Origin of the sequence: Streptomyces sp. NPDC001502 (assembly GCF_042894785.1) — a bacterium.
Classification (GTDB): Bacteria; Actinomycetota; Actinomycetes; order Streptomycetales; family Streptomycetaceae; genus Streptomyces; species Streptomyces kutzneri.
The window spans coordinates 55,038-111,874 of sequence record NZ_JBIAVW010000027.1; the positions used below are offsets into that span (position 1 = coordinate 55,038).

The window sequence follows — 56,837 nt, forward strand, 5'->3', positions numbered from 1 at the left end:
CATGGCGGACAGTCCTCTCAGGCCCAGCTCGTTGATCAACACGGTCTACGGGGCGTTCCTGCGCCGCCTCGGCGGCTGGATCTCCGTCGCCGACCTGATCACCTTGCTGTCCGAGCTGGACGTCGAGGGTCCGGCCGCGCGCTCGGCGATCTCCCGGCTGAAGAAGAAGGGCGTCCTCGAACCGGAGCGCCGGGGGGCCACCGGCTACCGGCTCAGCCCCGCCGCGCACCCCGTCTTCGACGAGGGCGACCGGCGCATCTTCGGCAGCCTGGAACCGGCGAAGCTGAGCGACGGCTGGGCCATGGCCGTCTTCTCCGTACCGGAATCCGAGCGCTCCTACCGCTACCAGCTGCGCACCCGGCTGACCTGGCTCGGCTTCGGGAACATCGCCCCGGGCGTGTGGCTGGCGCCCGGCCGTCTCCTGGACGGCGCCCGCGACATGCTCGTCCGGCTCGGGCTCAGCGACTACGTCCACCTGTTCGCCGCGGACTACGCCGCCTTCAGCGACCTGCCCGAGACAGTGAGCACGTGGTGGGACTTCCCCGCGATCCAGGAGCAGTACGCGGGGTTCACCCAGGCCTACGGCTCCGTCGCCGGCGGACTCGCGCAGCAACACGACATCGACAGCGGCGAGGCCTTCCGCCACTACGTCCCGATGCTCACCCAGTGGCGCCGCCTGCCCTACCTCGACCCCGGGCTGCCGAGCGAGCTGCTCCCGGCGGACTGGAACGCGGTCGCCGCGCGGCAGATCTTCCAGCAGCTGCACGACGTGCTCGCCGCGCCGAGCCTGCTGCACGTGCGGGAAGTCACCGGCCTGGCAGAAGCGCCGCCCGAGTCATAGCGACTGACCTCGGCCCGGTTCCCGGCAGGTGCCGGCAGGTGCCGGCAGAACAGGGTGCCCATTGCGCTGACCCGTACCGGGCCCGGTCGCAGCCGCGAGACGAACACCGAACCGGTGCTCGTCTCGCGGCCGTTCTCTGATCAGCCGTCAGGAGAACGCATGCGGGCGCGGGCGGCACCCCCACCTCGATGCGTTCCCGGGTCGTCAGAGACCGGACTCCTTGTGCCAGATGCGGCGGGATGCCGAGAGCGGGTCCTCGACGACCGACGGTTCGGTGTCCCAGAGCCGGGTCGTCGGCCGTGCCGTTGTGAAGGTTTCCCAGCCGGGATCCCCCGTGGCGGCGAAGGAGATCCAGGAGGCACGGAGCCGTTCGGACAGGCGCGTGAAGTCCTGGGGCGGGAGCTTGCCGCCGAACAGAAACCCGGCCAGAGGCCCTCGCGTGTGGCCGAAGGTCGCCGGTATGTCCACGGTGTGGCAGGCGCCCAGGGCTCCGCCGAAGGCGGGGCTGCTCCAGGTGAAGTCGTAGAGCCAGGCGCGGCCGCCCGCGTCGGCGTGCGCCTGCGCCAGCCACGTCGCGGGCATCCGGAACAGCGCGTCGGAGAACATCTCGACGTACAGCTGGGGGTCGGTGAGGTCCGGGTGGGCGTCGCGGTAGTCGTCGGCGGCCTGGCGGCCGAGCCTCAACCCTTCGGTGACGGCACCGAGGTCGAGGTCGCGGATCTTCGCCGACGGCTGCGCCGGCTTTCGCGATGCCCGGTCGCGGAATCCCGCGCGTGCCGTCGACAGCATCATGGGCATGGCCCTGACCATCGCGCCGAGTCTGATCTTGACGAGGCCGCGTTCCATGGCGAACAGGGTGAACTCGTCATGCGTGTAGCCCGAGATCAGGTCGACGTCGCGTGCGCACCCCGAACGGAGTGCGAGCCATGGCTTGTCGACCACGGTGATGCCGTCGATGACGGGCGAGAACGCGGTGATGGCCTCGGGCGTCGTCCAGTTCGCCGGATTCGTTCGCATCGCGGGCAGTGCCACGTCCTGTACTGCCAGCAGCGCCTCGGGTGATGCGGATGCCAGACCGTCGAGGCCCACGCCGGCCGCTTCCCCGATCATGACGGAGATCCGCCGGGCTTCCTCCTCGGCCAGGAACCGCCCGGCCATGCTCTGGACGATGGCACGACGGAACAAGCCGCGCGCGGCCGGTGCGGACAGCAGGGCGGCGGCGGACGCGCCTCCGCCGGACTCGCCGAAGATCGTCACATTGTCCGGGTCGCCGCCGAAGGCCGCGATGTTCTCCTGTACCCATACGAGTGCCGCGGCCTGGTCGAGGAAACCCCGGTTGGCGGGTGCCCCCGGTACGTAGCCGAATCCCTCGAACCCGACCCGGTAGTTGAACGTCACCATGACCACGCCGCCCCGGGCGAGCACCTCGCCGTCGTAGCTCGGATCAGCGGAGTGGCCCGTCTTCCACCCCCCGCCGTAGATCCACACCATCACCGGCAGCCGGTCGCCGGCGCCTCCCGGGGTCCACACGTTCACGCTGAGGCAGTCCAGGCCGTCCTCCGGTCGCCAGGCCGGGGGCATTCCGGGAACCATCGGCAACTGTGGTGGTGCGGCACTGAACGACGTGGCCGGCCGGACGCCATCCCAGGCGGGGACCGGGGCGGGCGCCCGGAACCGTAGAGGCCCTTCCGGCGGAAGGGCGTAGGGAATGCCCCTGAAGACCGACAGCCCGTCTTCGGCGGTGCCCTCGACCTTTCCGGTCAGGGTCTCGATGACAACACCCATGGGGGTGGCTCCTTTCATCTGGAGAGTCTGAGGACCGCGTCGAGCAGGCAGCGCCCGCCGAACATCAGGTCGGTGATCCGGGCATGCTCATCAGGTGCGTGGATGAGCCGCATGATGTCCGCGTCGCTCGCGGAGGGAAAGAACCCGAAGACCTTCGTTTCGGGAAAGGCCCGGGCATCCGTGGCGGCCGGATTGATGTACGGCAGCAGCCGCGCCCCCGGTTCGTGGGCCGCGACGGTATCGCCCAGGACCCGCAGGAGCTCCGGGTCGTCGTGGCCGGCGTGGCTCACTCTGCCGTGCAGCAGCTCCACCTCGACACGATCTCCGAGTGCCCTCTGGACCTCGGCCACCCACCGATCGGGCAGCTCGCCCGGAAGGAGCCGTCCGTCCAGCACCACGCTCGCCTCGACGGGCACCACGTTCTGCCGCTGTCCCGCGGACAGCAGTGTCGCAGTGGCGGTGTTGTGCAGTCCGGCGACGACGAACTCCCGCAGGACGGGATCGATGGGCAGGGCGTTCGCCCGCTCCCAGCTCGGGTCCCGCAGCAGCCGCCCGATGGCCTTCGCGCCCGCGCCCGGGTGCAGGTCCGCCAAAGTCGCGAGCATGCGTCGCGAGGCCGGATGCACCACGGTCTCTGGGGCGAACGCGCGCAGCCGGAGCAGGGCCTCGGCCAGCGTGAAGACCGCCGACTCCGCCCGCGGGACGGAGGCGTGGCCGCCCGGCCCGCGGGCGGTGACCCGCATCCGGGCGTTTCCCTTCTCGGCCACCTGGACGGTGTAGACGGGACCGCCGGGCGTCATGAAGCGCTGGCCGCCGCCTTCGTTGAACGCGAACTCGGCCTCGACGAGGCTGCGGTGGTTCTCCCACAGCCAGTAGGCACCCCGCCGGCTGCCCGCTTCCTCGTCGGCGGTGATCACGAGCAGCACGTCGCGGCGCAGCGGTATCCGATACCCGGCGAGGAGTTGCATGATCAGCAGGCTCGCGGCGATCTGGCCCTTCATGTCCAGCGCCCCCCGACCCCACACGCGACCGTCGGCCACCTCGCCCGAGAAGGGCGGATGAGTCCACCCATCGGGTTGGGCGCCGACCACGTCCGCGTGGCCCAGCAGCATGAGCGGCGGTTCCTGTCCCGTCCCGGGTAGCCGGGCGACGAGGTTGGCGCGTCCGGGCTCGGACTCCAGAACGGTGTGTGAGATGCCGGAGCGGGACAGCTCGTGGGCCAGGTGGCGCGCGACGGCGATTTCATTGCCCGGTGGGTTCGACGTGTCCAGGCGGATCAGCCCCGAGAGGTGGCTGACGAGGTGACGTTCCTGGTCGGCCCAGGAGAAGGGCAGCGGCATCGGCTGGGGTGAGGTGGACATCTACGCTCCGGACTTCCTGGTACGGCACAGGGCCGCACAGCAGAGCAGCGCGCCGAGCGATACGACGGTTCCCTCGCCGGAGATGCCGACCAGAGGTGACGCGAGCAGCACACTCAGGGGGGAGGCCGGGGGACGCGTCCGCGGCTGTTCCCACCGAGGGAGGGAAGGCGCGGTCATCCGGGGCCTCCGTGGCTTGGGTGGACAGTGAATGTTACACGTGTAACTCTAGCTGGAGTCCTGTGTAACATCGTCCAGCATTCGGGTCGAGCCCTCCTGCATAGCGTGTTGTGATCGTGACCGTTAGCCTCGGGCAGTGCTGCTCTGCACGTGTAACCGTCGTGTGTGTCGACGGGCCGGATGACCCGCTGGACCGCCCTCTCGGAGGTTTCACTCATGGCTCCTTCTCCCGGCCAGAACCTGTTCTCCGCGCTCGGCCGCATGGTGGTGCTCGTCGCGGACGCCGAGGCCGCCCTGGGCTTCTACCGAGACGTCCTGGGCTTTTCGGTCCTGCACGATCAGACGGCTGGTGGCTACCGCTATCTGCACATCGGTCTGACCGGCCAGGCGCAGGCGGGCCTCTGGCTGATGCCTGCGACCACACCGCCGGAACGGGAGTTGATCGGCCGTCAGTGTGGGGGTCAGCCCCTGCTGGTCTTGTACACGGCCGATGTGCGGCAGACCGGCAGACACCTGCGCGGTCACGGCGTGCGGGTGTGGGACGAGCGGGAGGAGGGTGAGAACCGCTCCCTGCACTTCGCAGACCTGTACGGGAACGTCATCGTCGCGGCGCAGCTGCCCGTACGGTGACGGTCGCCGCTTCAGGTGGTCAGCCCGTCGGCGGCGCGGGCTGCTGAGCCGATGGCGAAGCGGGGCGCCCCCGTGAAGGCATCCCGGCGAACAAAATCCGTAGCGCTCCCCGACAGGCGTGGGGCTAGCGTGCCCCCATGACGACCGCCAACGACTACGAGACGCACGTCGCGGAAGCCCAACAGGCCACCATGTCGGGCTGGGACTTCAGTTGGCTGAAGGGCCGGGCGGACGGCGATGGCCCCTCCTGGGACTATGAGCAACACGCCCGCGCCCTGATCCCGCGCTCGCGAAGCCTCCTGGACATCGACACCGGCGGCGGTGAATTCCTCGCCTCGCTCGCCCCGCTGCCACCGCAGACCGTGGCCACCGAGAACTGGGTGCCCAACATCCGCGTGGCCCGGCAACGCCTTTCTCCTCTGGGAGTGGAGGTCCATCACGCATCGGGCTCGAACCTGCCCTCCGGCCCCTTCGAGCTCATCCTCAACCGGCACGGAGTGTTGGATCCGGCAAGCATCCGCACTGCGCTCGCGCGGGGTGGCCGACTCCTCACCCAGCAGGTGGGCAGCCGCAACCAGCTGGAACTGAATGAAGCCGTCGGCATCCCCTCGCCGGCCCACCCCGACAGTTGGACCCTGGACATTGCCGTAAAGGCACTGGAAGGCGTGGGCCTTCACGTGATCACAGCGCGAGAGGAGATGAGCCGCTACACCTTCCGCGACGTCGGGGCAGTCGTCTTCCAACTACGCGCCATCCCTTGGCAGTTCCCCGGATTCGAGCCCTCCGAGTATGAGCCGGCACTGCGCCGAACCGATCAGCACATCAGAATCACGGGCGGGTTCACGGTGCACGACCACCGGTTTCTGATCGAAGCACAAGCGTGAAGGATCCGTCGGCGCCTGATGCTTGAGCGGATTCCGGTCCGCGGGGAGCCCGCGGATATCCGGCCTGGCCGCTGACCGGCACGTTCGCACACCGCAATCACCGGCGGCTCAACCAGCTCCCGCAGCCGTTCCACCGCTCGGTGAACGTCGACGGCCTGGACCTTCACGTTGCCGTTCTCGAAATGCGATCGACGGCATCCCTGCCCACGACGCCGCCCCCCACTTCCAGTCGAGGGGGCTGCGCGGCGTGGTCTTCAGCCCGCCGCTACTTTTGACGCGCCTCCGACGACACTCCGAGGACCGGCGGGGCGCCGCGCCGACGGCGGTCCCGGCGTTGACGGCGGAGGCACCCAGGGGGCGGCCAGGTCCCCGCCCGGGCCGGCGAGGGAGATCACCCGCTGGTGCAGGGCCGGTGTGACACCGATTCCGACCAGGCCCCACACCGCCAGCGCCACGGCCACGGGTGGCCGGCCGGAGCCGAAGTGCCAGAACCGCCGGGCGCGAGCACCAGTAAGGCGGCGTCCAGTTACCCGCGAGACCAGGAGCCGGCAGAACACGGCTCCGGCCACGTCCTCAAATCCCAGGTGCTGTCGCAGCCATGGAAATCTTGACGCTCTGTTATCTGGATCATGTGTAAGCGCCATGTTTATGATCCGGAAACGCCGTTGGGGGAAGGTGGAACATGCCGGGGGAGTTCGATCGGGAGTGGGCCGTGGCGCACGCGGGCGCCACGGGTCATCAGGTGGAGATGCGGTTGAACAGCGCGCCGCCCGGGCCCTTGTCCCCGGGTGGGGCGGGAAGTTTCGGTTCCACGCCGGCGGAGAAGACGGCAGCGGCGAACACGATCGAGACCGAGCTGCAGCCGAACACCAAGACCGCGACGGAGCACGCGGACGAGTCGACGAACACCGCGGTCAAGGGCTTCGAGGGCTGGGACACCGCTCCGGGCCTGAAAAAGGTCGCGGACACGTGGGACAGGCAGGTGAAGGTCCTGATGGGGAGGCTGGGGTCCGAGAAGAGCGCCCTGCGGGGTGCCTCGGGGCTCTTCGTGCGCAATGACATCGGCCTGGGTGACCAGTTCCGGCCGGTCGGTTCGCAGTCGAAGCTCAACGGGCTGTAGGGGGTGGCAGGTGCTGACGTACCACGAAGTGATGACCACGGACCTGAGCCTGCTGACGACGGCGGCCGGCCAATGGGATTCCATGGCCGGTGAGCTGAAGAAGGTCGAGAGCCGGTACGGCGAAAGCGTCCAGAAGATCACCATGGGTGGGAGCTGGACCGGTATCAGTGCCGGGGTGGCGCATACGAGCTTCGCGGCCACTCGCTACGAGTACTCCGCCGCGCAGATCCAGGCCAAGGCCGTCGCCGGCCTGCTGCGCGACGCGCACGGCCAGTTCACCGACCTCAGGAAAAGGGTGGAGAGCGCGCGGGACGATGCGATCAAAGCCGGCATGACCGTCTCCGAGCAAGGGAACGTCGCCTACGACTACGCGAAGCTCACTGCGCAGGAACGCAGCGCCATCCACCACGACCCGGACGGTGAGACCACCATCCGCACCGCGGTCGCCACGTGGCAGCAGCACATCAACGACTGCGTGAAAGCCGTCTCCGAGGCCGACCAGGGTGTGAAGATCGCTCTCGATGCCGTGGTCGTCGACAGCAACAAGGACGCCTTGGGCAAGGGCAACGACGAGACCCTCGACGGATTCAACGCCGGAGCCCAGGGTGACATCGAGGTCTACGAAGCCCGCAACGCCGAGGACATCGCCACCCGCATCAACAGCGGCGAGAAAGTCCCGGAAGCCGACTACGCGGAGCTGAACCGTTCTTTCCGGGACAACTCCGCACGGCCGGAATTCACCCAGACCTTCCTGAACGGGATGGGCGCGGAGAACACGCTCAAGTTCACCAACAAGCTCAACGATCACGCGTACGGTGACGACAAGGGCAACAAGCAGCGCTACCTGGAGCTGCAGAAGGGCCTGGCCAACTCGCTGTCCAACGCGATGCGGGACCCGAAGTCCGACTTCTACAAGAACTTCCGGACACAGCTGAACAAGGCCGGGCTGGAGAGCTACGACCTCAGGCAGATCGGGGACTCGCCCAACGCCATCAGCCGGGACCACGGCCAGAAGGTCCGCGGTTACCAGAGCCTGGTCACCCTCATGCAGAACGGTGACGGCTACTCCTCCCCGTTCCTGCACGACCTGGCCTCGGACATCCGCAAGGCCGAGGACAAGAAGCAGGGCGGCGATCCCGACGTCTGGGATCTCAACGGCGACTTCGGCGGCAGCAACAAGGGCTGGTTCGCCAACGACCCCCTCGACGGCGTACTCGGCATCATGTCGAAGAACCCGGACGCCTCCACCTCCTACTTCGACCCCGGCCCCGACGGCAACAACGACAACCTCCGGTACCTGCTCAAGGACCGGGACTGGAAGTTCGACGACACCCCCGTCTGGCAGGGCAACTTCGAGACCAACCGTGACCTCGAGTCCGAGGGCGAGGACTCCCGCACCGGTCTCGGCCTGGCACTGGAAGCCTCCACCACAGGCAGGGAACCAGGCGTCGCGTCGGCGAACTACGGCCACCACTCCGAGGCCGAGGCACGGGTCATGCAGCAGACCATCTCCGTCCTGGACGCCGACGGCAAGGGCGACACGATCGCCGACAACCTCAAGGCCCCGCTGGGCCGGGCCCTGGTCGACTACACCGCCGACACCCACTCCATCCTCAGCGGCACCTCGCCCGGCAGCCCGATCGGGCAGGACGGCATCACCGCTCACGGTGACGACTCCAGCATCACCAGCGGCAAGCACAGCCTGCTCCGGGTCATGCGCGGCGTCGCCGACGGCGAGGTCGGAACGGGCCCCACCGGCCAGCCCATCACCGCCTACGACGTGATGTACGAATCGGAGCGCCGGTACTCCGCCGAGTACCTCACCCACGCGAAGCCGGCCGGACCGGGCGAGACGGGCAGCGTCGTCGGCGACTGGGACAACCGTGCCCGCCACGTCGGCGAGGTCTTCGGAGCCATGAACGCCATCGGCTCCGACGTCACCCTCGACGACCGTGACACCAAGATCGGCAACATGAACGACGCCGCCCGGTACGGCTACCACGGCTTCGGCGGACTCGTCACCCAGTTCCCGGTCGTCGGCGACCCGGCGCAGCGGTTGATCGACGCCGCCACCTACGAATGGTCCAAGGACGTCGCGGCGGAACACGAGGCCATGGCGCTCAAGAAGGAGAGCTCGGACGCCGCAGCCGGCGTGGGCGCGACGAACTCGCTGATGGACTCCTTCGCGACCGGTCAGGGAGCCAACGGGTCCGTGGCCCACGAACACGCCAAGGGCGAGGCCAGGCAGAGCTACATCACCGGCCGCGAGGACGCCTACTCCGCCCTCCGCACCAGGAAGTAGACCCCGATGACCACACCCCCGCAGCGGGCTGCCACGTTCCCGCGCAAGTCGCTCGCCGCCACCGTCACCGCTGCGGCCGTTCTGAGCGGTCTGCACCTGTGGCTGAACACGAACACGTTCGCCGACTCCGCCCTCTGCGGGGGCGTAGTGACCGCTGAGGCCGCCGAGGAGGTCCTCACCGGGGCGGGCAGGATCTCTGACCGGCCCGGCCCTCGGAGCGGCGCGGACGACGGCAAGATCGGGTTGGACTGTGTCATCGAGCGCAGCGCGGCAGCGCTGCCCGGCTCCGGCACCCAGCGCCTGCACATCCAAGCCACCAGCGAACGCGGCGACTTCGCCTTCACCGGCGGCCGATGGCCCGACGCCTCGACGGTGTCGTTCTTCCCGGGCGGCGGCGCCGCCTCCGGCCGCGCCTGGGTTCAGCTTCCGGAGGCCTGTACGGCCGCCCAGGCGGGTCTGGTCGAGGCGTACGCCCCCGACAGAGCGGATCCCGGAACACTGGTCCGGCTGCTGACCGCTACCGCGAACCGGATCGGCACCCGAGCGGGCTGCACCCCGCCCGCACCGCTGGCCGCCCCCGACCGTATCGCCCCGGCGGCACCGCAGCGCCTGGCCACGGCGGGCAGTGCGTGCGGTCTGCCCGGATTCACGCTCCCGGCCGTCCTGCGGGAGACAGTCCAGGACTCCGGTGCCACCTGGAGCTGCGGAACCGCCGCCGGCGAGGGTGCGGAGCAGGCCTACGCCACCTTCTCCACGACCCGGGACCCCGCAGTCATCGCGGGGATCCGGAAGTCCCATGGGTTCACGGGGCAGGGGTTCGACGCCACCCACACCGTCACCGAATGTTCCGGCAAGCCCACGTACTTCGCCATGGAGACCGGCTTCCGCTACACCGAATCCCTCGGCACCACCGGTGCACCCGCTCCGCGGGAGCTGTTCACCGCCTTCACCAACGCGGCCAAGGCCAAATTCGGCTGCTGAGAGGGCCGTAGCCGGGAGGAGAGCAGGAGGAGGGTGTCGACGTCGCCCGCCGCCTCGACGGCCCGCCCGGACATGGCCCGTACGTTGCGCTGGACGAGCCGGTCCATCCCGGCGATGCCGATGGCGCAAAGCAGGGCGCCGATCGTCGTCGGGATCAGGCACACGGGCAGCGAGACCGGCACGATGCCGGTGACGCCGTCGGCGGTGAGGGCCGCGGTGTCCTGCGCGGCGGCCCTCGACTCCTTCAGCTCCCCGGCCGCTGCGATGACGATGTCGCCGCGCCCCGCCGGAGCTCTCCCGCCGAGACGGCCTCCTCGATGTACGAGCGCGCCCGCGCACCCGGCTCCCAGCCGGTCAGCCGGCGTGCGGTTCCGGGAGGCCGTACGTCGTGCAGGGCGGCCGGATCGGCCACGGTGGGGGCGGGAGTCCGGGTCGTGACCTACAGGCCGATGTCCCGGCGGCTCATGTCGTCCAGGGATTCACGGCGTACGAGCATCCGCGCGGAGCCGTCCCGGACCGCGATCACGGGCGGGCGGCCGATCAGGTTGTAGCCGGATGCCATGGACAGGTGGTACGCGCCGGCGGCGGGCACCGCGAGGAGGTCGCCGGGCCGCACGTCGCCGGGCAGCAGGACCTCGTCCGCCAGTACGTCGCCCGCCTCGCAGTGCCGGCCCACCACCGTCACCAGGGAGGGCGCGGCGGTCGAGCGGCGGCCGATCAGCCGGGGCGCGTACCGGACTCCGTAGAGGGCGGGCCTCGGGTTGTCGCTCATCCCGCCGTCGACGGCGACGAACGTACGCCCCGAGGTCTCCTTGACCGTGAGGACCCGGTAGACGGCCACGCCGGCGGGGCCGACGAGGGCGCGCCCGGGTTCGATGGTGAGGCGCGGAACGGGCAGCTTCGCGTGGGCGCAGCCGTCCTTCAGCTCCGCGTGGATCCGGCGGGCCAGCATGCCGATGTCGAGGCGGTCCTCGCCGGGGCGGTAGGCGATGCCGTGACCGCCGCCGATGTTCAACTGGGTGAGTTCCAGGCCGTGGTGGTCCCGTACCTGGGTCATCAGGCCGATCATCCGGCGCACCGCGGCCACGTAGGGCTTGACCGAGGAGATCTGGGAACCGATGTGGCAGTGCAGTCCCACGAGTTCGAGGCGGGGCTGGGCGAGGATCCGGGCGATGGCGTGCTGGGCGGAGCCGTCCGTGATGGACAGGCCGAACTTCTGGTCCTCCGTACCGGTGCGGATCTTGGCGTGGCCGCCGGCCGCGATGCCGGGCACGACCCGGAGCATGACCTGCCGGCGCTCACTCGGGGACACGATCTCGGCCAGCCGGGCGATCTCCGACGTACTGTCGAGGACGATGCGGCCGACTCCGAGCCGGACGGCGGTGTACAGGTCCTCGGGGCTTTTGGCGTTGCCGTGCAGCACGATCCGCTCGGCCGGGAAGCCGGCGGTCATGGCGAGACCCAGTTCGCCCGCGGAGCAGACGTCCAGGCCCAGGCCCTCGTTCTCGACCCAGCGGGCCATGGCGCGGCACAGGAACGCCTTGGCCGCGTACACGATGTCCGCGTCCGGGAAGGCGGTGCGGTAGGCACGGCAGCGGTCGCGGACCTCGCCCTCGTCCAGGACGTACAGCGGGGTCCCGAACCGGTCGGCGGCCTCGGTGAGGGAGACGTCCGCGATGGTGACGTCGCCTTCGGCAGCCGGGCGGGAGGAGGCCGGCCAGATGGACAGCTCCACGGAGGCGTACGGGCTCGGCGACGTGTCCGAGGCGGAAACCCGGCCTTCGGCGGAGGAGATGGAGGTGATGGACACGGATACCCCTCAGCCGATCAGGAGGTTCATGCAGGACACGACCGCGGCGGCCCCGGTCACGCGCAGGACGCCGATGTGCTGCGGGTCCCGGTCGCGCCAGGCCGGAAGCGGCTTGGCGGTGACGGGGAGGGGAGCCGGGGCGGAGAACTGCGGGTCGACCGTGAGGCGGCGTACGCCCAGTGGTTCGGCGAGGGCCCGCGGCGCGGGCTCGGAGAGCCTGATCCAGGTCTGGCCGGAACCCGGCGTGGCGGCGAGCCGCGCCTCGGAGGTGAAGCCGACGGCCGTGCGCTCCCCGGGCGGGGTGCGGAAGAAGCGGGCCGAGCAGCCCGCGGGACCCGGCCGGACGGGGACGTGGAGAGGTCCGGCCGGGACGGGTCCGGAAGGCTCGGGGTCCTCGGGGCGTGTTGCCGTGGACATGGTGTTCCTCCTGGTGGGGAGCGTGCGACGGCGCTCCGGCGGGACGGCCGGGGCGCTTGGGCGAAGGTATGCCCGTCGGCCGGGAAGCGTCCCCGCCGCTGACGCATGTTTGACGCGCCTTCCCGGTGCGCTGACGCGATGTTGACGCGGCTCTTGCGGGGGACGGTCGTCAGAGGCCGGACGGCCGGAGATCTTCGCGGTGGCGTGCCGGAAGGCGACGCAAAGCCTCATCGAGGAGGCGTACGTCTTGAGGGCCTTGAGGGCGTTCACCAAGGAGCAGGCGGGCCGTCCTTCGGCGACTCCTCGTCTACGGGGCGGCACTCCAGGTGATGGCCGGAGGTACGACCCGTGCGCACAGGGGTGCGCCACACGGGTCGGTCAGGCCGAGGCTGCCCACCAGCAGGCCGCCGCGGCCGGCGGCATCCAGTGCCTCGGCGGGTACCGCGTCGAGCATGAGTTTGGCGCGGCGGAACATGGTGAAGGCACCCGCCGCGTCGACCGCGCCCCACGACAGATAGATGAACCGGCCTCCCGGACCGCCTTGTACGTGAGGCCCTTTCACGTCGAGGCCGGCCGGCGACGCGGTCGTGGTGCACTCCAGGGTCCAGGTCGCGGAGGCGGCGTTGCCGGGCTGCGGATCGAGGAGCTCGGCCGGGCGGTTCCGGCGTTGCACGGCGACGTGGACATTGCGGTACGCCGCCCGGTCGCCGGCTTGTGCATCGGGCGGGCAGATGAGGCCGGGCAGGTCCACGGCGTCGATGCGGATGCGCATGGCGGTCAGTATCCCCGCCGGGCGAAGGGAAGCGGTTCTCCGACGCCTCAGTCGGGTGTGCTCCGCCTTTCGGCATCGGCCTGCCGCCATTCCTCGGCCGCCTGGATCATGGTCCGGCCGACGTGCTCGAAGAAGTGGCCTATGTCCTGCATCCGGGTGCCGGCCGGTGTCGCGGTACCGAGGACCTCGGCGCCGCGCAGGGCGAAGTCGGCCAGCATGGCGTTCTGCCGGGCGCTCGCCATCCAGCCCCGGAACCAGGCATCGGCGTCGATGACGTACCGGTCGCGCCGCCGGCCGGGGTCGCGTTCGCGCCTGATGAGTTCCTGCTGTTCGAGTTCGCCGACGGCCTTGGAGACGGAGGCGGGGCTGACCTGGAGGCGCTGGGCGAGCTCGGTGGCGGTCAGGCTGCCTCCATCGGTGACGTACAGGCACGTCAGCACTCGGGCGGTCATCCGCGGGAGACCCGTACCGACCATCATCGCCGTGAACTGTTCCTCCAGTTCGAGGACAGCCTCCGGGTCGCGTCCGTGCGCGCCGCCCGCGCTCGGGGCGGCCGTCGGCGAGCCCGCCGGGGACTGCTTGCGGCGGCGGGCGCGGCCCGTGGTGGCGTGATGGGCCGCATCGGCCCGATAGGCGGCGGGGCCGCCGTTGCGGGACACCTCCCGAGTGACGGTGGAGATGGGCCGGCCCAGGCCCCCGGCGATGTCGGTGTAGCTGAGTCCGTCCCCCAACCCCTTCGCGATCTCCAGCCGTTCGTGGTGGGTCAGTCTGCCTCCGGGCATCGGCATTGCCTCCGTGTCAGTTGCGCGTGGGTGCCCAGTATTGCTTTCACGGCCAGTTCATTGCAAATCTCTTGAGGCTGCATTTGCATTCGGTTTCATGGTCATTGCAAGAGATTTTCCCTGTGACCTGTATGAATGCAGGCAGAGCCGATTTTTTGATTGACGAAAGAGTGAAAGCAATTTAGCTTTTAGTCATTCGCGAACAAGCGATGTGAACCGAGCGGGCCCGGACGAGGGCTGCTCTCGCCCTGATCGGAGCCCCCCATGACGTCCTTGCTCGCCCCCGTGCGTGCCTGGCACCGGCCGCTGATGGTCTGCGCCGTCCTCATGTTCGGCCTGGTGCTCGCCTCCGGCGTCGGTACCGTCGTCGACGGACGGACGCTGCTGGACGAGTCGGTGTGGGTCAAGCCGCTCAAGTTCGGCTTCGCCTTCGGCCTCTACGCGGCCACGCTGGCATGGCTGCTGACCAAGCTGACCAGGGGCAGGCGGCTGGGACGATGGCTGGGAACCGTCTTCGCGGTGGCCGCCACCGTGGAGGTGGGAGCCATCACCGTCCAGGCGGCGCGCGGCACCTTCAGCCACTTCAACGCGGACCAGACCGACCCGGTCACCCTGGCCCTGGTCCCGCTCCTCACCTTCGGCGTGATGGTCATCGTCATCGCGCAGCTGGTCCTGGCCGTCGTCGTCCTGATCCAGCGCACGGGCGGAGCAGCGCTGAACCGCGCCATCCGCTCCGGTCTCGCGCTCGCCACCTTCGGCATGGTCGTGCCGATCTTCTGGATGGTCACCGAGATCCACTCCCGTACGGTCACCGACGCCAACGGCCACTCCGTGCAGATGTACCAGGGCCACGGCATCGGTGACCCCGACGGTCACGGCATGCCCCTCACCAACTGGAGCGTGACCGGCGGCGACTTCCGGGTACCGCACTTCTTCGCCCTGCACGGCATCCAGGTGCTTCTCCTGATCACGGCCGTACTGGCCGCCCTGGCCGCCGAGCGCGTCTGGCTGCGCGACGAGAAGGTACGGGCCCGCCTGGTCGGCAGTGCCGCCCTCGGCTACACGGGGCTGGTCGCGGTGGTGACCTGGCAGGCGTGGCGCGGACAGTCCCTGATCCATCCGGACGCCGCCACCCTGCTCGCCCTCGCCGCGGTGCTGCTGCTCACGGCGGGGACCACCGCACGAGTGATCGTGACCGCCAAGCGTGCCACGGCCGAGCGTGCCACGGCGCGACCGACCGGGACTCCTGAGCCTGCCCACCCGGCGCGCTGACGCCGCCCCTTCCCTGATTCGAGCCACCCACCCACCGACCCACCGACCCACCGACCGACCCACCCACCGACCGACCGAACCCGAACTCCCGAAAGGAACACCGACATGACCAGCAACTTTTCCACCGAGGCGACCGCAGAGGGCACGTCGGCGGTCCCCGCGGCGGCCGTCGCGACCACCCCCGACCGCTCCGCGATGCAACACGTCCTGGACCGCGCCACCGCCCCGGGCGGCGCCCCCGGCATCGTCGTCGAGGTGCGCGACGACCGCGGCACGTGGTTCGGTTCGGCAGGAGTCTGCGACACCGGGACCGGGGAGGAACGCCGGCAGTCCGAGCGGTTCCGGATCGGGAGCACGACCAAGGCGTTCACCGCCACGCTCGTCCTGCAGCTGGCGGCCGAAGGCCGGCTGAGCCTCGACGACACCATCGAGCAGTGGCTGCCCGGGATGGTGGCGGGCAACGGCTACGACGGCCGTGCGATCACCATCCGCCAGTTGCTCAACCACACCAGCGGCATCTTCAACTACGGCAACGACGCGGAGTTCTTCAAGAAGGGCATCGGCGCGGCGTGGTTCGAGCACCGGTACGACACCTACGCCCCCGAGCAGTTGATCGGGATCGGTCTGGCCACCCCGGCGCCCTTCGCCCCGGGGGACGCCTTCCTCTACTCCAACACCAACTACTTCCTGGCCGCCCTGATCGTGGAGAAGGTCACGGGCGGGACGCTCGCCGAAGCGCTCACCCAGCGGATCGTCCACCCTCTGAGGCTGACCGGGACCTACCTGCCCGACACGGAACCGACGATCCGAGGGCCGCACCCCCGGCACTACTCCACCCTCTTCGTCTCCGACGCCCAGCCCGAGATCCACGACGCGACCGACATGAACCAGTCCTTCGCATGGGCGGCCGGCGGCATCATCTCGACCACGGGAGACCTGCAGCGCTTCTTCGGCGCGCTGCTCCAAGGTCACCTGCTCCCCGCCGAACAGCAGCGGGAGATGTTCACCACCGTCGACACCACAGGACCCGTCCCGTGGATCCCGGGCACCCGGTACGGCCTGGGCGTGTTCTCCTGGTCGCTGCCGTCCGGCGCCACGGTCTGGGGCAACGCGGGTGCGACGTACGGTTCGTGGACCTGTGCCATGGGCTCCCGTGACGGCAAGCACCTGCTCACCGGCCAGGTCAACGGCGACTGGAGCGGCCTGGGCGTCCTCGACGACATGCTGAACACCGAGTTCGGCACGGCTGCCGGAAGCTGACGGCCAGAAGCCGACGGCCTGTGGAGCGCTCCTGCGGCGGAGCGCTCCACAGGCCGTGCCCGTTCGCGGGGCGGACGTCAGAGGTCGGACAGGCGGGCCTCGTCCAGGTCCGGGGAGACGGCGCCGGGTGGTGTCGCCGATGCGGTGGTCGTCGTAGAGGCACCGGAGGCCGGCGGCCTCCGGGCCGATCAGGTCGCGGCGGACGTGGAGGGCACGTCGCAGCCGTTCGAGCACGGCCTCCCGGCCGCCCTTGCGCCGGAGCAGAGCGGACAGCGGAAAGACCCACACGGCGCGTACGGCGATGAGCGTGCAGGCCAGAGCGAGCGCGTAGCCGCCCATGACGACGCCCGCCACGACCACGGAGGTGACACCGGGGCGCCGGCGTACAGCAGGGGCGGCAGTACGACATGGACTGTGTCAGGGCAGCGTCAATGTCTTCGCGCTCTGCCGTGAGCCGGTCGGTTTTCCCCCGATGATGATCGTGAGCAGCACTTGTGTGCCTCTGCCACCCAGGGAAAGGGAAGCCCCCCTGCGCGGATCGGGGCGGTTTCGGCGTGGGGAGGCGCGTGTCGTGGCCGAGGTGGTCGCCAGGCCCGGAAAGCTGAAGGTCTTTCTCGGGGCAGCCCCCGGTGTGGGCAAGACATACCGGATGCTCGACGAGGGCCGGCGCCGGGCCGACCGCGGGACGGACGTGGTCGTGGCCTTCGTGGAGTGCCACGGACGCCGCCTGACCGAGGAGAAACTGGCCGGTCTGGAGGTCGTTCCCCGCGCGGAGCCTGGCTACCGGGGCAGCCGGTCCCCGGAAATGGACCTGGCGGCCGTCCTGGAACGGCGGCCCGAGGTGGCACTCGTCGACGAACTGGCCCACTCCGTCGTCCCCGGAGGCAGCCCCGCCAAGCGCTGGCAGGAGGTGGAAGCACTGCTCGCGGCCGGGATCGACGTGGTGACCGCTGTCAACATCCAGCACCTGGAATCCCTCAACGACGTCGTCGAGAAGATCACCAGGGTGCCGCAGCACGAGACCGTGCCCGACGAAGTCGTGCGCCGGGCCGATGAGATCGAGCTGGTCGACCTGCCGCCCGAGGCGCTGCGGCGGCGGATGGCGCACGGGAACATCCACGCCCCGGAGAAGGTCGACGCGGCGCTGTCCCACTACTTCCGGGTGGGCAACCTCACCGCACTGCGGGAACTGGCCCTGCTGTGGCTGGCCGGACGGGTGGACGAGGCGCTGCAGAAGTACCGGGCCGAGCACGGCATAGGGGGCGTGTGGGAGACCCGGGAACGGGTGGTCGTGGCGATCACCGGCGGTCCCGAGGGCGAGACGCTCATCCGGCGGGCGGCCAGGATCGCCGCCCGCTCGGCGGGCGGCGGCCTTCTCGCCGTGCACATAGCGCGAAGCGACGGCCTGGCCGCGGGAGCCTCGGCTTCCGCGCTGGTCCGCCAGCGCGCGCTCGTCGAAAGCCTGGGCGGCAGTTACCACTCCCTGGTCGGCGACGACGTGGCCACGGCGCTGACCGAGTTCGCCCGCGCGGAGAACGCCACGCAGCTGGTCCTCGGCACGAGCCGGCGCGGTCGCGTCGAGCGCTTCCTCACCGGGCGGGGCACGGGTGAGACGATCGTCGGGCTGTCCGAGGACATCGACGTCCACATGGTCACGCACGAACGGGCCGGGAGTGGAAGGCTGTTGCCGTCGAGGCGGCGGACGCTGCCGACCTCCCGGCTGATCGCCGGACCGGTCCTCGGGCTCGTGCTGCCGTTCGCGCTCACGTTCCTCCTCGACCGGACCAGGGGCAGCCTCAACCTCACCAGCGAGGCGCTCCTGTTCCTGCTGACCGTGGTCGGAGTGGCCTGCGTGGGCGGCGTGGTGTCGGCGGTGGTCGCGTCCGTGACGGCCTCGCTCCTGCTGAACTACTGGTTCATCCCGCCGGTCGGCGAGTTCACCATCGCGGAGCCGAACAACATCCTCGCGCTGGTGGTGTTCGCGGTGGTCGCAAGTACCGTCGCCGCGGCGGTCGACCGATCGCTGCGCCTGTCGCGCAGGGCCGCACGGGCGACGGCCGAGGCGGAGACGCTCTCCTCGCTCGCCGGGTCCATCGTGCGGGGGGACCAGGCCGTTCCCGCGCTGCTCGAACGGACACGGGAGACCTTCGGCATGGACTCGGCCGAACTGAGCGGAGACCCGGTCGCGAACGACCCGTCGATCGTCCGGGTCCCGGTCGGGCCCGACATCCATCTCGTCCTGCGGGGGCGTCCGCTGCCCGCCTCCGACCGGCGGGTCCTGGCGGCTTTCGCCGCGCACGTCACGGTCGCGGTCGAGCGGGCCCGGCTGGCCGAGGCGGCCGCCGAGGTCGAACCCGTCAAGGCGGCCGACCGGATGCGTACCGCACTGCTCGCCGCGGTCAGCCACGACCTGCGTACCCCGCTCGCCGCGGGCTGGTCCGCCATCGAATCACTGCGCGCCGGCGACGTGGAGTTCAGCGAGGAGGACCGCAACGACCTCCTCGCCACCGCCGACGAGTCGATGGCCCGCCTCAACCGGCTCGTCGAGAACCTCCTGGACATGAGCCGGCTCCAGGCCGGAGCGCTGAAGCTGGAGCTTCGGGCCACCGACCTGATGGAGGTGCTGCCCGCCGCGCTGGACGGCCTGCCCGCGGACGCTCCCGCCGTCGACACCCGGAGCCTTGAACGGGCCCCGGCCGTACTGGCCGATCCGCCCCTGCTCGAACGCGTGGTCGCCAACCTGCTCGACAACGCGGCCCGGCACACCCCGCCCGGCGGTCAGGTAGTGCTGACGGCGAGCGCGCTCGACGACCGCGTCGAGCTCCGGGTCGTCGACCGCGGGCCCGGCCTACCGGAGGCGGACCGGGAGAACGCCTTCGTACCGTTCCAGCGCCTCGGCGACACCGACAACACCACGGGAGTCGGCCTCGGGCTCGCCCTCTCCAGGGGGCTCGCCGAGGCGATGGGCGGCACGCTGACCCCCGAGGACACCCCGGGAGGCGGCCTGACCATGACCCTGTCGCTGCCGGCGGCTCCCGGACTCCCCGCTCAGTCCCTGACGCAACATTGACGGGCGAACTCGCGGGCGTCCTGCAGGGACATCGACTCGGAGGTGCGGATCTGGGCTCCGTACCGGTTCTTCGTCAGGCCGGTCTCGGCCACCACCCCATGGTTGCGCTCGCTCATGACTCCTTCTCCCTCTCGTACTCCGGTCCCGGATCGGGCACCCCGATTCCGGACGCCGCCCGGGCCGGGGGCCGGGTCACGTCGTGGCGTCGGCCGGGAGTTCGGCGGCCACCGGACGGGCGTCCCCGGCGATGGGGAGGGTGAGGACCATCGTCAGGCCGCCGCCGGGAGTGTCCTCGGCGCTGAGAGTGCCGTCCATGGCCTCCAGGAAGCCCCTGGCGACCGCCAGCCCAAGACCGACCCCGGTGCCCGCGGGAGCGTCTCCGTGCCGCTGGAAAGGCTCGAATATCCGGTCCTTGGCCTCGTCGGGGACACCCGGTCCCCGGTCGACGACGCGTAGTTCCAGACGGTCGGCGAGGGCACTGGCGGACACGTGCACGGTCTGGCCGGCCGGGTTGTACTTGACGGCGTTCTCGACGATGTTGGCGACGGACCGTTCCAGGAGGCCCCGGTCGACGGCGACCATGGGCAGGGTCTCGGGGATGTCGAGGTCCACGCTGTCCTCGGGGACACCGGCCAGGGCCATCGGGACGACCTCGTCGAGATCGGTCACGCGGATGAGCGGGACGACGGTGCCCGTCTGGAGGCGGGACATGTCGAGGAGGTTGCCGATCAGGTGGTCGAGTCGGTCGGCTCCGTCCTCGATGCCCTCCAGGAGGTCGCCCCGGTCCTCCTCGGACCATTCCACGTCGGTGGAACGCAGCGAGGTGACGGCGACCTTGATGCCCGCGAGCGGGGTGCGCAGGTCATGGCTGACGGCGGCGAGGAGCGCGGTCCGGATCTGATTGCCTTCGATCAGGCGGCGGGCCTCCTCGGCCTCGTCGACCAGGCGCTGGCGGTCGAGTACGACGGCAGCCTGGGCGGCGAAGGCGCCGAGTACGCGCCGGTCCTCGGCGGGCAGCACCCGCCCGGACAGGGCCAGGGCCATGTTCTCGCCGATGGGCATGTCCACGTCGGCGTCCTCGGGCCGGGCGACGGGGTTGCGGCCGGTGCTGCCCGCGCACGTCCACGGATCCACGTCGGTACCGCGTTCCAGCAGGGCCACCGATTCCATGGCGAAGGTCTCGCGCACCCGCTCCAGCAGGGCGTCGAGGGCGGTTTCGCCGCGCAGGATGCTGCCGGCCAGGAAGGAGAGGATCTCGGACTCGGCGCGCAGCCGGGCGGCCTGATGGGTCCGGCGGGCGGCCAGGTCGACCACGGAGGCCACCGACACGGCCACCCCGACGAAGATCGCGATGGCGACGATGTTCTTGGGGTCGGCGATGGTGAGCTTGTGGACCGGCGGGGTGAAGTAGTAGTTCAGGAGCAGCGACCCGAAGGCCGCCGAGGCGAGGGCGGGGAGCAGGCCGCCGAGCAGTGCCGCCGCCACGGTGAAGGTGAGGAAGAGCAGCATGTCGTTCGCGAGACCGAGCTCGGGCACGACCTGACTCAGCAGCACCGTGAGCAGGGCGGGGCCGGCGAGGCCGGTGAGCCAGCCCCAGATGAGGCGGGGTCTGCCGAGCCGCGCGCCCTGGGGGACGGGCAGGCCGCGGCGGCCCTTGGCGGCCTCGTCGTGGGTGACGATGTGGACGTCGAGGTCGGGTCCGGATTCGCGGGCGACGGTGGCGCTGACGCCGGGGCTGAAGACGGACTGCCAGGAGCGGCGGCGGCTGACGCCGAGGACGATCTGGGTGGCGTTGACCCCGCGGGCGAACTCCAGCAGGGCGTCGGGGACGTTGTCGCCTATGACGTGGTGGAAGGTGCCGCCGAGGTCTTCGGCCAGGGTGCGCTGGACGGCGAGTTCCTTGGGCGAGGCGGCGGTCAGTCCGTCGCTGCGGGCGATGTAGACGGCGAGGACTTCGCCGCCCGAGCCCTTCTCCGCGAGGCGGGCGGCACGCCGGATGAGGGTCCGTCCCTCCGGACCGCCGGTGATGCCCACGACGATGCGTTCGCGAGCCTGCCAGGTGGTGCGGATGTTGTGCTCGCCGCGGTACTCGCGAAGATATTCGTCGACCCGGTCGGCCACCCAGAGGAGCGCGAGCTCGCGCAGCGCGGTGAGGTTTCCGGGCCGGAAGTAGTTCGAGAGGGCGGCGTCGACCTTGTCGGACTTGTAGATGTTTCCGTGGGCCATACGGCGGCGCAGGGCCTGGGGCGACATGTCGACGAGCTCGATCTGGTCGGCGCGCCGCACGACTTCGTCGGGGACGGTCTCCCGCTGCCGCACTCCGGTGATCGTTTCGACGACGTCGCCGAGTGATTCCAGGTGCTGGATGTTGACGGTCGAGACGACGTCGATGCCGGCCTGGAGGAGTTCCTCGACGTCCTGCCAGCGCTTGGTGTTGCGCGAGCCGGGCACGTTGGAGTGGGCGAGTTCGTCCACGAGCGCCACGGCGGGGCGGCGGGCGAGGACCGCGTCCACGTCCATCTCGGTGAAGGTGGATCCCCGGTACTCCAGTTCCCGCCGTGAGATCTGTTCCAGGCCGTGCAGCATCACCTCGGTGCGCGGCCGGTTGTGGTGCTCTACGAAGGCGACGACGGCATCGGTGCCGCGTTCCACCCGGCGGTGGCCCTCCGAAAGCATTGCGTACGTCTTGCCGACGCCGGGGGCCGAGCCCAGATAGATGCGAAACTTGCCGCGTCCCATGACGTCATCCCTCGAAGCGGTAGCCCATGCCGGGCTCGGTGATCAGATACCTCGGGTGCGAAGGGTCCGCCTCCAGTTTGCGGCGCAGCTGAGCCATGTAGACCCGCAGGTAGTTGGTGTTCTCGGAGTACGTCGGCCCCCAGACGTCGAGCAGGAGCCTCTTCTGGCTGATCAGTCTGCCGGGATTGGTGATGAGGATCTCCAGGAGATGCCACTCGGTGGGGGTCAGCCGAACGCTGCGATCGTTTCGCCTGACCTTCTTCGCGACCAGGTCGACGGTGAAGTCCTCGGTCGTGACCGTGGCGATCTCGTCGGCGGGCGCCGGGGCCTCCCGGCGGCGGACGGCGGCTCGCAGCCGGGCGAGGAGCTCGTCCATGCTGAACGGCTTGGTGACGTAGTCGTCGGCCCCCGCGTCCAGGGCTCGGATCTTCTCCTCGGAGGTGTGACGTGCGGAGAGGACGAGGATGGGCACGCCGCTGGTCTCCCGTACCCCCCTGATCACGTCGATGCCGTCCAAGTCCGGGAGGCCGAGGTCCAGCAGGATGACGCTCGGCTTGCGCGCGGCCGCCAGCCTCAGAGCGGTGTTTCCGTCGGAAGCCGTCTCCACCTCGAACTTCCGCGCCTCCAGGTTGATCTTGAGCGCGCGGACGAGCTGGGCATCGTCCTCCACCACCAGCACCTTGATCATCGGTGTGGGGCCTTCCTCTTTCGGTGGGTAGGGGCCGGAGCCGGCGGGACGCCGGGTTCCCCGCCCGGCCGTAGCCGAGGGAGATGAGCGACCTGCCGGCTCCGGACCTTTGCTGTGCGGAATATCAGCTCTTGTTCAGTGCCTTGAGCGCGGTGTTGAGTTCGAGGACGTTGACGCGCGGTTCGCCCATGAAGCCGAGGGTGCGACCGGTGGTGTGGTCGGCGACGAGCTTCTCGACCTGCTTGACGTCGAGCCCGTTCCGCTCGGCGATGCGGTTGACCTGGATCTTCGCGTACTCCGGGGAGATGTCCGGGTCGAGGCCGGAGCCGGAGGAGGTGACGGCGTCCGCCGGCACGTCCTCGGGCTTGACCTGGTAGCCCGCGGTGGAGTTGTCGGCGATGACGGCCTCCTTGGCGGCGATGACCTGGGAGCAGAGGCTGCCCTCCACCTCGTCGGTGCACTTGCCGTCCTTCGCGCCGTTGTCGGCGGAGCGGTTGGTGGCGCCGGAGAGGATCAGCGAGTACTGGGTGTTGACGCTGTTGCTGCCCAGGCCGTTGGAGGGACGTGGCTGGAACCACTTGAGGTCCGGCTTGGCCGCCTCCTCCGGGTCGTCGGGGTTCTGCTTGGGCAGGTTGTAGGTCTGCCCGATCAGGGAGGAGCCGACGACCTGGCCGCTCTTGTCCTTGATCTCGGAGCCGTTGGCCTTGTCGTTGAAGAGGGCCTGGGCGATCCCCGTGACGGCCAGCGGGTAGAGCACACCGCAGATCACCGTCAGAACCAGCAGGGCCCGCAGACCCGCGCCGATCAGGCGCGCTGTGTTGCTCAAAGAGTTGTTCATGGCGGATCAGCACGTTCCTAATTCAGGCGAGCCCGGGGATGAGGGAGATGAGCATGTCGATGATCTTGATGCCGATGAACGGGGCGATCAGGCCGCCGAGTCCGTAGATCCCGAGGTTGCGGCGGAGCATCTTGTCGGCGCTGGTGGGCCGGTACCGCACGCCCTTGAGGGCGAGCGGAACCAGCGCGATGATGATCAGCGCGTTGAAGATGACGGCCGAGAGGATCGCGGAGTTCGGCGAGGACAGGCCCATGATGTTGAGCTTGTCGAGGCCGGGGTAGACCACGGCGAACATGGCCGGGATGATCGCGAAGTACTTCGCCACGTCGTTGGCGATGGAGAACGTGGTCAGGGCGCCACGCGTGATCAGCAGCTGCTTGCCGATCTCGACGATCTCGATGAGCTTGGTGGGGTTGGAGTCCAGGTCCACCATGTTCCCGGCCTCCTTGGCGGCCGAGGTACCGGTGTTCATCGCGACACCGACGTCGGCCTGGGCCAGCGCCGGGGCGTCGTTCGTACCGTCGCCGGTCATCGCGACCAGCTTGCCGCCCGCCTGCTCCCGCTTGATGAGGGCCATCTTGTCCTCGGGGGTGGCCTCGGCGAGGAAGTCGTCGACACCCGCCTCCTCGGCGATGGCCTTCGCGGTCAGCGGGTTGTCACCCGTGATCATGACCGTCTTGATGCCCATGCGGCGCAGCTCGTCGAACCGCTCGCGCATGCCCTCCTTGACCACGTCCTTGAGGTGGATGACACCGAGGACGCGGGCGCCCTTCTCGTCCTCCACCGCCACCAGGAGCGGGGTGCCGCCGGCCTCGGAGATGCGGTTGGCGAGGAGGTCGGCGTCGTCGGAGACCCGGCCGCCCTGCTCCTTCACCCAGGTGATGACCGAACCGGCCGCGCCCTTGCGGGTCTTCCTGCCGTCCACGTCGACACCCGACATGCGGGTCTGGGCGGTGAAGGCGATCCACTCGGCCTGGGCGAGCTCGCCCTGGTGGCGCTCGCGCAGCCCGTACTTCTCCTTCGCGAGGACCACGATCGAGCGGCCCTCGGGGGTCTCGTCCGCGAGGGACGACAGCTGGGCGGCGTCGGCCAGCTCGGCCTCCGTCGTTCCCTTGACCGGGACGAACTCCGAGGCCTGGCGGTTGCCGAGGGTGATGGTGCCCGTCTTGTCGAGCAGCAGCGTGGAGACGTCACCGGCAGCCTCGACGGCCCGGCCGGACATCGCCAGGACGTTGCGCTGGACCAGGCGGTCCATGCCGGCGATGCCGATGGCGGAGAGAAGCGCGCCGATGGTGGTCGGGATCAGGCAGACCAGGAGCGCGGTGAGGACGATCATCGACTGCTTGGCCTCCGCGTAGATCGCGAACGGCTGCAGGGTGACGACGGCCAGCAGGAAGACGATCGTGAGGGACGCGAGAAGGATGTTCAGCGCGATCTCGTTGGGCGTCTTCTGCCGGGCCGCGCCCTCGACGAGGGCGATCATCCGGTCGATGAAGGTCTCGCCGGGCTTCGTCGTGATCTTGACGACGATCCGGTCGGAGAGCACCTTGGTGCCACCGGTGACCGCACTGCGGTCACCGCCCGACTCGCGGATGACCGGGGCGGACTCGCCGGTGATGGCGGATTCGTCCACGGACGCGACGCCTTCGACGACGTCACCGTCGCCGGGGATGATGTCCCCGGCCTCGCAGACCACCAGGTCGCCGATCTTGAGATCGGTACCGGGGACCTGCTCCTCGCGCGTGCCGTCCCGGGACAGGCGGCGTGCGACGGTGTCGGTCTTGGCCTTGCGCAGGGTGTCGGCCTGGGCCTTGCCGCGGCCCTCGGCCACGGCCTCCGCGAGGTTGGCGAAGATCGTGGTCAGCCACAGCCAGACGGTGATCGCCCAGCCGAACCAGTTCGTCGGGTCCGCGATCGCCAGGACGGTCGTGACGACCGACCCGACCAGGACCACGAACATGACCGGGGACTTGATCATGATCCGGGGGTCGAGCTTGCGGACCGCGTCCGGGAAGGACTTCAGCAGTGCCTTGGGGTCGAACAGCCCCCCACCGACGCGGCCGGCGGGCGGCCTGTGGCCGGTTGGCAGGTCGTCGTGCGGAGCACGGGTCGGTGTGGCGGTGCTCATGATGCGAGCCCTTCGGCGAGCGGACCCAGCGCCAGGGCCGGGAAGTAGGTCAGACCGGTGATGATGAGGATGGTGCCGACGAGCAGGCCCGCGTAGAGCGGCTTGTCGGTACGGAGGGTGCCCGCGGTCTCGGGAACGGGCTTCTGCTCGGCGAGCGAGCCGGCCAGGGCCAGGACGAAGACCATGGGCAGGAAGCGGCCCAGCAGCATGGCGATGCCGATGGTGCTGTTGAACCACTGCGTGTCGGCGTTCAGGCCCGCGAAGGCCGAGCCGTTGTTGTTGGCGCCCGAGGTGTAGGCGTAGAGGATCTCGGAGAAGCCGTGCGCGCCGGAGTTCGTCATGGAGTTGCCCGGGGTGGGCAGGGCCATGGCGGCCGCGGTGAAGCAGAGCACCAGGGCGGGGGTGATCAGGATGTAGCAGGCGGCGAGCTTGATCTCGCGGGTGCCGATCTTCTTGCCCAGGTACTCGGGGGTGCGGCCGACCATCAGGCCGGCGATGAACACCGCGATGATCGCCATGATCAGCATGCCGTAGAGGCCGGAACCGACACCACCGGGCGCGATCTCGCCGAGCTGCATGCCCAGCAGCTGGATGCCGCCGCCCAGACCGGTGAAGGAGGAGTGGAAGGAGTTGACCGCGCCCGTCGAGGTGAGCGTGGTGGCGACCGAGAAGATCGAGGAGGCGGCGATGCCGTACCGGGTCTCCTTGCCCTCCATGGCGCCGCCCGTGACCTCGAAGGCCGGGCCGTGGTGGGCGAACTCGGTCCACATCATCAGAGCGGTGAAGCCGACCCAGATGATGCCCATGGTGGCGAGGATCGCGTAGCCCTGGCGCAGGTTGCCGACCATGCGGCCGAACGTGCGGGTCATCGCGAAGGGGATGACCAGGATCAGGAAGATCTCGAAGAGGTTCGAGAAGGGGGTGGGGTTCTCGAAGGGGTGGGCGGAGTTGGCGTTGAAGTAGCCGCCGCCGTTCGTGCCCAGCTCCTTGATGACCTCCTGGGAGGCGACCGCGCCGCCGTTCCACTGCTGGGTGCCCCCCAGGAACTGACCGACCTCGTGGATGCCGGCGAAGTTCTGGATGGCGCCGCAGGCGACCAGGACGATCGCGCCGATCACCGAGATCGGCAGGAGGATGCGGACGGTGCCGCGCACCAGGTCGGACCAGAAGTTGCCGAGCTCCCCGGTGCGGGCGCGCGAGAAGCCCCGTACGAGAGCCACGGCGACGGCCATGCCCACGGCGGCGGAGACGAAGTTCTGGACCGCCAGGCCGCCGGTCTGTACGACGTGGCCCATGGCCTGCTCGCCGTAGTACGACTGCCAGTTCGTGTTGGCCACGAAGGAGGCGGCGGTGTTGAAGGCCTGGTCCGGGTCGATCGAGGAGAAGCCGAGCGAACCGGGCAGGCTGCCCTGAACGCGCTGCATCAGGTAGAGGAAGAGGACGCTGACGGCGGAGAAGGCGAGGACGGCACGCAGGTAGGCGGGCCAGCGCATCTCGGCCGACGGGTTGGCGCCGATGGCCTTGTAGATCCACTTCTCCGGCTTGTAGTGCCTCTCGGAGGAGTAGACCCGGGCCATGTAGTCGCCCAGGGGACGGTACGCCAGAGCCAGCGCGGCGATCAGCGCGAGCATCTGGAGCACACCAGCGGTTACGGGGCTCATATCAGTGCTCAGAACCTCTCCGGGTACACAAGGGCGAGGACGAGGTAACCGAGCAGGGAGACGGCCACCACGAGGCCGACGACGTTTTCGACAGTCACAGCTTGGTCACCCCCCGGGCGATGAGAGCCACCAGCGCGAACACCGCGACCGTGGTGACGACGAAGGCCAGATCGGCCATCGCGAGCTCCTGAGTGAAGTGGGAAGAAATGAATCAGCCAGTTGGCTGATGACGAGACAACCGTGTCTTCACCCGGGTGTTAAGACGCTTTGACGGGGTCCATACGGGGCGACGGGAACCCTTAACGCCACCCTGACGGCGCATGCCACCTGAGCGGCATCAGACCTGATGGGGCAGGCCGGCCGAGTCCAGGGCGGCGCCCGCTTGCGCGGCCAGAGCGACGGCCACCAGACGGGCCTCCTCGGGCGGCAGCGGCCGGCCGGGGTGCGCGTCGAGGAGGAAGCGGCCGTAGTAGTGCCCGCCGCCGACGGCCCGCAGCTCGGTCTCGCCGTCCGGCCATTCGGTGTACTCGGTGATCCGCCTGCCGCGGCGCAGCCAGACGCTGCCGTCGTGCTCCAGCCGCGGCAGGTGTCCCATCAGGGTTCCGTACTCGAAGCGGCAGCCGCGCAGCCCCAGCAGGCCCACCAGCTCCCGGCGCACGTACTCGACCACCGCCTCCGGCGAGCCGCCGTCCTCGGCGAGGCGGGCGGTTCCCTGGAGGCTCGACAGGTGCGCCGTGTCCGTGACCACGACTGCCTGGAGCCGGCGGGTACGGACCGCCAGCTGGGAGACGATCAGTCCCACGACGAGCAGGAGGACCGCCGTCTGGATCTCGTCACCGTCGGCGATGGTGAACCGCTGATAGGGCCTGGTCAGGAAGAAGTCGAACCAGGCCGCCGCCGAAAGGGCGGCCAGCGCGCCGGCCGCCCGCGTACCCAGGGCGGCGACCGCGACCACCACGACGACCATGATCAGCGCCTCGTTCGTCGCCGAAAGATCCGTACGGAAGGGCACGAGCGCCAGCGCGACGACGAAGGGGGCCACGAGGGCCGCAACCAGCGCGAGGGGATCGTGGAGCCGGTGGACGTAGCCGGACATGTGAGGCCTCCCGTCCCGTCCGGACAAGCCGATCGTGATGAAGGGCGTCGCTCAGAACTTCTCGGGCTTGATCAGGGCGACCACGAGATAGCCGAGCAGCGCGAGGGCGATGAGCAAGCCGACCACGTTCTCCGCGTCCATGGAACTTCCTCCTTCTGTCGCAGCCGGGAACTCTCGCCCAGATCAAGCCTGCCCCTCCGTAGCGCCGGCGCAACGCGGGGTGCCGCCTCTTGACGGACCTCTGACGCCGGTCCCACCTGTGCGTATGGATCGCGTGAAGAGTGGCGGGCCGGGCGTATGGAATGCGCCAAGGGTGCTGGTCGCCGCCCCGTGCGGCTCCGACGCTGTCCTCACTTTGCTCATTCGGAGGGACCGGCGACATGGCCATACACGCAGGAAAACCGACCACGGTCGCCCAGGACCCGGGCCTGGAAGAGCCCCCGGACCTCAGCGCCCCCGCTGCCGGGGACCGCCACAAGCTGACCGCCCTCCAAGGCCTCGCCGCGCTGTCGCTCGACGCGATGGCGTCCGTGGCGTACGGACCCGAGTCGATCGTGCTCGTCCTGGCCGCCGCGGGCGCCTACGGCATGGGTTTCACCCTCCCGGTCACCCTCGCCATCGCCGCGCTCCTGGCGGTGCTGGTGGCCTCGTACCGGCAGGTCATCGCCGCGTTTCCCGACGGCGGCGGGTCCTACGCGGTGGCCAAGCGGCACCTGGGCCGACGGACCAGCCTGGTCGCGGCCGCCTCGCTGATCCTCGACTACGTGCTGAACGTCGCCGTCTCCGTCACCGCGGGTGTGGCCGCCCTGACCTCGGCCTTCCCGGGCCTGCACGGTGAGCGGGTCTGGATCTGCCTTGCGGTCCTGGCCCTGGTCACCGCCGTGAACCTGCGCGGGGTCGTCGATTCCGCCAAGGCGTTCCTGGTCCCGACCGCCCTCTTCGTCGGGTCGATCCTCGCGATGATCACCGTCGGTCTCCTCCGCGACGGCCCGGTCAGCACCGCCTCCGCCGCCGGGCACGCCTCCGCGCTCGGGGAGGGTGCCACCGCGGTCGGCGCACTCCTGCTGCTGAAGGCGTTCGCCGCCGGCTGCTCGGCGCTGACGGGCGTCGAAGCCGTCGCCAACGCCGTACCGTCCTTCCGGGCCCCGGCCGCCCGCCGCGCCCAGCGCACCGAGGTCGCCCTCGGCGCCCTCCTCGGCGTCATGCTGATCGGCCTGTCCATCCTCATCGGCCGCTTCCACCTCCAGCCGGTCGAGGGCGTCACCGTCCTCGCCCAGCTCGCCGACGCCTCCTTCGGGCACAACGCGGCCTTCTACGTGGTCCAGTTCGCCACCATGGTGCTCCTCGCGCTCGCCGCGAACACCTCCTTCGGCGGCCTCCCGGTGCTGATGAGCCTGCTGGCCCGGGACAACCACCTGCCGCACGTCTTCGCCCTCAAGGCCGACCGGCAGGTCCACCGCCACGGAGTGGTCTGGCTGGCGCTCGTCTCGGCCGCCCTGCTCGTCTTCTCCGGCGGCGACACCAACACCCTCGTTCCGCTCTTCGCGATCGGCGTCTTCGTCGGCTTCACCATCTGCCAGGTCGGCATGGTCCGGCACTGGTACGGCGAGCTTCCCAGGGGCTGGCAGACCAAGGCCGCCCTCAACGGCTTCGGCGCGCTGCTGACCGGCGTCTGCGCGGTGGTCGTCACCGCCACCAAGTTCACCGAAGGCGCCTGGCTGATCGTCCTCGCCCTGCCGCTGATCGTCCTCGCCTTCGAGAAGATCCACCGGGCCTACGCCGAGATCGGCGAGCGCCTGGAGCTGGGCCGCGTCCCGCAGCCGCCGCACCAGGCCCACTCGCTCGTCGTCGTTCCCGTCTCCGGTCTGTCCCGCCTGACCTGCCAGGCCCTCACCGCCGCCCGCTCCCTCGGCGACGAAGTCCTCGCCGTCACCGTCACCCACCCCACGGCCGAGGACCGGCAGGCCGCCGAAGCCCTGCGCCGGGACTGGGAGCTGTGGAAGCCGGGCGTCGAGCTGATCGAACTCTCCTCGGAGACCCGCTCGCTGGGCCGCCCCGTGTCGGCGTACGTGCGGGGGCTCGTGCAGGCCCACCCGGACGCCCAGGTCACCGTCCTCATCCCGGAGACCGAACCCGCTCACCTGTGGCAGCGGCTGCTCCAGAACCAGCGCGGCTCCGTCGTCGCCCACGCGGTCCGGCGCGACACCGACGCCGTCATCTGCCGCCTCCGCTTCCGCATCACGGCGAAAGCCCGGCCGCCGGTCCTTGACGCCTCCTTCACGGGGTCCTGACGCCTTCGGTCCGCCCGCCGTCAAGAAGGCACAAATTACCTGCCCGGTACGGCTGTTGAGGGTCCCAGGGCCGGTAGGTTTTTGTTCGTTCCACCGCCGGGGATCCCACGTCGCACGACGAGCCGGAGGGGGTCCCACGAGGGACGGATCCCCGGCGGTGCATCCACGTTCCGGCTGCGCCGATTCGACCCGAAGGTCTCGCCATGCCTCCCGCTGCCACCCGGCAGACACCCCGTGTTCCGTCCCCGTCGAAGGCTCCGGTCAACCGGCCACCCCGAAGGCGCCCCGGCCGAGGGCCCCTGCCGGAGTCGATACGGCCGGCGGCCTCCTTCCGCGAGGCCTTACTCAAACTCGAACCCCGTGAGCTGATCCGAAAGCCCGTTCTGTTCGTGGTCGCGGTCGGCTCCGTGCTGACCACGCTGTCGGCGCTCATCCACCCGTCCGTCTTCACCTGGGTGATCAGCGTCTGGCTCTGGCTGACGGTGATCTTCGCCAACTTCGCCGAGGCCGTCGCCGAAGGGCGCGGCCGGGCCCAGGCCGATTCGCTGCGCAAGGCGCGTACGGACACCGTCGCGCTGCGGCTGCGGCACTGGACGTACGGCACGAACCTGAGGCACGCCGAGACGGAGGCCGTCGCCCCGAGCGAGCTGCAGCCCCTGGACGTCGTGCTGGTGCAGGCGGGCGAGCTGATCCCGGCCGACGGTGACGTCATCGACGGCGCCGCGGCCGTCGACGAATCCGCCGTCACCGGCGAATCCGCGCCGGTGATCCGAGAGGCCGGCGGCGACCGGTCCGGGGTCACGGGCGGTACGACCGTGCTGTCCGACTCGATCGTCGTACGCGTCAGCTCGCGCCCGGGACACAGCTTCTTGGACCGCATGATCGCCCTGGTCGAAGGCGCGTCCCGGCAGAAGACCCCGAACGAGATCGCGCTCAACATCCTGCTGGCCGCCCTCACCGTCATCTTCGTCCTGGTCGTCGTCTCGCTCCAGCCGATGGCCGACCACGCGGGCGCCGCCCAGACCACCACCGTCCTCGTCGCCCTCCTCGTCACGCTGATCCCCACGACCATCGGGGCGCTGCTCTCCGCGATCGGCATCGCGGGAATGGACCGCCTCGTCCAGCGCAACGTCGTGGCGATGAGCGGGCGCGCGGTCGAGGCCGCGGGCGACGTGAACACCCTCCTCCTCGACAAGACCGGCACCATCACGCACGGGAACCGGGAGGCGGCCGCCTTCATCCCGTTCCCCGGAACCGACCTCGGCAAGCTGGCGGACGCGGCCCAGCTGGCCTCCCTCGCCGACGAGACCCCCGAGGGCCGGTCCGTCGTCGACCTGGCCCGGCAGTACGGGCTCCAGCCGGTCGCTCAGGAAGAGCTGAGCAACCCCCGGTTCACCGAGTTCAGTGCCCGCACCCGGATGAGCGGAATCAACCTCAGCTGGCCGAACGGGGCCGGCTGCGCCATCCGCAAGGGCGCCGTGGCCCAGGTGTCCGAGTGGGTGACGCTGCGGGGCGGGACCGTACCGCCGGAAGCCGACGCATGGTCGGCCGGGGTGTCCGACTCCGGCGGCACCCCGCTGCTGGTCGCGGTCCACGACTGGGACGGCCCGAGGGTCCTCGGCATCATCCACCTCAAGGACGTCGTCAAGGACGGCATCCGCGAACGCTTCGCGGAGCTGCGGAGCATGGGGATCCGTACGGTCATGGTGACCGGCGACAACGAGCGCACGGCCCGCGCCATCGCCCAGGAGGCCGGCGTCGACGAATACCTCGCCGAGGCCACCCCCGAGGACAAGATGGCCCTCATCAAGCGGGAGCAGGCGGGCGGCAAGCTGGTCGCGATGACCGGCGACGGTACGAACGACGCCCCGGCGCTGGCCCAGGCCGACGTCGGTGTCGCGATGAACACCGGTACCTCGGCCGCCAAGGAGGCCGGGAACATGGTGGACCTGGACTCCAACCCCACCAAACTCATCGACATCGTGGAGATCGGCAAGCAACTCCTCATCACCCGGGGCGCCCTGACGACCTTCTCGATCACGAACGACGTCGCCAAGTACTTCGCGATCATCCCCGCCATGTTCACCGCGGCCTACCCGGGCCTGGAAGCGCTCAACATCATGGGCCTGCACAGCCCCTTGTCCGCCATCACCTCGGCGATCATCTTCAACGCGCTGATCATCATCGCGCTGATCCCGCTCGCCCTGCGCGGTGTCCGCTACAAACCGGCCTCCGCGCACGACCTCCTGCGCCGCAACCTCGCCGTCTACGGCCTCGGTGGTCTGATCCTGCCGTTCATCGGCATCAAGGCCATCGACCTCCTCGTCTCCACGCTCCCCGGGCTCGGCTGAAGTCCGCCAAGACCGCATCAGAGGGGCGTCAGAGGGGCGCGCCACGGGCGCGACGGACGAGCGCACGGTCAGGCGGCTGAACAAGCTCGCCGATCAGCTCGTCGGCCACTGCGTCTGACGGGGCCCGCGCACCAGTCCAACACCGGCCGCAAGGCGGGCCGGTGCCGGTTCCCCGCGGGGGCGGCCCACGGCCCCGGGCCGCCCCCTCCTTCCCTCCTTCCTTCCTTCTCTGTTAGGCGGCGTCCGTCGTGATCGAGCTCCTTCCCTCCCGTCTCCCCGCCCTGGCCCGCTGGTTCCCCGGCGGGGCGCCCGGCGTCGCGGCTCTCCCCGAGCATGTCATCGCCACCGGTAACGGCCGCTGGTGGGCGGACCGTGCCGTGGACCCGAGGGCGGTCGCCGTCTCCAGCGGGGACCACCTCCTGCTGCGCGGTGACCCGGGCTCGCTCACACCCGACGCGCTCGCGCGGTTCGCGGGCAGCTACATCGAGGCCCCGGCCCGCTTCCTGCCCGCCCTCGGCGGCGTGTTCCGGCGCGTGGATCCGTGGGAACGCATGGTCTACGTGCACCAGGCGCCCGCCATGGCCGCCCGCCCGGCTCCCGGCATCACGGTGCGCCGGCTGACTCCCAAGGACGCGCCGGCCGTCGTCGCCCTCGGACCCGGAGCGGCCTGGATCCACCGGACCTGGGGCGGCCCCGCGCAGCTCGCGTCCTGCGGTCTCTGCTGGGGCGCCTTCCACCGCGGCCGGGTCCTCTCCCTGGCCTGCACCTACTTCCTCGGCAGCCGGTACGAGGACGTCGCGGCCCTGGCCGACCCGGGCCACCGCCGGCAACACCTCGCCCTGGCCTGCGTCACCGCCCTGTGCCAGGACATCGCCGCCCGCGGCCGCACGCCGAGCTGGACCTGCGCCCGTGACAACCGCCCCAGCCGCCTGCTGGCCTGGTCGGCCGGGTTCCGCCTGACCCGCGAGTACGTCCACTACGCGACGGGCCCCGCGCGCCGGCTGGAGTTCCCGGGGGCGGCGGCAGCCTGAGCTCGTACGGGTCTGCACGGGGTGCACGGGGGAGAAGCCGCTCAGTAGGATGCGGCGGGCGGATCCCGTAGGGGCAGCGCGGGCCGGGCCCGGGGGGATCGGGCGGGATGCGGGGGACCTTGAACGTCGCGGGGATGCACATCGGCGGCCGGTACCGGCTGGAGGCACTGCTCGGACGCGGCGGGATGGGTGAGGTGTGGCGGGCCCACGATCCCCGGCTCGATCGCGAGGTCGCCGTCAAGTTCCTTCCCCCGCATCTGGCGGACGGCCACGCCGTGGAGCGGTTCCACCGCGAGGCCCAGGTCACGGCGCGGCTCCAGCACGCGGGTATCACGCAGGTCTTCGACAGCGGTGCACAGGACGGGCAGCTCCACCTGGTGATGGAGCTGCTCGACGGGCGGAATCTGGGCACGGTGCTGCAGGAGCAGACGTCCGGGCTGCCCGTGCACCGGGCGGTGGACCTGGCCGCGCAAGCCGCCGACGCACTCTCGTACGCGCACGGGGCGGACATCGTCCATCGGGACATCAAACCGGCCAACCTCATGCTGGTCGCCGGCGGTCGGGTGAAGGTGTGCGACTTCGGGATCGCGGGATTCGTCCAGGCGGACTCCGGCCTGACCCGGGAGGGCAGCCTGATGGGGACGCCCGACTACATGGCCCCCGAACAGTGCCAAGGCCGGCGGGTCGACGGCCGGGCCGACCTGTACGCCCTCGGCTGCGTCCTGTTCGCCCTCCTCACCGGGAAGCCGCCGTTCACGGCACACGGCGACTTCCGGGTCGTGATGATGGATCACATCCACACACCACCCCCGCGGCTGGCCTCTCTGCGGCCCGGCGTGCCCGTCGAGCTCGACCGGTTCGTCTCCGTGTTGCTCTCGAAGGATCCGACTGACCGGCCGGACTACGCCGGGGCCGTCGCCGACCGGCTCCGGGACCTGATTTCCCGGCGAACCGGCGCGCCGCTCTCCGTGCCGCGACAGGCCCCGACATCCGCTTCCACCTCCGGACCGGACCCCAGGTACGCGTACGCCGGTCGCCCGGCGCCGGCCCCGCCCGCCTCCGGTTTCACCATGGAGGCGGACTACGAGAAGTTCCTCCCCCCGGAGGCGACCGAGGTCCACACGATCGTCACGGTGACGGGCGCGGGCACAGCCGCCGACGATTCGGCGGCCGCGGCGCCCCGCGCGCTGGTCCTCCTGCTCGGGCTCTCCGAAGGGCTCCCCGAAGCGGACCTCCGCGCCGCGACGGCTGTGGTCGCCACCGCCATCGACGGCCTGGACGAGGGCGCTTCCTTCGCCGTCGTGGCGGGCTCGGACCATGCCCGGATGCTCTACCCCGACACCATGCGCCTGGTCCGGGCGAACGCGGAGACAAAGGCCGAGGCGCGCGCCGCGCTGGCCGGGCTGGAGCCGATCGGGGCGGCCGCCTTCGGCAGATGGCTGCGGCTCGCCGACCGGCTCCTGGCCGCGCACGGCGACGCCGTCCGCACCGCGATCCTCCTCATGGACCTGACCGTCACGGCGGAGAGCCCCGAAGAGCTGGCGGCCGTGCTCGCCTCGTGCGTCGGCCGTTTCTCCTGCCACGTGCGCGGCATCGGCACCGACTGGGAGGTGGCCCCGATCAGCTCCATCACCACGGCGCTGTCCGGCACGATGGACATCGTCATGGATCTCTCGGAGCCCACGTCGCAACTCGCAGAGGATCTGGCCTCGCTCATCGCCCGGACCCGCCAGGCGTCCGCCCGTAACCTCGCCCTGCGGGTCGGGATGCCGGGAGGCGGGCAGGTGCGGTTCGTCAAGCAGCTCACACCGTCCGTGGACGATCTCACCGGCCGCGGGTATCAGGTCGCCCCCGGCACCGGTGAGTACCCCATCGAGGTCCCGGACGGCGAGTCCTGCGACTACCACCTCCTGCTGGACCTGCCACCCGGCAGTCATGACGACGGGGTGGTCGCGGCCGAGCTGAGCATCGTCGCGCTCCCCCCGTCCGGCGAGGGACAGACACTCGCCCGGCTGCCGATGCCGGTGCGGCGGGATGCCGAGCCCCCCTGCGCTCGTAGCCGTTGAGCGCGCTCACTCCAGACCGGAGACCTTGACGATCGTATGAGGGTCGTCAAGGTCGGGCCACCGGCCGTATGGACGTTGTCAAGGTGTGCCGCGACGGCCGGGAAACCGCTGTTTCATCGGGAGAGTGCTCCATCCGGGCACTGCGCTCATGCTGCCGGAGCCGTGCCGACCGAGCCGTGGCCGGCGGCGCGGGCGACCACCGGTGGAGCGGTCCGCGATCGCTCCGCAATGACGTACGACAGGAAGGCGGCACGCCGATGACCCGGGTGCTGGTGGTGGATGACGAACCGCAGCTGGTGCGGTCTCTGGTCATCAGTCTGAAGGCGCGGAAGTACGACGTCGCATCCGCCCCGGACGGGGGCGCGGCCCTGGAGTCCGCTGCGGGACGCCGTCCGGACGTGGTCCTGCTCGACCTGGGCCTGCCGGACATGGACGGGATCGATGTGATCAGACGCCTGCGCGCATGGTCGCAGGTGCCGATCCTGGTGGTGTCCGCCCGCCACGGCTCCAAGGAGAAGATCCAGGCCCTGGACGCGGGTGCCGACGACTACGTCACCAAGCCCTTCAGCATGGACGAGTTGCTGGCCCGGCTGGGAGCCGTCGCCCGCCGCTCTCTGCCGCGCGACCTGGTCGCCGCCGACGAAGCGGTCGTGGAGACCGAGGAGTTCAGCGTCGACCTGGTCGCGAAGAAGGCGAGGCGCAGAGGCAGGAACATCAGGCTCACGCCGACGGAATGGCACGTGCTGGAGGTCCTGATCCGCAACAAGGGCCGGCTCGTCAGCCAGCGGCGGCTGCTCCAGGAGGTGTGGGGCTCCTCCCGCGGCTCGCAGACCAACTACCTGCGGGTGTACATGGCTCACCTGCGGCGGAAGCTGGAAGCGGACCCGTCGCACCCGCGCCACCTGATCACGGTCTCCGGCCTGGGGTACCGCTTCGAGGGGTGAGTGGGGCCGAGCCGGCGGGGGCGCCGCCGGGCCGGGCCGGTGCGACCGCCGGACACGTAGGCACGGGGGAATCGCATTTCTAGGTCATCTGACCTAGAATTTTGGGTATGATCACCGAACCGCACGACGAGCTGCGCCCGGACCCCTCCGGCCCCGTACTGATCACCGGCGGATACGGCACCGTGGGCGCCGAGATCGCCCGCATCCTGGCCGTGGACACCCCGACCCTGCTCACCGGCCGCAACCCCGGCCGGGGCGAAGCGCTCGCCGCCGAAGTCGGGGGCGAGGTGCGTGCCTGGGACCTGGCGGATCCCTCCCCCTTCCGGGCGGGCGTCCGGGCTGTCATCAGCTCGGTCAACGACCCCGAGGACCGGGTGCTGCACGCCGCCGCGGCCGCCGGCGTGCCCTACGTCGACATCACCCGGTGGACGGGCCGCCTGCATCGGGCCGTCACCGTCGCCGCCCTGCTCCGGCCGGCCGCCCCGGTCCTGCTGTCCTCCGCCTGGATGGGCGGCGTCAGCAGCCTGGTGGCGGCCGCGCTGGCCGAGGAACTGGGCGGCGCCGAGCAGGTCGAGATCGCCGTCCGGTGGGACATGGCCGACCGGGCCGGGGCGGACTCCGTCGAGTTCATGGACCGGCTGGGCGTGGCGTTCGAGGTGGTGGACGGGGGGAGACGCCGGCTCGCCTCCCCGATGACGGAGTCCCGTACGGTACGCATCGGAGGAACACCCGTACGCGTCGCGCGCATCGACACCCCGGAACAGTTCACCCTGCCGCTGACCCTCGGCACCGCCACGGCGGCCACCCGCATCGGGTTCAGCTCCCCGGCCGCGACCCGGGCGCTCCTCGCGCTGCGGGGCACGGGATTCTTCCGCTGGGCCGACGGGGAACGCTGGGCCCCCGCGCGCCGGGCCCTGCTCCACTCGCCGGGCGACGGTGGAACGGCCCGGCTGCGCGTGGACGTCACCCATCGCGGGCTCACGCGCACCGCGACCGTCACCGACCCGCTCGGCCAGCACCACCTGACGGCGGTCGGGGCCGTCGCAGGCCTGCGCCGCGTCCTCGGCACCGACGGCTCCCCGGCCCCCCGGGGCGTGGTCTTCCCCGAGCAGCACCCGGATCCCGCCCGCGCGGTCGAGCTGCTCGCCGCACACGGCGTCGGCCTCTCCTACGACGAGGACGACGCCGGTGGCACGGGCCACGGCCGGGCCGGAACGCAGGCCGCCGCATGAGCGCGGCGGACGGACCCACCGCCAAGGGCCGCCAGCGGCGTACGGCCCTCCTCGACGCGGCCGAGCGCGTCCTCACCAGCTCCGGAGGGTCCGAACTGACCCTGCGGGCGGTCGCCGAGGAAGCCGGTGTCCGGCTGGGCCACCTCCAGTACTACTTCCCGGCCCGTGCCGCCCTCCTGTCGGCGCTCCTCGACCGCATCCTCGCCTCATCCTTGGAACGGGTCACCGCCCTCACCGCCGCGCCCGCGCACGGCATCGACCGCGAGGCGCTGCTCGACGCCATCCTCTCCGACCACGACGACCCGCGCCTGGTACTGCTGTTCACCGAGGTGTGGGCATTGGCCGCGCACGACGGGGAAGCGGCCGCGGCGGTCCGTGCCTTCTACGACCAGTACGTCACGCACGTGGCCGCGTTCGTTCGTGAGCATGCGGCGGGCCTGAGCGCCGCCGAAGCACAGCACAGGGCGGAGGTGTTCGTCATGCTGATGGAGGGGTCCGCCCTGTTCCGCTCCGGCATCACCGGTCGCCGTACGGCCGGCACCGACGCCCGCCTGCGCGAGGCCGCGTTCACCCTGCTCGGGGGCGCCGCCCGCCCCTGAGAGCCGGCCGAACGGCGCCGGCACAGCGGGGGAAAGACGCGTACGAAGCCCGGGCCGGCCCTTCGAGGGATGACGGAACGTACGTGGATGACGCGCGGCCTGTGTCAGACGGCCGGGCGGACAGCGGGCGCCGTCGGCCGCACCCGATTCGGTGGCCGATCGTCGTAGCGCGGACCGCTGCTCATGACCCCGTCTGGGCGCATCCGGAACGGGTGGACAAGACTCCGAACGGCTCCTCGACAGCCTTCTGACGTGCGTCCGGTGACGGGGCTCACTCGCATGCGTGCACGTCATCAGGGCCGCGTCAAAGATCGGCGGCTGTGCGGAAGGAACGCGTCAGGAAGTGTCGTCGCGGCCGCCGGCCCGTCACAGACTGGTGTCGCGACGGAGCCGGGTGACGGTCCGGCGGCGCGCGGCTGGACGGCGGTGACCTGAACACCGCCGAGACAGCGCATTTCGGTCCAGCCCGTGGGGGGTCCGGCCGGGTGCGACCGTGCGTCGGTCAGCCGTCGCACCACACATGAGCCGTCCGGCATCCGGTGGGGGCACCGGGGCCGGGCGGCTCGCGTGACGACGTCGCCGTCCCTCCCCGCCTCGAACGACCTCCGTCAGGGCGGAGTCAATTGCCCGTATGGGGGGCGGCCTCCGTCCGGGCCGCCCCCGCCCTGCCTCCTGCGCCGGGTTGCCGAGGTGACGTGCGCCGCCTTTCCCTCCACTTCGACCCGTCCGGACGGGCCGGCTGCCGGTCCGGCAGGTGGGGTTCCGGGTGCAAGGGGAGTACGTCCGCTACGCCACAGGTGGCCCTGTTTGCGTTAAGGACGCGTCAGGGTTTGCTCGCTCGCGTGCATAAAGGATCGGTCTGCATACGCTTGCTCAGCCGTCGTTGTCGATGGCTGATTCTTTGCCGTACGACAGGAGCCCCCCACGATGGCCACCCCTGCCCGCACGTCACGCCTGCGCGCGTGGATGCTGGAAGGCCTGACCGCCGAGAACAGTTCGCCCGCCGCCAAGGAGGCGGCCGCCCAGCCACACGGCCGGCCGTGGTGGCGGGTCATGTGCCTGACGGGTCTCGACTACTTCTCCACCCTCGGCTACCAGCCCGGCATCGCGTTCCTCGCGGCCGGGCTGCTGTCGCCACTGGCGACCATCGTGCTCGTACTGCTCACCCTCTTCGGCGCGCTGCCCGTCTACCGGCGGGTGGCCGAGGAGAGCCCGCACGGCGAGGGCTCCATCGCCATGCTGGAGCGGCTGCTGACGTTCTGGAAGGGGAAGCTGTTCGTCCTGACCCTGCTCGGGTTCGCGGCCACCGACTTCCTCATCACCATCACCCTCTCCGCGGCCGACGCGACCGCGCACCTGGTGGAGAACCCGCACCTCACCAGCACCCTGCACGGCCACGAGGTGCTGATCACCCTCATCATGATCGCGCTCCTCGGCGCGGTGTTCCTCAAGGGGTTCAGCGAGGCCATCGGCGTGGCGGTGGTCCTCGTCTTCACGTACCTCGGCCTGAACGTGATCGTGGTGGCGGTCGGGCTGTGGCACGTGTTCACGGCGCCGCAGGTCATCACCGACTGGACGACCGCGCTGACCGCGGAGCACGGCAATCCGTTCATGATGATCGCCATCGCGCTCGTCGTGTTCCCGAAGCTCGCGCTGGGCCTGTCCGGCTTCGAGACAGGTGTGGCGGTCATGCCGCACGTCAAGGGCGATCCCGAGGACACCCCCGAGAAGCCCGCCGGCCGGATCCGTGGGGCGAAGAAGCTGCTGACCACGGCCGCCGTCATCATGAGCATCTTCCTGATCTGCTCCAGCCTGATCACGACCCTGCTGATCCCGGCCGCCCAGTTCGAGCCGGGCGGCGAGGCGAACGGGCGCGCGCTCGCCTACCTTGCGCACGAGTACCTGGGCTCCGCCTTCGGCACGGTCTACGACATCTCCACGATCCTCATCCTGTGGTTCGCCGGCTCCTCCGCGATGGCGGGCCTGCTGAACCTGATGCCGCGCTACCTGCCCCGCTACGGCATGGCCCCGCACTGGGCCCGCGCCCTGCGCCCCATGGTCATCGTGTTCACCCTGATCGCGTTCCTGGTCACCTGGATCTTCGACGCCGACGTCGACGCCCAGGGCGGCGCGTACGCCACCGGTGTCCTCGTCCTGATCACCTCGGCCGCGGTCGCCGTGACCATCGCCGCCCGCCGGGCGGGGGAGCGCGGCTGGACCATCGGCTTCGGCATCATCTCGGCGGTCTTCATCTACACGACCGCCGTCAACATCGTGGAGCGGCCGGACGGCGTGAAGATCGGCGCCTGCTTCATCGCCGGCATCATGGCCCTCTCCCTCCTCTCCCGTCTCGCCCGCGTCTTCGAGCTGCGCGTCACGCACGTGGAGTTCGACGACATGGCCCAGCGGTTCATCCGCGACACGGCCAACCGCACGATCCGTTTCATCGCGAACGAGCCCGACAACCGGGACCGCGAGGAGTACCGGCAGAAGAAGGAACAGATCCGCGCGGACAACGACATCCCGGCCGGGGACGACGTGATGTTCGTCGAGGTCACCGTCCTGGACGCGTCCGAGTTCGAATCCGGCATGCGTGTACGCGGCGAAGTGCTGCACGACCGCTACCGCGTCCTGACCCTGGAGAGCTCCAGCATCCCCAACGCCCTCGCGGCGCTCCTCCTCCACGTACGCGACGAGACCGGCCAGCGCCCGCACATCTACTTCGAGTGGACCGAGGGCAACCCGATGGCCAACTTCCTCCGCTTCTTCCTCTTCGGCCAGGGCGAGGTCGCCCCCGTCACCCGGGAGGTCATCCGGGAAGCCGAACCGGACCGGACCCGCCGCCCCCACGTCCACGCCGGCTGAGCCACCCGCGTCAAAACGCCGCCAGGAATCCCGCCCGGCCCTCGCCACGACGAGAGCCGGGCGGGATTCTCACTGATGTGACCACTCGCTCGTGCCCCGACCGCGCCATCCGCCGGACCGTACTCGCCCTCGCGGCGGCCGGCCTGACCCTCATCGCCACAGGCGCCGTCCTCGACGCCCTGTGGCTCCTCGGCATCGGCGTCTGGGGAGTGATCGCTGCGATCGTGATCGAGCTCGTCTACTGGCCGTGACAGCCCTTGGCCGCCGATGTCCCGGCTGCGGAAGTCCTCCAGCGTCTCGCGCCGGACCAGTACCCGCGACGTGCCCTCGTGGACGGCGACCACCGGGGGACGCCCCACCATGTTGTAACCGGAGGCCGTGGACAGCTGATACGCGCCCGCCACCGGTACGGCGAGCAGGTCACCGGCGTGGATGTCGCCCGGCAGTTCCCCACCGGCCGCGAGAACGTCCCCGGCCTCGCGGTGCCGGCCGACGACCGTGACCGTGCAGGCACCGGCAGCGGAGTGCCGGCCGAACCAGCCTTACAGGGCGGGCCGCGGATTGTCGCTCATCCCGCCGTCGCGGGGCGACGAGGCAGGGCTCCACCTCGGTGATCCGGGAGCCGATGTGGCAGTGCAGGCCGGTCAGTTCGAGCTGAGGCTGGCCGAGTATGCGCGCGACGGCGGCCTGTGCCGATCCGTCGCGCGGGCGCCGCGCGCGGTGGCCCGTGTGGTGCGCGAGGGCGCCGTGCGGGAGCTGCTGCGCGAACCGGCGGCGCTCGCCCTCGCCTGCGGTGCCCTGGAAGGCCCAGCGGGACCTGCCGGGCACACCCGGGCCGGCCGGCACCCCGCCCGAACTCGCCCTGACCCCCGCCGAGTCGCGGGTCGCGGCCCTGGCCGGGAGCGGCCTCACCCGCCAGGAGGTACGGCAAGGATCGCGGCGGCGCGCTCGATGCCGGTGAGCGGGACCGGTCAGGGGTGGACGGCGGCCGTGTACTGGCGGCGGGAGCCGGCCCCACTGAACTTGATTGGGTGATGTCGGGGCCGTTCGCCTGACAGGCACCGGGTGGTTCCGGTACCCCTGGGGTATGAGGTACGCGCAGGGCGGCGGCTTGACCGACGCCGGGAGGGCCGCGCGGGAGCGGGTCAGGCTTCAGGCCGTGGTGCGCTTCGGGGGCGGGGGGAAGAACGCGGGACATCGCCGCCCTGAGGGCGGGCCAGCGGTCGGTGGAACGCCGGCGCCGACAGTGGCGACAAACGACCCTACCGACCTCACGCATGTCATTTCAGTACCCAACCCGGCCGTCAGGTTGGGAAAGACTCAGTGTCGGCCGGCCGTGCCCCTGGGTGTGACGGGGACGATCTCTTGATCGGCTATCTGGGTCCGTCAGAGTTTAATCCGATGTGCCCGAAGTCGGAGAAATATGCCGTGACGCCTGATACTTTCAAACTCTGCCGCTGACGACACATAAAATCGATCCTGTTGTGGGGCCTGCTGACTGGGCAGGAGCGCTACGCCGACAGTCCGGAGGGCATCGTTCATGAGTCCAGATGAAATGCGTGCAAGGCTTGCTGAACTGACTGCCGAGGCCGCCGCGCTGAGAGAATTTGCAGATGCCGCAGAGCGTGGCGAACACGACGACGAACAAAGAATTTCCGCCGCCGTCGCGCGATTGCTTCCCATTCCAGAACCCAAGAAGGGTCTATTTGGAGGCATAAAGGGAAAGAGTCGCCAGGAGCAAGAGCAGGAGCGAATCGAACTGGTTCGACGATCCCAACGGTCGGCGCTCTCCCTGGCCGCGCTCAATCGCGTGAATAAGGAGATCTATCCCGAGATCCATGAGTTGCGATTCAAGCTGGCATCTCTGTAGCCTGCGACTACATCCGCATTACCGGATCGGAAAGGATCCTCGCATGGCACTGCCCGCCGACTACGCCAAAGACTTCCAATACCTTAAGGAGAAGAGCGACCGGGGCACCCTCAACTCGAATAATGAAATCTACAAGAAGTTGGACGACAAGGCCCGGAATCTACCCGAACTGCGGCGTGCTCTTAATTCTCTGAAAGTCAACCACGTTTAAACGACAGGAAACGTATGCTCGACGAAACAACCATGAAGAGGTATATACACCTCGACACCGACGTCTCGAACTTTCAGGACCACGGCGAGGGCCTCTACCAGTTCGATGCGCGTGTAAACGGACGACCGGAATTGGGTCCCGTAGGAATCCTGCTGGCGACGAATGTCAACCCCACCATGGTCCTGCTGCTAGCCAAGATCGACGTGTCGGGCAAGGGCCTCTCGGCGGCTCTTGCTGCAACCAGTGAAATCGGAGTGGTAGGAGTCGGGCAGCTAGGAGAGTCGTACTTCCTCCGATACGGGGCCTTCCGTGAGTATGTGGAGCCGCTTGCCCTGACCAACGGCATTCAAGCCTTGGCTCTGGCATACAGCATCTATGCTCAAGAGATGTCTGCCTGACAAATTCGAGCGCGATGGCTGAGAAGTGCCCTCGCGAAGCCGACCGCAAGTGCTGGGCCGGCAATCCACACCAAGGCGTCGGCTGTTCCGTCCGGGGGCTCTGCCGTGGCCGTCGTCTCAAGCGGTGGCAGCAACGGCACCATGAGCCGGCCGCCCGCCGCGGCGACGCCCGCCGCATCCCCTGCCCGACCATCCGGTCCAGCAGTGTGTTGATCACCGACGCCTCGCGGTCCCGGACCGTCCCGCCCACCGGCTGCCCCGCATCCGCTCCGACACGGCCTGGAAGGGGGTGCGCGAAGCGGGCCTCACCGCCCCGCCGTTGGACGCCGCCTCCTTCGACCGGCGCATCCGTTCCCGTCGGTGGGGACACGGACGCGCGGGGCGCTCGGCCATCGACCGGAGGCCGCGGTTTCCACGATCGGGTGACAGGGTTCGTGGGGCCGGGTTTCCGCATAGGCGGGCCCTAGTAGTGCTGTGACCGGCAGGGCTCACCGGGTTGCGACGCCCGGTACGGCACCTCATCCCCCAGACTCCGTCCGGGGGACCCCCAGGTTGCCGGACCGCGCAAGTACGTCCCGTAGGAGCCGCGGCCCTCCGCCTTGCGATGTTTCCCCCAGGCCCTGCGGGCCTGGGGAGACCCCGTGCACCGGACGCCGCAACCCGGCAAACCTTCCCGGTCACAGCACCAACCTGGTTGTCGATCCACTTCCATGCGAAGGATTCGTACCATGCGGCTGCGCAGCCGGGACCGGCCATGGCGCTACGAGGACATCCAGGCCCGACCCACCGCACTGCACGATCGCGGGTGGCGCGCGGCCCGGCTGGCCGCGGCCGCCGTACCGCTGCTGATCGTGGTCCGGCAGTGGGGTGGGTCGGGCCTGGAGTCGGCCCCCGACGCCCTGCGGTTGCTCCTCGCCGTGCTCATCCTGGTGCGCGCGGTGACCGGTGAACGGCGCATGCGTGCGATCAGCCGGGCTACGAGGCGCCAACAGTGCCGCACCGAGGCCGTGTTGCTGTTGGCGGGGACAGGACTGGCGACGCTGCTACCGCCGGGCGGAGCGGATCCCTCCGTGGGGGAGGTGGTTCTGTGGGCGGCGGCGGCCGCCGCGGTCACCCTCCTCGGCTGCCTGCGCGAGTTCCGCACGTGGCCGCAGGTAGGGGGAGTGTCGTCACTCTGGGTACGGTGCTTCGGCCGCCCCCGGACCTGGTTCTGCTACGGCTGGATTCCGACGCTGATCGCCGTGGTTCAGCCGGATGCCGGCGCGCTCCTGCCCGCGGCAACGGTCATGACCGTCCTGGAGATCGGCTTCGCCTTCATCGCGTTGCGGACCGGCGACTGGGCCCTGCGCGCGGATGCGGCGGTCGCACTCATCACGACGCGGATCGCCCGCGACCGGTTTCCCCTCGGCCTCTACGCGATCATGCACGAGCGGTGGTGGGAAACGACGACACGGCCACCGCACCAGCCCGACCTTGCGCTGTGGGAACTGTGGCTGCGCCACCGTGAACTGCTGTCCTCCCGCGCGGCATACGCCGTGGTGCCGATGGTCTGGCGGCCCGTGAGTGCCGTGCCCGCCTCGGAGGGGGAGCCGTGGATCAGCGCCGCCGAGGCCGCCGCCGAGTCGCTGCGCTGGCTGTGCCACCAGCACATCGGACTGGATTCCACCCGTCACCGGGAACTGTGGTCCACCGCGCGGATCGTCACGGCGATGACCGCGATGGCCCGGGCGGAAGCGAGCCGCGCCGCAGGGGAGTTCGACTACGCACTCCGCAACCGCCTGCACGCCGCCGAGCTGTATGCCGCCGCCGGCCTCGACGGCAATGCGGCATCCGCCCGTTGTCTTGCCGCCGACGTGCTGCTCTTCGACCTGCAACGCCCGGAGGAAGCCCGAAGCGAGCTGGAACAGGTCGCCAACCAGCCGGATCTGCCCAGGGCGGTGGCCTGTCTGGCCCTGGTGCTGAAGGCGGCGGCAGGCGACAGGGCCGCGGGCCCGGCCGCCGCCCGCATGATGCCGCTCGCACTGCGGTCCGCCAAAGGACTGTTCGACGAGCTGCCGACCTGGCTGCCGTTCGGCAGCCACTTTCATCAGGAGATCGCGTTCGTGCGGTTGGTCGAGCAGCGCTTCGCCGGCATCGCCGACACGCTCGGTCCGAGTCTTCCCGCCCAGGCCCGGGCGCGCAGCATGTACAGCACGTTCCTTGATCGTTACGAGATGCCCGCCGCCCATGACCTGCGTCAGGCGCTGCAGCGCGCGCGGGAGGGCGAGGAGAGCGGATCCCCCGCCGCGCGGGGCATCGCCGAAGACGTGGCCACCGTCGCCCGCTCCGTCGGCGACCTGCCGCAGGAGGCGGAGGCCCGTCGGCTGCTGGCGCGGCTCGCCGAGACGGAGCGCCGCTGGGCGGACCTCACCGCCGAGCTCCTGGCCATCGTGGACATCGTCGAGCGGCTGCGGGAACGCGTCAGTGACGGCGACACCCGGATCGACCTGGACCTCACCCCCTCCTGCGCGCAGCTGATCGAGCTCATCGTCGACGGGCGGGCTTCCCACCTCACCCCGGCCGACGCCGTCGAGCTGGCCGAACGCAGCCGGTCCCGACTGCTGCTGGAGGTGTTCGGCTCCGCCGTCTCACCTGAACTCCCGCAGCAACTCGCAAGGTTGCACGACCGGGAACGCGGGATGGAGCAAGGACGAGTCCGAGACGGAGTCCTCCCGCGTCCCGGCCGGCCCGCCTCCGCGCACATGGACATCCACCCCGCCCATCAGCGACGCTACCGCGCGGCCCGCGAAGCGGTCTGGGTGGAACTGGAGGCGTCCGGGCCGCTCGGCGCGGCCTACGTCAGACACCGGCGTGGTGCACCGGCCACCTTCCGGGAACTGCGCGCGGTGCTGCCGCCGGGCGTAGTGCTCTGTGAACTCGTCCGCCGCGGCTCGCGGATGCTGGCGCTGGTGGTGCGCGCCGACCGGCCGGCACCGGCCGTCTTCGCAGTGCCGCTGGACGAGGACCCGGACCTGCTCCCTCTGCCCGCACCGGACGGTCCGGCCCGTTGGGGGGCTCCGCTGCAGCCCCTGCTGCGGGCGGTGGCCGAGCACTGCGCACCTGGAGAGACCCTGTGGCTGGTGCCGGACGGGCCCCTGCACGGTCTGCCGCTGCACGCGGTGGAGGTGGACGGAGTCCCGCTCGGCGAGCGCAATCCGCTCTGTGTCACCCCCAGTGCCTCACTGCTGCGGCATCGGCTCGGCCGGGACCGGGACCGGGAATCGGGCGTCCGGCGGGCGCTGATCATGGCCGACCCGGACGGCGACCTGCCGCACGCTCGGGCCGAAGCCCATCTCGTCGAAGCCCTCCTGCCCCAGGCCGAGGTGCACACCGGCCGTTCCGCGACACGCCGCCGGCTCCTGGAGAGACTCGGCGCGCAGCGGTACGACGTACTCCACCTCGCCTGCCACTACGGCTTCGACCGGGCACAGCCCTCCGGTTCGGCGGTCCGGCTGGCCGACGGGCGGCTGACCGTCGAGGACTTCCTCCCCGTACGGCTCGACAGCTCCCTGGTCGTCGTGAGTGGATGCGAGACCGGGGGCCAGCAATACCGCAGGGGCAACGAGCTGATCGGCCTCACCAGGGCACTGCTGCACGCCGGGGCCAGGGCGGTGATCGCCAGCCAGTGGGCGGTCAACGACGTCTCCACCGCATTGCTGATGGCCGGCTTCTACCGGGAGCTCGGACAGGGCCGCCCCGTCGGGGCGGCCCTGTCCGCGGCACGGAGCGGTGTGCGCAGAATGAGCTTCCGCGACGCCGTCGCGCAGTGCGAGCGGCTCCGGAACCTGCCGGAGAACCAGCCGGTCGCTGTGCGGCTGGGGCACGACCTCGCCCAACTGCGTCTGCGGGCCGGTGACACGGCAGGGGCCTTGACGGAGATCGCGAGACTGCTGCCGGACACCGGCCACGGCACCGGGGAACACCGTGCCCTGACCGACTTGAAGCGGCAGGTCCGGTTCCAGCACGGCCGTCTGAGTTCCGACTACTCGCTGCCCGCCTTCGCTTCCCCGTTCTTCTGGGCCCCGTTCACCCTGGTAGGAGATTGGCGATGACACTCGGCGAACTGACCCTGGCTCCCGTCACCCCGTTGTCCGAAGCGGTGGCGGGCAGCGGCTACGTCATGACGGTGGACGAGGAGGGCCGGCCCACCGCACTGGGCAGGCTCGACGACGCGGACGCCGGCCTTCCGCCCGCCGTGCTCCTGCCCGCACCGATGACCGTGTCGGCGTTGTGCACCGGCGGTGCGCTCGACCTGCTGGCCCTCAACCCGTACGGTGCGCTGGTCCAGGACCGCGGTCGCACCCTGGGCGTGCTCGAACGGCACACCGTCTCCTCGTACCTGGTCACCCTCTCGGCTCGCGGCACGCTGCGCAGCGACACCCCGTCGCCGTCGGACGCCGTTCTCGCCGGCACCTACGCCACCCCCGTCGCACGGGTCGTCTGCCACTGCGGCCGCCTCACCACCCTGACCGCGTACGACCCCGACTTCCCACCGGTCTGTCCCGGCCCGGTGCCGGAGGCCGCGCCGCATCCGCTGGCCATCAGGGCGCAGTGAGCGATGTTCACGACGACGCTGGGCGAGGCAGCCCAGTTCGCGGGCCGTCGATTCGTCCGCGTCGTGCTGCTGCCCAGCCTGGTCTTCTGCTCCCTGCTGGGTATCGTCGCGCTGGTCGCCGCAGAGCAGCCGCCCGGCGCCGTTCTGCGTACCTGGAAATCCCAACCCGTCGAGGTCAAGGCACTGCTGGTGGGAGGTTTCCTGACCGCCGTCCTGCTCGTCTCCACGCTCTTGGACTCGGCCCAGTCCGCCCTGCTGCGGTGCGCGGAAGGGTACTGGGGCCGGATCGCGGACCAGTCGCTCGGCCGGTTCGGACGCCGCTGTCACCGGCTGCGGCTGCTGAGGTGCGCCGACGGATCGGCGCAGCACCTCTACCCGCCGAGATCACGACCGCACGAGGTGAGGCCGACCCGCCTGGGGAACATCCTCAAGGCCGCCGAGCTGTACCCGCAGCTGCGCTACGGCATCGATGCCGTACTCGTCTGGCCCCGTCTGTTCCCACTGCTCCCGGGCGGGTTGCTCGGAGCACTGGCGACGGCGCGGGCGGAGCTGTCCGCGCTCCTGGTACGGGCCGTCCTCTCCTGTGCCTTCGCCGCACTCGGGGCCGGCTGTGTGGCGGCCCGGGGCGGCCCGCCCGCCCTGCTGCTGTGCTGCCTGTGGGGCGGCGTCCTGCTGGCCTGGGCGTCCTACCGAGGCGCTCTGAACGCCGCGCTGGTGTACGGGCAGCATGTTCGGGTGGCCTTCGATCTGCACCGCGGCGATCTCCTGGAGGCGCTCGGCGAGGAGCGGCGCCCCGGTCCGGACGCGGAGCGGGAACGCTGGAAGCGGATCTGCCTGTTCTGGCACCGGGGCGTTCCCACGCATCACGAGATCCCGCCGGCCGAGAGCCCGCCGACGGCTCCCGACGTTCCGGACGTGCGGACGGGCTCCGGCATCTCGCTGACGCAGCTGGGCTTGGCGGTCGCTGCCGCTGCCGGACTGGTGGGGGTCCTGACCCTGTACGTGTGACGCCGTCCGTCCGCGCTCCGGGATACAGGCCGGTCACCCCACGTCCCGACGCTCCTCTTGCCGGCGGCCTGGTAGTTCTCCGCCGCCGATCCGCGTGCCGGCCGGGTCATGAAGACGGATGCAGTGGCGCGCCCACCGGATGCCTGCCGCGCCGGGTGCTGCCCCTCTCGTGCCGCCGGATGATCGACGGGTTCGTCAGGGGCGGGTCGCCCGGATGATCCAGGTTGCCGAGGCGTAGAGGACGCCGTCGTCGGTCTCGTGGGCGGCGAGGGTGGTTCGCAAGTCGTCGACAGCACGACGCCGGCCTTCGGCATCGAGGCCGTCGAGCATCCAGCCGTGCAGGCCGAGTACGAACCGCTCCGCGTCGGCCGCGTCCTCACCGAACCACATCGCCTCGCTGTGCGGCTCCAGCAGGATCTCCGTGAAGCCCGCGGAGCTGAGAACGGTCCGTACGCGCGTGGGGTCGGCCATCGAGAACGGCCCGGGAGCGTCGGGCGGGGGCGTGGGCAACGGTCGTCCGGCGGCCAGGGCCCGGGCGAAGGAGAGGAGCCACTCGTTGCCCGTCGGCGGTTGCCAGACCAGCTGCACGAGGCGTCCGCCCGCGCGCAGCGCCCCGCCGATGTTGCGGAACGCGGCGACCGGGTCGGCGAAGAACATCGTCCCGGTGCGGCTGACGGCCACGTCGAACGATGCGGGGGAGAAGGCATGGACCTGGGCGTCCGCCTGCACGAAGTCGGCGTTGTGCAGCCCCTCGTCCGCCGCTCGCCGCCGGGCGACCCGCAGCATCGCGGCCGACAGGTCCACGCCCAGCGCAAGGCCGCTGCTCGCCTGCCCCGCGACGTCGCGGGTGGTCTCGCCGGTGCCGCAGCCGATGTCCATCACATGGTCGGCGGCGGATACGCCGGCCGCGGCGAGGAGGCGCGTGCGATAGGGGCCCAGCGCGCGGTCGAACCGGTCGGCGTGCTCCGCCCAGTACGCGCCTTCCTGTCCGTCCCAGGCACGCGCCTGCTCGGCGTTGGAGGGAGCGACCTGAAGAGTGCTGACCATGGCGACCACCACCTATACTTCCAAAATAGTCCCAAAGGGACTATTTACCGGATTACACCCCGAGGGTGGCGATGTCAATGGACCCGGCGCTCACCACCACCTCCTACGCGATCCTCGGCCTGCTCTCGGTCCGCCCTTGGAGTACCTACGAGCTCGCACAGCAGATGGACCGCAGCCTGGGCCGCATCTGGCCCCGAGCCCAGAGCAAGCTCTACGAGGAGCCGAAGAAGCTGGTCCGCCACGGCCTGGCCGAGGCGACGAAGGAGGCGGTCGGGCGGCGGCCGCGCACCGTCTACACCATCACCGCCGAAGGGCGGCGGGCGCTGGCCGACTGGCTGCCCCGACCGAGTGCCGGGCCGGTACTGGAGTCCGAACAGCTGCTGAAGGTGTTCTTCGCCGATTCCGGAACCAGCGCCGACACCCTGGCCACCCTCCAGGCTGCCCGGGCCTGGGCCGAAGAGCGAAACCAGGGCAATGTGGCGGTGGCACACGCCCATCTCGCCGGCCGGGCCCCGTTCCAGGAGCGGGCCGCCCAGACCCTACTCGTCGGCCGCTTCCTCACCGACTACTACCGACTCGTCGCCACCTGGGCCGAGTGGGCCGAGGCCGTCGTCCGGCAGTGGCCCGACGACCCCGCGGACGCCGCCCCCGACCCGTCGGAGATCGCCGAGACCCTGCGACGGGCGAGCTGGAGCGACTGAGCGGCCGGAGGGACGTTCATCCGCCCACGGGGCGACGATGTGCTGCGCGCACACGTCGGGAGCCCGCCGTTCAGTCTTCCCCGTCTCCGGCACGGGTGAGCGAGGCGACGAGGAGACCTGCGACGACTGCCCAGACCGCAGCGGTGGGGCCCGCTGTGGCCCACCCGAAGATGCCGAGCACCGCGGCTGTGGCGGTTCCGATCGCCCATGCGCGTCGGTCGGTCAGGAAGACCCACTGCCTTCGTCCGCTCCCGGGCACACGGAGCTCCGCGACCGCGGTCCTGATCACCAAGGCGGCCACGACGATCGCGATGGTGAGCAGGGTGACCGTCATGCCGCTTCCGGGATGACGACGCGGTGGGGTGCGGGCATGTACCGATCCTCGCCCCCTGCCCTGGCGTCCGCAATGTCGGGGTCGTCTCAGATCCGGTCATCGGGTCGGCCGGGCGCGGGGCGCCACGGCCGAGGAGCTCGTGCTGTGAGATCCGGCCTTCTGGATCCGGGGGCCGTCGCCGGCCACGGAAGGCGCCCGGAAGCTCACGGCGGGGAGATCAGTGTGCTGTGGTGGAAGCCGAGCCGAGGGTCGTGCCACCAGGGGAGCCCGTCGACGTACTGCCGCAGTTGTGGCATGCGCACCCGCTGGCGGACCGTGTTGGCGGGATAGTCGTAGATGGTGATGGTGTTGAGCCCCCGGTTGGCGGTGAACAGCAGGGTCTGGTCGGCGGAGAGCTGACAGGCGTAGACCGAATCGAGCAGGGTTCCGCGCGAGACCCGCAGAGCGGCGAGGAAGTGCCTGCTGCTCGCGGCCGGCGAGCCGCGCGTGAAGGCGTCCGTCACCTGGTGGAGTGACTGCCGTCCGGCGAGCAGCTGTTCGGGCAGGCCGGGACGCTCATCGATGATCCGATGGGTGGCGAAGTCGACCAGGTCGATCATGACGATGGTGCCGCTGCCGCCGTTGCAGTAGATCAGCTCACGATCGGAGACGCAGACGTCCGAGTTGATGTGCGCCGGGGTCTCCCGCGGGGCCGTCCAGTGGCGCAGGACCCGCCCCTGCTCGGCGTCGATCTCGAAGACGTACTCCTTGAGGTAGGCCATGGCCCATTCGTGCCAGTCGTGCCCTTCCTGGGGCAGGACGCGGAAGGAGAGGGCGTAGAACCGGTCCTCTCGGGGGTGGACGGCCACGTGCCAGCAGGTGGCGGGTAGGTCGATGCGGCGGACCGTACCGGTGTGCAGGTCGAAGATGCCGACCTCACGGGCCTCGCCGCGCCCGGGGTGGTCCATGCCGCCGTAGACGAGGTAACGGCCCGACGCCGTGGTCTTCATGGCGTGGGGCAGTTTCAGGCTGTGCGGGCCCAGGCGTTCGGGAGCATCGAGCCTGTCGATGTCGAACCGCCACAGGTGCTCGCCGATCGCGCCGACGATCTCCCGGTCACCCAGCCAGGCGATGTGCGTGGTGCCCTTGACGGACGAGTCGGTGGGTTCGATCCGCAGGGTGGACAGCCGGTCGGTCTCGTCGAGGGTCGCGGTGTCGTAGAAGAGCAGGTGCTGGCCGGTGTTGCCGAGGAATCCGAGGGCGCGGTCCGGGCTGACGCTGACGGCATGGCCGCCGGCGATGCCGTCGTAGTAGTCGATCTTGTACGCGTACCTGCCGGTGACCGGGTCGTAGCGGAAGACGCAGATGCCGGCCCGGCCTTCGAGTCCGTTGAGGCCGTTGCCGTCGAGGGCGATGTGGAAGGCGTACGGGTACTTGTGCGGCGAGCCTGCGGGCGGCGTCAAAGAGGCTGCCTCTCGGGCCTGAAGTGGCGGAATCCGGAGCTGTCGGTGCACTCGGGCCGCGTCGGCTTCCACGGGGCCGCCCCGGCCGGCAGGGTCAACGGCTCGGCCACGCGGGAGACGGTGTCCCAGCGCGAGGAGGTGGCACCGGCCGTCTCGTCGACCGGTTCGGCGCCGCCCTGCCCGCGTGCGGAGATGGTGCGCAGGGTGATGTGGAAGGACGTGCGGTAGGCGTCCTCCACCAGAGCGCGCCGGACGGCGGGCCACAGTACGGGGGTGATCGCCCGCCACAACGGGGGGAGGGCGAATTGCTGATGGGCGCAGATGGTCACTCGGGTGCCGCCGCCCGGGGTCCGGGCGAAGAACACCGAGCCGTCGTCCTGAACCGCGGAGCCGTTCGCACTGTGGACCTGCCGCCAGCGCAGCACCTGTTCGTCCGGGCCGTAGTCGATGGTCTCCAGCTTGCAGACGTCGAGTACATCGGCGCCGGCCAGCGCGAGGTAGGAGGGCTGGGCCCGGCTGATGCTGCGCTCGACCTGCCGGATCGGCCTTCCGGTCTCGTCGCGCGCCAGGACCTCCGTGCAACCTGCGAGGTAGCCGCTGGTCAGACCGATCACCCGGCTGATGTCGACGCGCGCGGTGAACTCGTCGAACGGCGTACTCGCTTCCGCCTCGCAACGGAACAGAACGGCGTCGTCCAGGTAGCGCCACCGCATCCCGTCGGCGTCCGGCGGGACGGCCGTGATCAGCTGGTCCAGCAGTTCCAGATGACGGGCCACCGCTTCGAACTCCGTATGTCCGAAGGCCAGTACATCGACTCCGAGCGGTATCGCCGCCGTGCGGGCTGCGGCGTGATCCGGGCGCATCCGAAGGGTGGTGGCCAGCGCTGTCGCCAGCTCCGCCGTCCGGTCGACGACGGTCAGCACCCTTCGCAGTGCCTCTTCGGCCAGGGGGATGTCGGGCATGATCCCGCCCTACCCGGCGCCATCATCTCCCACACCGGCCGTCCCCGTCAGGGATGAACCCGCTGGACGGCGGCAGGATGGAACTTCGGCTCTGCTATGGCGAAGTGGCGGCAGCGGCTTCCGTCCGTACGACAGGATGACCGAGTGATCCTGAATCCCGCGACCACCATCCGGCTGCGTGAACTCCAGCGGACCTACCGGGCGCTCCGCGACCTGCCTCGCGCTGCGGCCCAGCGGCGGGGGCAGCAGTTCAACGATCTGATCGCGGAGGTGCTTCGCGCCTTCGGACTCGATGCCAAGGCGAACGTCCGCGGTTTGCGGGGGCGGGACGAGATCGATGTCGTCTTCACGGAGGGTGGAGCCGACTACATCCTTGAGGCGAAGTGGGAACGGAATCGGATCAACGCCGATCCACTAGAGAAACTGTCCCGCCGTCTTGACGATCGTCCCGCCGGTACCCGAGGCATCCTCTTGTCGATGTCCGGCTACACGAAGCACGGGCTTGAGGCCTTCGAGCGCCGTGGGGTCGTCGGGCTCCGACGGGAACACTTCGAGGCCGTGCTCGCGGGACTTCTGAGCCCGCAGGACCTGCTTCAGCGAATCCACACGGCGCAGGCGGCCCGCGGCCGTCACCTCGTGCCTCTCACGGACGTGCTCATCCCCGAGGCGACGGAAATCGGTCCGGCTCCCGTACTGCGGCCCACGAGTGACACGCCGCCGCCCTGGAAGGTGATCGTGGACACCGCATCGGGCGTCACGGCTTCCGAGGCGTTCATCGGCACATGGGCGCCGGATTGCCCCGCGCTCGCGCTCTCGCTCTGCGCCGACGCCGGGGAACTGCTCGTCACCACGCCGTACGGTGTCGTCGGCTTCGACCCTGCCACCTGTGCCACCCGCTGGGCCCTGCCTCTGCCGGGCACCACAGGTCGTGCCGTCCGCGGCGCCGACGGCACGCTCAGCGTCCTGTGCGGAAACGCGCTGGTGCGTTGGGACCCGCAAGAGAAGGACTTGTCCGTCCTCGCAGGGGGCTTCGGAGGCTACGCCAGCCTGGAAGCCGCCGCCGACGGAACGCTGTGGGTGTACAACCAGCTCGGGGCCGCGGACTCCGGATCGATCACTCTGGTCCGAGTGGGAGAGCAGGTCGGTGACGAGGAGCGCTTCGAGGTTCCGTTCCCGGCCGGCTCCCATGCGGTGCCCCTGTCGCCTGGCCGGTTCTTCCTCTCCGGTACGGGGCACAGCACCCTGCTCGACCTCGTCAAGGACCCGGTCACTTCCGAAGCGGACTGGATCAAGGCGGAGGTACAAGACGGCCGTGCCGCCACTCGGCTGGATACGACCACCGTGCTGGTTGCCGGAAACCGCGGTTCGATGGACGGCTTCCTCTTCCGCCACGACCTCACCACCCAGGACGGGGCCGAGCAACTGGCGAAGTTCGTTGCCAACCGGGTGGTCGACCTGGCCGCAGGCCCTGCCGGTGCGGAGGGCACCCACGTGTGGATCCTGGCAGACGTACAGGGCAACGACCCGGTCTCCCGTCCCGTGCTGATCAGTGCCCGTATGCACGCACGGACCTCGTGCTGAGGGCCCGGCCGATGCCGGGGCGGCGAAAGGGTTGGTGCGAGGGGCCGACGGAACCGGGTACCGTCTTTGTCATGTTCTTCCAGAGGCCGATTTACGAGTGAGGGCGTGATGGGCCCCTGCTGACGTCCTTCGACGTCACTGCCCGTCCCCCACCGATGAATCCGTAGATCACTTCACATCATTACCGGGAGAACCCGTGACCGTGAGCAAGAACATCAACAACCCCGTGGGCCAGGGCGGCGGCCAGCGCAAGAGGCTGTCCCGCGCCGAACGGCAGAACAACGGTCCGCACCGCAATCTCGACCGCCGGGGCGCGGCCGACCAGAAGGCGGAGCTGGTGCGCAAGATGCGCGAGAAGGCGGGCGCCGCCGAGGGTGCCGGGCAGGCGGGCGACGACACCGCACAGAGCTGACGCACCGCCGCCGCAAGGCGGCACCGCACGGGGCAGGGCCGGACCGCGACGCGCGGTCCGGCCCTGCGTCAGCAGGGCCTCCCGCGGCCGGTCCTCGATGCGGCAAGCCCCGAAGCGGCAGCCTGACACCGTCGCCGTGGGTCTGGACCGACTCCGCGGACGGCTCGTTGCAGATCCGCGACCTCGATCCTGGATTGCGGGGTTACTTGGCGCCGAGGCCGGCGTCGGAGACCTCGGGCTTGCCGGCGGCCTTGAGCACCTTGTTCAGGAGGGTGAGGTCGTAG

At 70.3% G+C, this 56,837-nt stretch carries 46 protein-coding genes and 1 pseudogene; 27 read left to right on the forward strand and 20 right to left on the reverse strand.

Going from position 1 to position 56,837, the window contains the following annotated elements:
* Nucleotide 1 precedes the first annotated feature (1 nt).
* Nucleotides 2–841: a PaaX family transcriptional regulator C-terminal domain-containing protein gene (locus tag ACFY0D_RS34230; protein WP_390801808.1), complete on the forward strand. Its 840-nt coding sequence runs from the start codon at nucleotides 2–4 to the stop codon at nucleotides 839–841.
* A gap of 204 nt (nucleotides 842–1,045) precedes the next feature.
* On the opposite strand, the gene ACFY0D_RS34235 is transcribed toward ACFY0D_RS34230, so the two are convergent.
* Together ACFY0D_RS34235 and ACFY0D_RS34240 are read right to left on the reverse strand one after the other, a co-directional pair.
* Nucleotides 1,046–2,626 carry a carboxylesterase/lipase family protein gene (locus tag ACFY0D_RS34235; RefSeq protein ID WP_390801809.1) on the reverse strand — a complete coding sequence of 527 codons (1,581 nt, stop codon included), beginning with the start codon at nucleotides 2,624–2,626 and terminating at the stop codon, nucleotides 1,046–1,048.
* 14 nt (nucleotides 2,627–2,640) lie between these two features.
* Nucleotides 2,641–3,987 (reverse strand): M20/M25/M40 family metallo-hydrolase, encoded by a 1,347-nt coding sequence (locus ACFY0D_RS34240; protein ID WP_390801810.1) that lies wholly within the window; start codon nucleotides 3,985–3,987, stop codon nucleotides 2,641–2,643.
* A 393-nt stretch (nucleotides 3,988–4,380) separates the two neighbouring features.
* Here ACFY0D_RS34240 and ACFY0D_RS34245 point away from each other — a divergent pair, with 393 nt between their 5' ends.
* From ACFY0D_RS34245 to ACFY0D_RS34265, 5 genes are all read left to right on the forward strand, one after another.
* Entirely contained in the window at nucleotides 4,381–4,794 is a 414-nt protein-coding gene (locus ACFY0D_RS34245) for a VOC family protein (protein WP_390801811.1), read from the forward strand.
* Nucleotides 4,795–4,931: 137 nt separating this feature from the next.
* A complete protein-coding gene (locus ACFY0D_RS34250; RefSeq protein WP_390801812.1) occupies nucleotides 4,932–5,678 on the forward strand; it encodes a class I SAM-dependent methyltransferase in 747 nt (248 codons plus the stop codon).
* Between the two features lie 682 nt (nucleotides 5,679–6,360).
* Nucleotides 6,361–6,798: a hypothetical protein gene (locus ACFY0D_RS34255; protein WP_390801813.1), complete on the forward strand. Its 438-nt coding sequence runs from the start codon at nucleotides 6,361–6,363 to the stop codon at nucleotides 6,796–6,798.
* A gap of 31 nt (nucleotides 6,799–6,829) precedes the next feature.
* Entirely contained in the window at nucleotides 6,830–9,100 is a 2,271-nt protein-coding gene (locus ACFY0D_RS34260; RefSeq protein ID WP_390801814.1) for a hypothetical protein, read from the forward strand.
* Nucleotides 9,101–9,106: 6 nt separating this feature from the next.
* On the forward strand, nucleotides 9,107–10,081 hold the full coding sequence (locus ACFY0D_RS34265) for a hypothetical protein (RefSeq protein ID WP_390801815.1): 975 nt from the start codon (nucleotides 9,107–9,109) through the stop codon (nucleotides 10,079–10,081).
* Nucleotides 10,082–10,520: 439 nt separating this feature from the next.
* On the opposite strand, the gene lysA is transcribed toward ACFY0D_RS34265, so the two are convergent.
* The 4 genes from lysA to ACFY0D_RS34285 all read right to left on the reverse strand — a co-directional run bounded on the left by lysA (nucleotide 10,521) and on the right by ACFY0D_RS34285 (nucleotide 13,862).
* Nucleotides 10,521–11,810, reverse strand: a complete 1,290-nt coding sequence (gene lysA, locus ACFY0D_RS34270) for a diaminopimelate decarboxylase (protein ID WP_390801854.1) — start codon at nucleotides 11,808–11,810, stop codon at nucleotides 10,521–10,523.
* Nucleotides 11,811–11,900: 90 nt separating this feature from the next.
* Nucleotides 11,901–12,308 carry an SAV_915 family protein gene (locus ACFY0D_RS34275; RefSeq protein ID WP_390801816.1) on the reverse strand — a complete coding sequence of 136 codons (408 nt, stop codon included), beginning with the start codon at nucleotides 12,306–12,308 and terminating at the stop codon, nucleotides 11,901–11,903.
* A 307-nt stretch (nucleotides 12,309–12,615) separates the two neighbouring features.
* On the reverse strand, nucleotides 12,616–13,080 hold the full coding sequence (locus tag ACFY0D_RS34280; protein WP_390801817.1) for a DUF5990 family protein: 465 nt from the start codon (nucleotides 13,078–13,080) through the stop codon (nucleotides 12,616–12,618).
* 47 nt (nucleotides 13,081–13,127) lie between these two features.
* Entirely contained in the window at nucleotides 13,128–13,862 is a 735-nt protein-coding gene (locus tag ACFY0D_RS34285; protein WP_390801818.1) for a MarR family transcriptional regulator, read from the reverse strand.
* 264 nt (nucleotides 13,863–14,126) lie between these two features.
* On the opposite strand from ACFY0D_RS34285, the gene ACFY0D_RS34290 reads away from it, so the two are divergent.
* The 3 genes from ACFY0D_RS34290 to ACFY0D_RS34300 all read left to right on the forward strand — a co-directional run bounded on the left by ACFY0D_RS34290 (nucleotide 14,127) and on the right by ACFY0D_RS34300 (nucleotide 19,464).
* The gene (locus tag ACFY0D_RS34290; protein WP_390801819.1) at nucleotides 14,127–15,134 is read left to right on the forward strand and encodes a hypothetical protein; all 1,008 of its coding nucleotides are present in this window, start codon (nucleotides 14,127–14,129) and stop codon (nucleotides 15,132–15,134) included.
* 105 nt (nucleotides 15,135–15,239) lie between these two features.
* Nucleotides 15,240–16,394: a serine hydrolase domain-containing protein gene (locus ACFY0D_RS34295; RefSeq protein ID WP_390801820.1), complete on the forward strand. Its 1,155-nt coding sequence runs from the start codon at nucleotides 15,240–15,242 to the stop codon at nucleotides 16,392–16,394.
* Between the two features lie 571 nt (nucleotides 16,395–16,965).
* Nucleotides 16,966–19,464 (forward strand): ATP-binding protein, encoded by a 2,499-nt coding sequence (locus tag ACFY0D_RS34300; RefSeq protein ID WP_390801821.1) that lies wholly within the window; start codon nucleotides 16,966–16,968, stop codon nucleotides 19,462–19,464.
* On the opposite strand, the gene ACFY0D_RS34305 is transcribed toward ACFY0D_RS34300, so the two are convergent.
* The 9 genes from ACFY0D_RS34305 to kdpF (ACFY0D_RS34345) form a co-directional block, all read right to left on the reverse strand.
* A complete protein-coding gene (locus ACFY0D_RS34305) occupies nucleotides 19,443–19,580 on the reverse strand; it encodes a hypothetical protein (protein WP_390801822.1) in 138 nt (45 codons plus the stop codon). The genes ACFY0D_RS34300 and ACFY0D_RS34305 overlap by 22 nt on opposite strands.
* A 76-nt stretch (nucleotides 19,581–19,656) precedes the next feature.
* Nucleotides 19,657–22,203 carry an ATP-binding protein gene (locus ACFY0D_RS34310; protein WP_390801823.1) on the reverse strand — a complete coding sequence of 849 codons (2,547 nt, stop codon included), beginning with the start codon at nucleotides 22,201–22,203 and terminating at the stop codon, nucleotides 19,657–19,659.
* 4 nt (nucleotides 22,204–22,207) lie between these two features.
* On the reverse strand, nucleotides 22,208–22,891 hold the full coding sequence (locus ACFY0D_RS34315) for a response regulator (RefSeq protein WP_390801824.1): 684 nt from the start codon (nucleotides 22,889–22,891) through the stop codon (nucleotides 22,208–22,210).
* Nucleotides 22,892–23,015: 124 nt separating this feature from the next.
* Complete coding sequence (locus ACFY0D_RS34320) at nucleotides 23,016–23,729, reverse strand: potassium-transporting ATPase subunit C (RefSeq protein WP_390801825.1); 714 nt, start codon at nucleotides 23,727–23,729, stop codon at nucleotides 23,016–23,018.
* A gap of 22 nt (nucleotides 23,730–23,751) precedes the next feature.
* Entirely contained in the window at nucleotides 23,752–25,857 is a 2,106-nt protein-coding gene (gene kdpB, locus ACFY0D_RS34325; protein ID WP_390801826.1) for a potassium-transporting ATPase subunit KdpB, read from the reverse strand.
* Complete coding sequence (kdpA, locus tag ACFY0D_RS34330; protein ID WP_390801827.1) at nucleotides 25,854–27,518, reverse strand: potassium-transporting ATPase subunit KdpA; 1,665 nt, start codon at nucleotides 27,516–27,518, stop codon at nucleotides 25,854–25,856. Before kdpA ends, kdpB (ACFY0D_RS34325) begins: the two co-directional genes overlap by 4 nt.
* 8 nt (nucleotides 27,519–27,526) lie before the next feature.
* Entirely contained in the window at nucleotides 27,527–27,616 is a 90-nt protein-coding gene (gene kdpF, locus ACFY0D_RS34335; RefSeq protein WP_037860493.1) for a K(+)-transporting ATPase subunit F, read from the reverse strand.
* Between the two features lie 239 nt (nucleotides 27,617–27,855).
* Nucleotides 27,856–28,614 carry a DUF4118 domain-containing protein gene (locus ACFY0D_RS34340; protein WP_390801828.1) on the reverse strand — a complete coding sequence of 253 codons (759 nt, stop codon included), beginning with the start codon at nucleotides 28,612–28,614 and terminating at the stop codon, nucleotides 27,856–27,858.
* A 51-nt stretch (nucleotides 28,615–28,665) separates the two neighbouring features.
* On the reverse strand, nucleotides 28,666–28,755 hold the full coding sequence (gene kdpF / locus ACFY0D_RS34345; RefSeq protein WP_327301315.1) for a K(+)-transporting ATPase subunit F: 90 nt from the start codon (nucleotides 28,753–28,755) through the stop codon (nucleotides 28,666–28,668).
* Nucleotides 28,756–28,994: 239 nt separating this feature from the next.
* Between kdpF (ACFY0D_RS34345) and ACFY0D_RS34350 the strand changes: the two genes are divergently transcribed.
* The 9 genes from ACFY0D_RS34350 (at nucleotide 28,995) to ACFY0D_RS34390 (ending at nucleotide 42,244) form a co-directional block, all read left to right on the forward strand.
* Nucleotides 28,995–30,905: an APC family permease gene (locus tag ACFY0D_RS34350; RefSeq protein WP_390801829.1), complete on the forward strand. Its 1,911-nt coding sequence runs from the start codon at nucleotides 28,995–28,997 to the stop codon at nucleotides 30,903–30,905.
* A 203-nt stretch (nucleotides 30,906–31,108) separates the two neighbouring features.
* Nucleotides 31,109–33,256 (forward strand): potassium-transporting ATPase subunit KdpB, encoded by a 2,148-nt coding sequence (gene kdpB, locus ACFY0D_RS34355; RefSeq protein WP_390801830.1) that lies wholly within the window; start codon nucleotides 31,109–31,111, stop codon nucleotides 33,254–33,256.
* Nucleotides 33,257–33,504: 248 nt separating this feature from the next.
* A complete protein-coding gene (locus tag ACFY0D_RS34360) occupies nucleotides 33,505–34,287 on the forward strand; it encodes a GNAT family N-acetyltransferase (protein WP_390801831.1) in 783 nt (260 codons plus the stop codon).
* Between the two features lie 107 nt (nucleotides 34,288–34,394).
* A complete protein-coding gene (locus ACFY0D_RS34365) occupies nucleotides 34,395–36,353 on the forward strand; it encodes a serine/threonine-protein kinase (RefSeq protein WP_390801832.1) in 1,959 nt (652 codons plus the stop codon).
* 257 nt (nucleotides 36,354–36,610) lie between these two features.
* Complete coding sequence (locus tag ACFY0D_RS34370; protein WP_390801833.1) at nucleotides 36,611–37,297, forward strand: response regulator; 687 nt, start codon at nucleotides 36,611–36,613, stop codon at nucleotides 37,295–37,297.
* A gap of 107 nt (nucleotides 37,298–37,404) precedes the next feature.
* A complete protein-coding gene (locus tag ACFY0D_RS34375) occupies nucleotides 37,405–38,529 on the forward strand; it encodes a saccharopine dehydrogenase (RefSeq protein WP_390801834.1) in 1,125 nt (374 codons plus the stop codon).
* The gene (locus ACFY0D_RS34380; protein ID WP_390801835.1) at nucleotides 38,526–39,128 is read left to right on the forward strand and encodes a TetR family transcriptional regulator; all 603 of its coding nucleotides are present in this window, start codon (nucleotides 38,526–38,528) and stop codon (nucleotides 39,126–39,128) included. The genes ACFY0D_RS34375 and ACFY0D_RS34380 overlap by 4 nt, the downstream gene beginning before the upstream one ends.
* Nucleotides 39,129–40,055: 927 nt before the next feature.
* On the forward strand, nucleotides 40,056–41,993 hold the full coding sequence (locus ACFY0D_RS34385) for an APC family permease (RefSeq protein ID WP_390801836.1): 1,938 nt from the start codon (nucleotides 40,056–40,058) through the stop codon (nucleotides 41,991–41,993).
* Between the two features lie 77 nt (nucleotides 41,994–42,070).
* On the forward strand, nucleotides 42,071–42,244 hold the full coding sequence (locus ACFY0D_RS34390; protein WP_390801856.1) for a hypothetical protein: 174 nt from the start codon (nucleotides 42,071–42,073) through the stop codon (nucleotides 42,242–42,244).
* Nucleotides 42,245–42,256: 12 nt separating this feature from the next.
* Here the strand turns inward: ACFY0D_RS34390 and ACFY0D_RS34395 are convergent.
* Nucleotides 42,257–42,695: pseudogene (locus ACFY0D_RS34395) on the reverse strand (hypothetical protein); the annotation flags it as partial.
* Nucleotides 42,696–43,533: 838 nt separating this feature from the next.
* Here ACFY0D_RS34395 and ACFY0D_RS34400 point away from each other — a divergent pair.
* The 6 genes from ACFY0D_RS34400 (at nucleotide 43,534) to ACFY0D_RS34425 (ending at nucleotide 50,074) form a co-directional block, all read left to right on the forward strand.
* Entirely contained in the window at nucleotides 43,534–43,863 is a 330-nt protein-coding gene (locus ACFY0D_RS34400) for a hypothetical protein (protein WP_390801837.1), read from the forward strand.
* 43 nt (nucleotides 43,864–43,906) lie between these two features.
* Nucleotides 43,907–44,074 carry a hypothetical protein gene (locus tag ACFY0D_RS34405; protein WP_390801838.1) on the forward strand — a complete coding sequence of 56 codons (168 nt, stop codon included), beginning with the start codon at nucleotides 43,907–43,909 and terminating at the stop codon, nucleotides 44,072–44,074.
* Between the two features lie 14 nt (nucleotides 44,075–44,088).
* Nucleotides 44,089–44,472, forward strand: coding sequence for a hypothetical protein (locus ACFY0D_RS34410; RefSeq protein ID WP_390801839.1), 384 nt, complete (start codon nucleotides 44,089–44,091; stop codon nucleotides 44,470–44,472).
* Between the two features lie 728 nt (nucleotides 44,473–45,200).
* A complete protein-coding gene (locus ACFY0D_RS34415; protein ID WP_390801840.1) occupies nucleotides 45,201–48,563 on the forward strand; it encodes a CHAT domain-containing protein in 3,363 nt (1,120 codons plus the stop codon).
* Nucleotides 48,560–49,066 (forward strand): hypothetical protein, encoded by a 507-nt coding sequence (locus ACFY0D_RS34420; RefSeq protein ID WP_390801841.1) that lies wholly within the window; start codon nucleotides 48,560–48,562, stop codon nucleotides 49,064–49,066. The genes ACFY0D_RS34415 and ACFY0D_RS34420 overlap by 4 nt, the downstream gene beginning before the upstream one ends.
* 3 nt (nucleotides 49,067–49,069) lie before the next feature.
* Nucleotides 49,070–50,074, forward strand: a complete 1,005-nt coding sequence (locus ACFY0D_RS34425) for a hypothetical protein (protein ID WP_390801842.1) — start codon at nucleotides 49,070–49,072, stop codon at nucleotides 50,072–50,074.
* 195 nt (nucleotides 50,075–50,269) lie between these two features.
* On the opposite strand, the gene ACFY0D_RS34430 is transcribed toward ACFY0D_RS34425, so the two are convergent.
* Nucleotides 50,270–51,121, reverse strand: coding sequence for a class I SAM-dependent methyltransferase (locus tag ACFY0D_RS34430; protein WP_390801843.1), 852 nt, complete (start codon nucleotides 51,119–51,121; stop codon nucleotides 50,270–50,272).
* A gap of 71 nt (nucleotides 51,122–51,192) precedes the next feature.
* Here ACFY0D_RS34430 and ACFY0D_RS34435 point away from each other — a divergent pair, with 71 nt between their 5' ends.
* Nucleotides 51,193–51,822 carry a helix-turn-helix transcriptional regulator gene (locus tag ACFY0D_RS34435; RefSeq protein WP_390801855.1) on the forward strand — a complete coding sequence of 210 codons (630 nt, stop codon included), beginning with the start codon at nucleotides 51,193–51,195 and terminating at the stop codon, nucleotides 51,820–51,822.
* A 70-nt stretch (nucleotides 51,823–51,892) separates the two neighbouring features.
* Here ACFY0D_RS34435 and ACFY0D_RS34440 read toward each other — a convergent pair whose 3' ends face one another.
* The 3 genes from ACFY0D_RS34440 to ACFY0D_RS34450 form a co-directional block, all read right to left on the reverse strand.
* Nucleotides 51,893–52,156: a hypothetical protein gene (locus ACFY0D_RS34440; protein WP_390801844.1), complete on the reverse strand. Its 264-nt coding sequence runs from the start codon at nucleotides 52,154–52,156 to the stop codon at nucleotides 51,893–51,895.
* Nucleotides 52,157–52,359: 203 nt separating this feature from the next.
* Nucleotides 52,360–53,598, reverse strand: a complete 1,239-nt coding sequence (locus ACFY0D_RS34445) for a YncE family protein (RefSeq protein WP_390801845.1) — start codon at nucleotides 53,596–53,598, stop codon at nucleotides 52,360–52,362.
* Nucleotides 53,595–54,560, reverse strand: a complete 966-nt coding sequence (locus tag ACFY0D_RS34450) for a hypothetical protein (RefSeq protein WP_390801846.1) — start codon at nucleotides 54,558–54,560, stop codon at nucleotides 53,595–53,597. Before ACFY0D_RS34450 ends, ACFY0D_RS34445 begins: the two co-directional genes overlap by 4 nt.
* A gap of 144 nt (nucleotides 54,561–54,704) precedes the next feature.
* On the opposite strand from ACFY0D_RS34450, the gene ACFY0D_RS34455 reads away from it, so the two are divergent.
* Entirely contained in the window at nucleotides 54,705–56,141 is a 1,437-nt protein-coding gene (locus ACFY0D_RS34455; RefSeq protein WP_390801847.1) for a restriction endonuclease, read from the forward strand.
* Nucleotides 56,142–56,337: 196 nt separating this feature from the next.
* Entirely contained in the window at nucleotides 56,338–56,553 is a 216-nt protein-coding gene (locus ACFY0D_RS34460; protein ID WP_382546418.1) for a DUF6243 family protein, read from the forward strand.
* Nucleotides 56,554–56,837 lie beyond the last annotated feature (284 nt).

Bases quoted from the DNA above. Each gene is read 5' to 3' on its own strand.
- ACFY0D_RS34295 (WP_390801820.1), top strand. From the start codon at position 15,240: ATGACCAGCAACTTTTCCACCGAGGCGACCGCAGAGGGCACGTCGGCG.
- ACFY0D_RS34430 (WP_390801843.1), bottom strand. From the start codon at position 51,121: ATGGTCAGCACTCTTCAGGTCGCTCCCTCCAACGCCGAGCAGGCGCGT.
- ACFY0D_RS34425 (WP_390801842.1), top strand. From the start codon at position 49,070: ATGTTCACGACGACGCTGGGCGAGGCAGCCCAGTTCGCGGGCCGTCGA.
- ACFY0D_RS34280 (WP_390801817.1), bottom strand. From the start codon at position 13,080: ATGCGCATCCGCATCGACGCCGTGGACCTGCCCGGCCTCATCTGCCCG.
- ACFY0D_RS34320 (WP_390801825.1), bottom strand. From the start codon at position 23,729: ATGAACAACTCTTTGAGCAACACAGCGCGCCTGATCGGCGCGGGTCTG.
- ACFY0D_RS34310 (WP_390801823.1), bottom strand. From the start codon at position 22,203: ATGGGACGCGGCAAGTTTCGCATCTATCTGGGCTCGGCCCCCGGCGTC.
- ACFY0D_RS34305 (WP_390801822.1), bottom strand. From the start codon at position 19,580: ATGAGCGAGCGCAACCATGGGGTGGTGGCCGAGACCGGCCTGACGAAG.
- kdpB (WP_390801830.1), top strand. From the start codon at position 31,109: ATGCCTCCCGCTGCCACCCGGCAGACACCCCGTGTTCCGTCCCCGTCG.
- ACFY0D_RS34240 (WP_390801810.1), bottom strand. From the start codon at position 3,987: ATGTCCACCTCACCCCAGCCGATGCCGCTGCCCTTCTCCTGGGCCGAC.
- ACFY0D_RS34260 (WP_390801814.1), top strand. From the start codon at position 6,830: ATGACCACGGACCTGAGCCTGCTGACGACGGCGGCCGGCCAATGGGAT.
- ACFY0D_RS34365 (WP_390801832.1), top strand. From the start codon at position 34,395: ATGCGGGGGACCTTGAACGTCGCGGGGATGCACATCGGCGGCCGGTAC.
- ACFY0D_RS34440 (WP_390801844.1), bottom strand. From the start codon at position 52,156: ATGACGGTCACCCTGCTCACCATCGCGATCGTCGTGGCCGCCTTGGTG.
- ACFY0D_RS34275 (WP_390801816.1), bottom strand. From the start codon at position 12,308: ATGTCCACGGCAACACGCCCCGAGGACCCCGAGCCTTCCGGACCCGTC.
- ACFY0D_RS34420 (WP_390801841.1), top strand. From the start codon at position 48,560: ATGACACTCGGCGAACTGACCCTGGCTCCCGTCACCCCGTTGTCCGAA.
- ACFY0D_RS34230 (WP_390801808.1), top strand. From the start codon at position 2: ATGGCGGACAGTCCTCTCAGGCCCAGCTCGTTGATCAACACGGTCTAC.
- ACFY0D_RS34235 (WP_390801809.1), bottom strand. From the start codon at position 2,626: ATGGGTGTTGTCATCGAGACCCTGACCGGAAAGGTCGAGGGCACCGCC.
- ACFY0D_RS34245 (WP_390801811.1), top strand. From the start codon at position 4,381: ATGGCTCCTTCTCCCGGCCAGAACCTGTTCTCCGCGCTCGGCCGCATG.
- kdpF (WP_327301315.1), bottom strand. From the start codon at position 28,755: ATGGACGCGGAGAACGTGGTCGGCTTGCTCATCGCCCTCGCGCTGCTC.
- ACFY0D_RS34340 (WP_390801828.1), bottom strand. From the start codon at position 28,614: ATGTCCGGCTACGTCCACCGGCTCCACGATCCCCTCGCGCTGGTTGCG.
- ACFY0D_RS34385 (WP_390801836.1), top strand. From the start codon at position 40,056: ATGGCCACCCCTGCCCGCACGTCACGCCTGCGCGCGTGGATGCTGGAA.
- ACFY0D_RS34380 (WP_390801835.1), top strand. From the start codon at position 38,526: ATGAGCGCGGCGGACGGACCCACCGCCAAGGGCCGCCAGCGGCGTACG.
- ACFY0D_RS34405 (WP_390801838.1), top strand. From the start codon at position 43,907: ATGGCACTGCCCGCCGACTACGCCAAAGACTTCCAATACCTTAAGGAG.
- ACFY0D_RS34375 (WP_390801834.1), top strand. From the start codon at position 37,405: ATGATCACCGAACCGCACGACGAGCTGCGCCCGGACCCCTCCGGCCCC.
- ACFY0D_RS34410 (WP_390801839.1), top strand. From the start codon at position 44,089: ATGCTCGACGAAACAACCATGAAGAGGTATATACACCTCGACACCGAC.
- kdpA (WP_390801827.1), bottom strand. From the start codon at position 27,518: ATGAGCCCCGTAACCGCTGGTGTGCTCCAGATGCTCGCGCTGATCGCC.
- ACFY0D_RS34290 (WP_390801819.1), top strand. From the start codon at position 14,127: ATGACGTCCTTGCTCGCCCCCGTGCGTGCCTGGCACCGGCCGCTGATG.
- ACFY0D_RS34370 (WP_390801833.1), top strand. From the start codon at position 36,611: ATGACCCGGGTGCTGGTGGTGGATGACGAACCGCAGCTGGTGCGGTCT.
- ACFY0D_RS34285 (WP_390801818.1), bottom strand. From the start codon at position 13,862: ATGCCCGGAGGCAGACTGACCCACCACGAACGGCTGGAGATCGCGAAG.
- ACFY0D_RS34350 (WP_390801829.1), top strand. From the start codon at position 28,995: ATGGCCATACACGCAGGAAAACCGACCACGGTCGCCCAGGACCCGGGC.
- ACFY0D_RS34415 (WP_390801840.1), top strand. From the start codon at position 45,201: ATGCGGCTGCGCAGCCGGGACCGGCCATGGCGCTACGAGGACATCCAG.
- ACFY0D_RS34450 (WP_390801846.1), bottom strand. From the start codon at position 54,560: ATGCCCGACATCCCCCTGGCCGAAGAGGCACTGCGAAGGGTGCTGACC.
- ACFY0D_RS34400 (WP_390801837.1), top strand. From the start codon at position 43,534: ATGAGTCCAGATGAAATGCGTGCAAGGCTTGCTGAACTGACTGCCGAG.
- ACFY0D_RS34255 (WP_390801813.1), top strand. From the start codon at position 6,361: ATGCCGGGGGAGTTCGATCGGGAGTGGGCCGTGGCGCACGCGGGCGCC.
- ACFY0D_RS34250 (WP_390801812.1), top strand. From the start codon at position 4,932: ATGACGACCGCCAACGACTACGAGACGCACGTCGCGGAAGCCCAACAG.
- ACFY0D_RS34265 (WP_390801815.1), top strand. From the start codon at position 9,107: ATGACCACACCCCCGCAGCGGGCTGCCACGTTCCCGCGCAAGTCGCTC.
- ACFY0D_RS34315 (WP_390801824.1), bottom strand. From the start codon at position 22,891: ATGATCAAGGTGCTGGTGGTGGAGGACGATGCCCAGCTCGTCCGCGCG.
- kdpB (WP_390801826.1), bottom strand. From the start codon at position 25,857: ATGAGCACCGCCACACCGACCCGTGCTCCGCACGACGACCTGCCAACC.
- ACFY0D_RS34435 (WP_390801855.1), top strand. From the start codon at position 51,193: ATGTCAATGGACCCGGCGCTCACCACCACCTCCTACGCGATCCTCGGC.